55 protein-coding genes and 1 tRNA gene (2 of these 56 only partly in view) are annotated in these 56677 nt (G+C 71.3%); 37 read left to right on the top strand and 19 right to left on the bottom strand.

Annotation, left to right across the window (positions count from 1 at the left end; translation table 11 throughout):
- From tpiA to pgi, 5 genes are all read left to right on the top strand, one after another.
- Positions 1 to 467 carry the 3' portion of a triose-phosphate isomerase gene (tpiA, locus tag S1361_RS10695; protein ID WP_208031612.1) on the top strand. 310 nt of this gene lie to the left of the window's left edge, so 467 of the gene's 777 nt are visible here — the last part of the coding sequence; the start codon falls outside the window, past its left edge; the stop codon is at positions 465 to 467.
- A 108-nt stretch (positions 468 to 575) separates the two neighbouring features.
- Positions 576 to 812, top strand: coding sequence for a preprotein translocase subunit SecG (gene secG / locus S1361_RS10690; RefSeq protein WP_208031611.1), 237 nt, complete (start codon positions 576 to 578; stop codon positions 810 to 812).
- 203 nt (positions 813 to 1015) lie between these two features.
- Positions 1016 to 1351 (top strand): RNA polymerase-binding protein RbpA, encoded by a 336-nt coding sequence (locus tag S1361_RS10685; protein ID WP_003957010.1) that lies wholly within the window; start codon positions 1016 to 1018, stop codon positions 1349 to 1351.
- A 122-nt stretch (positions 1352 to 1473) separates the two neighbouring features.
- Complete coding sequence (locus tag S1361_RS10680; RefSeq protein ID WP_425086598.1) at positions 1474 to 2751, top strand: MFS transporter; 1278 nt, start codon at positions 1474 to 1476, stop codon at positions 2749 to 2751.
- A 52-nt stretch (positions 2752 to 2803) separates the two neighbouring features.
- Entirely contained in the window at positions 2804 to 4456 is a 1653-nt protein-coding gene (gene pgi / locus S1361_RS10675) for a glucose-6-phosphate isomerase (protein ID WP_208031610.1), read from the top strand.
- A gap of 159 nt (positions 4457 to 4615) precedes the next feature.
- Here the strand turns inward: pgi and S1361_RS10670 are convergent, their stop codons facing one another.
- The 3 genes from S1361_RS10670 to S1361_RS10660 are packed head-to-tail and all read right to left on the bottom strand — an operon-like array spanning position 4616 to position 8174.
- Positions 4616 to 6898: an ABC transporter permease gene (locus S1361_RS10670; RefSeq protein ID WP_208036545.1), complete on the bottom strand. Its 2283-nt coding sequence runs from the start codon at positions 6896 to 6898 to the stop codon at positions 4616 to 4618.
- Between the two features lie 20 nt (positions 6899 to 6918).
- Complete coding sequence (locus tag S1361_RS10665) at positions 6919 to 7671, bottom strand: ABC transporter ATP-binding protein (protein WP_208031609.1); 753 nt, start codon at positions 7669 to 7671, stop codon at positions 6919 to 6921.
- On the bottom strand, positions 7668 to 8174 hold the full coding sequence (locus tag S1361_RS10660; protein ID WP_208031608.1) for a PadR family transcriptional regulator: 507 nt from the start codon (positions 8172 to 8174) through the stop codon (positions 7668 to 7670). Before S1361_RS10660 ends, S1361_RS10665 begins: the two co-directional genes overlap by 4 nt.
- Positions 8175 to 8307: 133 nt before the next feature.
- Here S1361_RS10660 and S1361_RS10655 point away from each other — a divergent pair, with 133 nt between their 5' ends.
- The 5 genes from S1361_RS10655 to S1361_RS10635 all read left to right on the top strand — a co-directional run bounded on the left by S1361_RS10655 (position 8308) and on the right by S1361_RS10635 (position 14941).
- On the top strand, positions 8308 to 9579 hold the full coding sequence (locus tag S1361_RS10655) for an ABC transporter substrate-binding protein (RefSeq protein WP_208031607.1): 1272 nt from the start codon (positions 8308 to 8310) through the stop codon (positions 9577 to 9579).
- A gap of 171 nt (positions 9580 to 9750) precedes the next feature.
- On the top strand, positions 9751 to 11358 hold the full coding sequence (locus tag S1361_RS10650; RefSeq protein WP_208031606.1) for a glycoside hydrolase family 13 protein: 1608 nt from the start codon (positions 9751 to 9753) through the stop codon (positions 11356 to 11358).
- Positions 11359 to 11399: 41 nt separating this feature from the next.
- Positions 11400 to 12725, top strand: a complete 1326-nt coding sequence (locus tag S1361_RS10645; protein ID WP_208031605.1) for an ABC transporter substrate-binding protein — start codon at positions 11400 to 11402, stop codon at positions 12723 to 12725.
- 13 nt (positions 12726 to 12738) lie between these two features.
- The gene (locus S1361_RS10640; protein ID WP_208031604.1) at positions 12739 to 14091 is read left to right on the top strand and encodes a carbohydrate ABC transporter permease; all 1353 of its coding nucleotides are present in this window, start codon (positions 12739 to 12741) and stop codon (positions 14089 to 14091) included.
- Positions 14092 to 14101: 10 nt separating this feature from the next.
- Entirely contained in the window at positions 14102 to 14941 is an 840-nt protein-coding gene (locus S1361_RS10635) for a carbohydrate ABC transporter permease (protein WP_208031603.1), read from the top strand.
- A gap of 47 nt (positions 14942 to 14988) precedes the next feature.
- Here S1361_RS10635 and pgl read toward each other — a convergent pair whose 3' ends face one another.
- From pgl to tkt, 5 genes are read right to left on the bottom strand one after another with little or no spacing between them, the layout of a single operon-like run.
- Positions 14989 to 15771 (bottom strand): 6-phosphogluconolactonase, encoded by a 783-nt coding sequence (pgl, locus tag S1361_RS10630; protein WP_208031602.1) that lies wholly within the window; start codon positions 15769 to 15771, stop codon positions 14989 to 14991.
- Positions 15768 to 16832: a glucose-6-phosphate dehydrogenase assembly protein OpcA gene (gene opcA / locus S1361_RS10625; RefSeq protein ID WP_208031601.1), complete on the bottom strand. Its 1065-nt coding sequence runs from the start codon at positions 16830 to 16832 to the stop codon at positions 15768 to 15770. Before opcA ends, pgl begins: the two co-directional genes overlap by 4 nt.
- A complete protein-coding gene (gene zwf, locus S1361_RS10620) occupies positions 16829 to 18367 on the bottom strand; it encodes a glucose-6-phosphate dehydrogenase (protein WP_208031600.1) in 1539 nt (512 codons plus the stop codon). The genes opcA and zwf overlap by 4 nt, the downstream gene beginning before the upstream one ends.
- A 1-nt stretch (position 18368) precedes the next feature.
- Positions 18369 to 19487, bottom strand: a complete 1119-nt coding sequence (gene tal / locus S1361_RS10615) for a transaldolase (protein WP_208031599.1) — start codon at positions 19485 to 19487, stop codon at positions 18369 to 18371.
- A gap of 33 nt (positions 19488 to 19520) precedes the next feature.
- Entirely contained in the window at positions 19521 to 21608 is a 2088-nt protein-coding gene (tkt, locus tag S1361_RS10610; protein ID WP_208031598.1) for a transketolase, read from the bottom strand.
- A gap of 363 nt (positions 21609 to 21971) precedes the next feature.
- Between tkt and S1361_RS10605 the strand changes: the two genes are divergently transcribed.
- The 4 genes from S1361_RS10605 (at position 21972) to S1361_RS10590 (ending at position 25350) form a co-directional block, all read left to right on the top strand.
- Positions 21972 to 22943 (top strand): heme o synthase, encoded by a 972-nt coding sequence (locus tag S1361_RS10605; RefSeq protein ID WP_208031597.1) that lies wholly within the window; start codon positions 21972 to 21974, stop codon positions 22941 to 22943.
- 69 nt (positions 22944 to 23012) lie between these two features.
- On the top strand, positions 23013 to 23333 hold the full coding sequence (locus tag S1361_RS10600; protein WP_208031596.1) for a hypothetical protein: 321 nt from the start codon (positions 23013 to 23015) through the stop codon (positions 23331 to 23333).
- A 130-nt stretch (positions 23334 to 23463) separates the two neighbouring features.
- On the top strand, positions 23464 to 24570 hold the full coding sequence (locus S1361_RS10595) for an amidohydrolase family protein (protein ID WP_208031595.1): 1107 nt from the start codon (positions 23464 to 23466) through the stop codon (positions 24568 to 24570).
- Between the two features lie 39 nt (positions 24571 to 24609).
- Positions 24610 to 25350, top strand: a complete 741-nt coding sequence (locus S1361_RS10590) for a nucleotidyltransferase (protein ID WP_208031594.1) — start codon at positions 24610 to 24612, stop codon at positions 25348 to 25350.
- A gap of 1 nt (position 25351) precedes the next feature.
- Here the strand turns inward: S1361_RS10590 and S1361_RS10585 are convergent, their stop codons facing one another.
- From S1361_RS10585 to S1361_RS10570, 4 genes are read right to left on the bottom strand one after another with little or no spacing between them, the layout of a single operon-like run.
- Positions 25352 to 26362 (bottom strand): COX15/CtaA family protein, encoded by a 1011-nt coding sequence (locus tag S1361_RS10585; RefSeq protein ID WP_208031593.1) that lies wholly within the window; start codon positions 26360 to 26362, stop codon positions 25352 to 25354.
- Between the two features lie 59 nt (positions 26363 to 26421).
- Positions 26422 to 27138 (bottom strand): ABC transporter permease, encoded by a 717-nt coding sequence (locus tag S1361_RS10580; protein ID WP_243769507.1) that lies wholly within the window; start codon positions 27136 to 27138, stop codon positions 26422 to 26424.
- 47 nt (positions 27139 to 27185) lie between these two features.
- Complete coding sequence (locus S1361_RS10575; protein WP_243769137.1) at positions 27186 to 28163, bottom strand: ABC transporter ATP-binding protein; 978 nt, start codon at positions 28161 to 28163, stop codon at positions 27186 to 27188.
- Positions 28164 to 28194: 31 nt separating this feature from the next.
- Complete coding sequence (locus tag S1361_RS10570) at positions 28195 to 29010, bottom strand: AAC(3) family N-acetyltransferase (RefSeq protein WP_208031591.1); 816 nt, start codon at positions 29008 to 29010, stop codon at positions 28195 to 28197.
- Between the two features lie 183 nt (positions 29011 to 29193).
- Between S1361_RS10570 and S1361_RS10565 the strand changes: the two genes are divergently transcribed.
- Genes S1361_RS10565 through S1361_RS10530 form a run of 8 tightly spaced genes read left to right on the top strand, consistent with a single transcriptional unit; the run spans position 29194 to position 35743 of the window.
- The gene (locus tag S1361_RS10565; RefSeq protein WP_208031590.1) at positions 29194 to 29928 is read left to right on the top strand and encodes a helix-turn-helix transcriptional regulator; all 735 of its coding nucleotides are present in this window, start codon (positions 29194 to 29196) and stop codon (positions 29926 to 29928) included.
- Positions 29925 to 31346 carry a Fe-S cluster assembly protein SufB gene (gene sufB / locus S1361_RS10560; protein WP_208031589.1) on the top strand — a complete coding sequence of 474 codons (1422 nt, stop codon included), beginning with the start codon at positions 29925 to 29927 and terminating at the stop codon, positions 31344 to 31346. Before S1361_RS10565 ends, sufB begins: the two co-directional genes overlap by 4 nt.
- A gap of 55 nt (positions 31347 to 31401) precedes the next feature.
- The gene (gene sufD, locus S1361_RS10555) at positions 31402 to 32586 is read left to right on the top strand and encodes a Fe-S cluster assembly protein SufD (protein ID WP_208031588.1); all 1185 of its coding nucleotides are present in this window, start codon (positions 31402 to 31404) and stop codon (positions 32584 to 32586) included.
- Positions 32583 to 32903: a bifunctional 3-phenylpropionate/cinnamic acid dioxygenase ferredoxin subunit gene (locus tag S1361_RS10550; RefSeq protein WP_208031587.1), complete on the top strand. Its 321-nt coding sequence runs from the start codon at positions 32583 to 32585 to the stop codon at positions 32901 to 32903. The genes sufD and S1361_RS10550 overlap by 4 nt, the downstream gene beginning before the upstream one ends.
- 7 nt (positions 32904 to 32910) lie before the next feature.
- Positions 32911 to 33675 carry a Fe-S cluster assembly ATPase SufC gene (gene sufC, locus S1361_RS10545; protein ID WP_208031586.1) on the top strand — a complete coding sequence of 255 codons (765 nt, stop codon included), beginning with the start codon at positions 32911 to 32913 and terminating at the stop codon, positions 33673 to 33675.
- The gene (locus S1361_RS10540; protein ID WP_208031585.1) at positions 33672 to 34928 is read left to right on the top strand and encodes a cysteine desulfurase; all 1257 of its coding nucleotides are present in this window, start codon (positions 33672 to 33674) and stop codon (positions 34926 to 34928) included. Before sufC ends, S1361_RS10540 begins: the two co-directional genes overlap by 4 nt.
- 18 nt (positions 34929 to 34946) lie before the next feature.
- Positions 34947 to 35414 (top strand): Fe-S cluster assembly sulfur transfer protein SufU, encoded by a 468-nt coding sequence (sufU, locus tag S1361_RS10535; protein ID WP_208031584.1) that lies wholly within the window; start codon positions 34947 to 34949, stop codon positions 35412 to 35414.
- Positions 35411 to 35743: a metal-sulfur cluster assembly factor gene (locus S1361_RS10530; protein ID WP_208031583.1), complete on the top strand. Its 333-nt coding sequence runs from the start codon at positions 35411 to 35413 to the stop codon at positions 35741 to 35743. Before sufU ends, S1361_RS10530 begins: the two co-directional genes overlap by 4 nt.
- Before the next feature lie 56 nt (positions 35744 to 35799).
- Here S1361_RS10530 and S1361_RS10525 read toward each other — a convergent pair whose 3' ends face one another.
- Complete coding sequence (locus S1361_RS10525; protein WP_243769136.1) at positions 35800 to 36543, bottom strand: AbfB domain-containing protein; 744 nt, start codon at positions 36541 to 36543, stop codon at positions 35800 to 35802.
- 106 nt (positions 36544 to 36649) lie between these two features.
- Here S1361_RS10525 and S1361_RS10520 point away from each other — a divergent pair, with 106 nt between their 5' ends.
- From S1361_RS10520 to dapD, 3 genes are all read left to right on the top strand, one after another.
- On the top strand, positions 36650 to 36973 hold the full coding sequence (locus S1361_RS10520) for a DMT family transporter (RefSeq protein WP_208031582.1): 324 nt from the start codon (positions 36650 to 36652) through the stop codon (positions 36971 to 36973).
- Positions 36973 to 37509: a TetR/AcrR family transcriptional regulator gene (locus tag S1361_RS10515; RefSeq protein ID WP_208031581.1), complete on the top strand. Its 537-nt coding sequence runs from the start codon at positions 36973 to 36975 to the stop codon at positions 37507 to 37509. The genes S1361_RS10520 and S1361_RS10515 overlap by 1 nt, the downstream gene beginning before the upstream one ends.
- A gap of 64 nt (positions 37510 to 37573) precedes the next feature.
- On the top strand, positions 37574 to 38560 hold the full coding sequence (gene dapD, locus S1361_RS10510; RefSeq protein ID WP_208031580.1) for a 2,3,4,5-tetrahydropyridine-2,6-dicarboxylate N-succinyltransferase: 987 nt from the start codon (positions 37574 to 37576) through the stop codon (positions 38558 to 38560).
- Between the two features lie 258 nt (positions 38561 to 38818).
- Here dapD and S1361_RS10505 read toward each other — a convergent pair whose 3' ends face one another.
- Both S1361_RS10505 and S1361_RS10500 read right to left on the bottom strand, forming a co-directional pair.
- The gene (locus S1361_RS10505; protein ID WP_208031579.1) at positions 38819 to 39295 is read right to left on the bottom strand and encodes an SRPBCC family protein; all 477 of its coding nucleotides are present in this window, start codon (positions 39293 to 39295) and stop codon (positions 38819 to 38821) included.
- A 275-nt stretch (positions 39296 to 39570) separates the two neighbouring features.
- Positions 39571 to 39759, bottom strand: coding sequence for a hypothetical protein (locus S1361_RS10500; RefSeq protein WP_079077019.1), 189 nt, complete (start codon positions 39757 to 39759; stop codon positions 39571 to 39573).
- 765 nt (positions 39760 to 40524) lie between these two features.
- Here S1361_RS10500 and S1361_RS10495 point away from each other — a divergent pair.
- Positions 40525 to 40995, top strand: a complete 471-nt coding sequence (locus tag S1361_RS10495) for a glycine-rich domain-containing protein (RefSeq protein WP_208031578.1) — start codon at positions 40525 to 40527, stop codon at positions 40993 to 40995.
- A 72-nt stretch (positions 40996 to 41067) separates the two neighbouring features.
- Complete coding sequence (locus S1361_RS10490) at positions 41068 to 41736, top strand: class I SAM-dependent methyltransferase (protein WP_208031577.1); 669 nt, start codon at positions 41068 to 41070, stop codon at positions 41734 to 41736.
- A 621-nt stretch (positions 41737 to 42357) separates the two neighbouring features.
- Here the strand turns inward: S1361_RS10490 and S1361_RS39110 are convergent.
- Positions 42358 to 43116 carry a DUF3761 domain-containing protein gene (locus tag S1361_RS39110; RefSeq protein ID WP_243769135.1) on the bottom strand — a complete coding sequence of 253 codons (759 nt, stop codon included), beginning with the start codon at positions 43114 to 43116 and terminating at the stop codon, positions 42358 to 42360.
- 958 nt (positions 43117 to 44074) lie between these two features.
- A tRNA-OTHER gene (locus S1361_RS10475) sits at positions 44075 to 44165 on the bottom strand.
- 231 nt (positions 44166 to 44396) lie between these two features.
- Between S1361_RS10475 and S1361_RS10470 the strand changes: the two genes are divergently transcribed.
- The 3 genes from S1361_RS10470 (at position 44397) to S1361_RS10460 (ending at position 47097) form a co-directional block, all read left to right on the top strand.
- Positions 44397 to 44879 (top strand): SMI1/KNR4 family protein, encoded by a 483-nt coding sequence (locus S1361_RS10470; RefSeq protein ID WP_208031575.1) that lies wholly within the window; start codon positions 44397 to 44399, stop codon positions 44877 to 44879.
- A 425-nt stretch (positions 44880 to 45304) separates the two neighbouring features.
- The gene (locus S1361_RS10465; protein ID WP_208031574.1) at positions 45305 to 45856 is read left to right on the top strand and encodes a SigE family RNA polymerase sigma factor; all 552 of its coding nucleotides are present in this window, start codon (positions 45305 to 45307) and stop codon (positions 45854 to 45856) included.
- Positions 45853 to 47097, top strand: coding sequence for a WD40 repeat domain-containing protein (locus tag S1361_RS10460; protein WP_208031573.1), 1245 nt, complete (start codon positions 45853 to 45855; stop codon positions 47095 to 47097). Before S1361_RS10465 ends, S1361_RS10460 begins: the two co-directional genes overlap by 4 nt.
- Before the next feature lie 24 nt (positions 47098 to 47121).
- On the opposite strand, the gene dapA is transcribed toward S1361_RS10460, so the two are convergent.
- Positions 47122 to 48021, bottom strand: a complete 900-nt coding sequence (dapA, locus tag S1361_RS10455) for a 4-hydroxy-tetrahydrodipicolinate synthase (protein ID WP_208031572.1) — start codon at positions 48019 to 48021, stop codon at positions 47122 to 47124.
- Between the two features lie 170 nt (positions 48022 to 48191).
- On the opposite strand from dapA, the gene S1361_RS10450 reads away from it, so the two are divergent.
- From S1361_RS10450 to S1361_RS10435, 4 genes are read left to right on the top strand one after another with little or no spacing between them, the layout of a single operon-like run.
- Positions 48192 to 48350 carry a hypothetical protein gene (locus S1361_RS10450; RefSeq protein ID WP_208031571.1) on the top strand — a complete coding sequence of 53 codons (159 nt, stop codon included), beginning with the start codon at positions 48192 to 48194 and terminating at the stop codon, positions 48348 to 48350.
- The gene (locus S1361_RS10445; RefSeq protein WP_208031570.1) at positions 48347 to 49051 is read left to right on the top strand and encodes a hypothetical protein; all 705 of its coding nucleotides are present in this window, start codon (positions 48347 to 48349) and stop codon (positions 49049 to 49051) included. Before S1361_RS10450 ends, S1361_RS10445 begins: the two co-directional genes overlap by 4 nt.
- 53 nt (positions 49052 to 49104) lie before the next feature.
- Positions 49105 to 49524 carry a phage holin family protein gene (locus S1361_RS10440; RefSeq protein WP_208031569.1) on the top strand — a complete coding sequence of 140 codons (420 nt, stop codon included), beginning with the start codon at positions 49105 to 49107 and terminating at the stop codon, positions 49522 to 49524.
- Positions 49521 to 50120, top strand: a complete 600-nt coding sequence (locus S1361_RS10435) for a DUF3618 domain-containing protein (RefSeq protein WP_208031568.1) — start codon at positions 49521 to 49523, stop codon at positions 50118 to 50120. The genes S1361_RS10440 and S1361_RS10435 overlap by 4 nt, the downstream gene beginning before the upstream one ends.
- A 54-nt stretch (positions 50121 to 50174) precedes the next feature.
- Here the strand turns inward: S1361_RS10435 and S1361_RS10430 are convergent, their stop codons facing one another.
- Entirely contained in the window at positions 50175 to 52010 is a 1836-nt protein-coding gene (locus tag S1361_RS10430; protein WP_208031567.1) for an endonuclease/exonuclease/phosphatase family protein, read from the bottom strand.
- Between the two features lie 265 nt (positions 52011 to 52275).
- Between S1361_RS10430 and S1361_RS10425 the strand changes: the two genes are divergently transcribed.
- The 3 genes from S1361_RS10425 to S1361_RS10415 all read left to right on the top strand — a co-directional run.
- On the top strand, positions 52276 to 53703 hold the full coding sequence (locus S1361_RS10425) for a hypothetical protein (RefSeq protein ID WP_208031566.1): 1428 nt from the start codon (positions 52276 to 52278) through the stop codon (positions 53701 to 53703).
- A gap of 310 nt (positions 53704 to 54013) precedes the next feature.
- Positions 54014 to 55465: an alkaline phosphatase PhoX gene (locus S1361_RS10420; RefSeq protein WP_208031565.1), complete on the top strand. Its 1452-nt coding sequence runs from the start codon at positions 54014 to 54016 to the stop codon at positions 55463 to 55465.
- A 497-nt stretch (positions 55466 to 55962) separates the two neighbouring features.
- On the top strand, positions 55963 to 56677 hold the beginning of the coding sequence (locus S1361_RS10415; RefSeq protein WP_208031564.1) for a TROVE domain-containing protein. Its footprint extends 866 nt past the window's final position; 715 of the gene's 1581 nt are visible here — the first part of the coding sequence; it begins with the start codon at positions 55963 to 55965; its stop codon lies beyond the right edge, outside the window.

The following is a 56677-nucleotide window of genomic DNA, read 5'->3' as shown; positions in this document are numbered from 1 at the left end:
GCCGCCAGTACCACCACGAGACCGACGAGACCGTCAACGCCAAGGTCAAGGCGGCCTACAAGCACGGGCTGACCCCGATCCTGTGCGTGGGCGAGGAGCTGGACGTCCGCCAGGCCGGCAACCACGTCACCCACACCCTCGCCCAGATCGAGGGCGGTCTGAAGGACCTGCCCGCCGAGCAGGCCGAGACGATCGTGATCGCCTACGAGCCCGTCTGGGCCATCGGCACCGGCCAGGTCTGCGGCGCCGACGACGCCCAGGAGGTCTGCGCCGCCATCCGCGCCAAGCTCGCCGAGCTCTACTCGCAGGACGTGGCCGACAAGATCCGCATCCAGTACGGCGGCTCCGTGAAGTCCGGCAACGTCGCCGAGATCATGGCGAAGGCCGACATCGACGGTGCCCTGGTCGGCGGTGCCTCGCTGGACGCCGACGAGTTCGTCAAGATCGTGCGCTTCCGCGACCAGTGATCCTGGTTGTGAGTAGGCGGTAGCCGCGATACGTCGTACTCTTGCGGGGGCACAGCCGAGGTGCTGTGCCCCCGTCGTCCATCCGAATCCGAGGAAGTTGGTCCAGCCGTGGTTTTGGGGTTCTCGATCGCCCTGATCGTCTTCAGCCTGCTGCTGATGCTGCTGGTGCTGATGCACAAGGGGAAGGGCGGCGGCCTCTCCGACATGTTCGGCGGTGGCATGCAGTCCTCCGTCGGCGGCTCCTCGGTCGCCGAGCGCAACCTGGACCGCATCACCATCGTGGTGGGCCTGCTGTGGTTCGCGTGCATCATCGTCCTCGGCATCGTGATGAAGACGACCGGCTGACACGCGAACAGCACATTCCGCTCGTAAAGCCCCATGTTCGGTACGCGCCCCCGAGCGCGGCCTATCATGGGGCTTGCGTCTGGATATGGGGGCCGGTAACTCCAGTCACTGGACGCGCGTTGGGCCTTACGTAGACTGAGGCGCTCGCGGCGAAGCGAAACGTCGACTCGCTTCGCGGCACCATCACGCAGGGAGTTACGACCGTGGCAAGTGGCAACGCGATCCGAGGAAGCCGGGTCGGGGCGGGGCCGATGGGCGAGGCCGAGCGCGGCGAGTCCGCGCCGCGTCTGCGCATCTCCTTCTGGTGCTCCAACGGGCACGAGACGCAGCCCAGCTTCGCCAGCGACGCGCAGGTTCCCGACACCTGGGACTGCCCGCGCTGCGGCTTCCCCGCCGGCCAGGACCGGGACAACCCGCCGGACCCGCCGCGCACCGAACCGTACAAGACGCACCTCGCGTACGTGCGGGAGCGGCGCAGCGACGCGGACGGCGAGGCGATCCTCGCCGAGGCGCTCGCCAAACTGCGCGGCGAGATCTAGGACTTTCACCGGCCGGGTGCCCGCGGGCACCCGGCCGGAGCCGTATCCGCCACGCGGCGCCGACCGATTGTCAGTGGTGCCCTCTACGGTTTTCGTGAAGGTGCGAACCGTGAGGGGGAGTTGTGACGGCGGTCGGGGCGATCGGGGCGCGGGAGAGGCGGGCGCCCGCGTGGCGCGGGGGTTTCGGGCGGCTGTGGAGCGCCGCCGTGCTCTCCAGCTTCGGTGACGCGTTGCGTACGGCCGCCCTGCCGCTGCTCGCCGCCTCGCTGACCGACCGGCCCCTGCTCATCGCGGCCGTGACCGCCTGCGGCTACCTGCCGTGGATCGTTTTCGGACTGATCGGCGGGGCGGTCGCCGACCGCGTGGACCAGAGGCGGGCGATGTGGACGGTGGACGCGGTGCGCGGACTGCTCGTCGCCTCCTTCGCGGTCGTCGTCGCCCTCGGGCACGCCTCGATCGCCCTGCTCATCGCGCTCGCGTTCACCCTGACCACGCTTCAGACGCTCTTCGACAACGCCGCCACGGCCCTGCTGCCGGCGCTGGTGGACCGGGAGGCACTGGGCGGTGCCAACGCCCGGCTGCTGACCGGGCAGAAGATCACCGGCGGTCTGCTCGGGGCGCCCGCCGCGCCGGTCCTGATCGCCGCGGGGACGGCCGTGCCCTTCGCGGCCGACGCGGCCACCTTCCTCGTGGCCGCCGCGCTGGTCGCGTCCCTGCGGACCGGCGCAGCCGAGCGCGCGCCGAGACCGGCGGGCGGCACCCTGCGCCGGGACGTCGGCGAGGGGCTGCGCACCCTGTGGCACGACCGGGCTCTGCGCGGACTGTGCGCCTCCACAGCCCTGTGCAACGTCGGCATGGGCGCCCTGATCGCCACCCTGGTGGTCCTCGTGACCGGCTGGCTGGACGCCGGCAGCGGCGGATACGCGGCGGCGGCCACCGCCTACACCGTCGGCGGGCTGGCCGGGGGAGTCGCGAACCGGCGGATCACGGCCCGGGCCGGCGCCCTGCGGACCGTCCTGCTCGCCGGCACCGTACAGATCGGCGCTCTCGTCGTCATGGGTGCCGTGCGCAGCCTGGCCGCCCTGGTGGCCGCCCTCGCGGTGTTCGGGTTCATGGGCATGCTGTGGAACGTCAACTCCACCACCCTGATGCAGCAACGCGCCCCCGCCGAGCTGCTCGGCCGGGTCGGCGCGGCCTTCCGCACCCTGGCCGTCGCGGGAGCCCCGCTGGGCGCGCTCCTCGGCGGTGCCGTGGCCACGGCCTGGGGACCCAACACACCGGCCCTGCTCACGGCCGCCTGCTTCGTCCTGTCCGTCATCTCGCTGATACCGGTCCGCAAGGAGGACGTACCTGTTGTTGCGCCGGACGACGGCGTCACGACGGCTCACGCCGTGCGGTGATCAATTAGGTTGGAACAGCTGGGACAGGCACGAAAGAAGGCTGAAGTCGGATATGAACGCAGACGGCCGTACCAGGCTCAACCAGACGCCCGAGTGGACCGCGCTCGCCAAGCACCGGGAGGAGCTGGCGGACACCCATCTGAGAGACCTGTTCGCCGCCGATCCCGCGCGCGGCACCGGGTACACCCTCCGGGTCGGCGACCTGTACATCGACTACTCGAAGCACCTGGTCACCGACGAGACGCTGCGCCTGCTGCGCGAGCTGGCCGCGGCCACGGACGTCTTCGGCCTCAGGGACGCCATGTTCCGCGGCGAGAAGATCAACATCACCGAGGACCGGGCCGTGCTGCACACCGCGCTGCGGGCACCGCGCGACGCAGTGATCGAGGTCGACGGCGAGAACGTGGTCCCGGCCGTGCACGCCGTGCTCGACAGGATGAGCGACTTCGCCGAGCGGGTCCGCTCCGGCGCCTGGACCGGCCACACCGGCAAGCGCATCAAGAACGTCGTCAACGTCGGCATCGGCGGTTCCGACCTCGGCCCCGCGATGGCCTACGAGGTGCTGCGCAGCTTCACCGACCGCGACCTCACCGTGCGCTTCGTCTCCAACGTGGACGGCGCCGACCTGCACGAGGCCACGCGGGACCTGGACCCGGCGGAGACGCTGTTCATCATCGCCTCCAAGACCTTCACCACCATCGAGACCATCACCAACGCGACCTCCGCGCGGAAGTGGCTGCTGGCCGCGCTCGGCGACAAGGCGGCGGTGGCCAAGCACTTCGTCGCGCTGTCCACGAACGCCGAGAAGGTCGCCGAGTTCGGGATCGACACGGCCAACATGTTCGAGTTCTGGGACTGGGTCGGCGGCCGGTACTCGTACGACTCCGCGATCGGCCTGTCCCTGATGATCGCCATCGGCCCGGACCGCTTCCGCGAGATGCTGGACGGCTTCCGGATCGTCGACGACCACTTCCGCACCGCGCCCGCCGAGGCCAACGTTCCGCTGCTGCTGGGCCTGCTGGGCATCTGGTACGACAACTTCCACGACGCGCAGTCACACGCGGTGCTGCCCTACTCGCACTACCTGTCGAAGTTCACCGCCTACCTCCAGCAGCTGGACATGGAGTCCAACGGCAAGTACGTCGCCCGTGACGGCAAGCAGGTCGAGTGGCAGACCGGGCCGGTGGTGTGGGGCACGCCCGGCACCAACGGACAGCACGCCTATTACCAGTTGATCCACCAGGGCACCAAGCTGATCCCGGCGGACTTCATCGGTTTCGCCGAGCCGGTCGCCGAGCTGAGCGGTGAACTCAAGGCGCAGCACGATCTGCTGATGGCCAACTTCTTCGCCCAGACCCAGGCGCTCGCCTTCGGCAAGACGGCGGAGGAGGTCCGCGCGGAGGGCGTGCCCGAGGAACTGGTTCCGCACAAGACCTTCCAGGGCAACCGGCCGACCACCACGATCCTCGCGCGCGAGCTGACCCCGTCCGTGCTCGGCCAGCTCGTCGCGCTGTACGAGCACAAGGTGTTCGTGCAGGGCGCGGTGTGGAACATCGACTCCTTCGACCAGTGGGGCGTGGAGCTGGGCAAGGTCCTCGCCAAGCGGATCGAGCCCGCGCTCACCGAGGGTGCCGAGGTCCCGGGCCTGGACGCGTCGACCAAGGCGCTGGTCGCCAAGTACCGGGAGCTGCGCGGCCGGAGCTGACGAGGCCGGCGCCGAACCGGCCACGGGCCACCGCCACGGCCACCGCCCCCGCTCGCGGTGGCCGACGCCGTCCTGGCGCACACGGAGGCGACCATCCGCCCCGAGCCGGACCGGGCGGTGGCACGGGAACGCCGGCGGCACGCGTCCGGCGCGTCCCGCTCAGCCCACCGCGCTCAACGTGTCCGCGAGGCGGCGGCGGGCCGAGCGGGTCGCCGGCAGCGTGGCCAGGGCCGCCGCGCCCAGCACGGCGGCCGCGCCCAGCAGGAGCAGCAGACCGGGGGAGGGGGACTGGGCGATGCCGGCGCCGATGCCGCTGGAGCCGCCCTGGGCGTCGATCAGCCGGCGGGCCAGCGGCAGCCCCAGCACCGTACCGGCGACGACCGCCGCCAGCGCCGTACAGCTCGTCGCCGTCACCGTGATCGCGGTGATCTGCCGGGGGGACATGCCGATCGCCCGGAGCGCCAGCACGTCCCGCTCGCCCTCGCGGACGCTGCCGCCGATCGCGGTGAGCAGCTCGACCAGGCCGATGAGGGCCAGGACGGCGATCAGCCCGGCGACGACTCCGCGCAGCGGGGACAGCCCGTCGGCGGGGTTCGTCACGGGATGCACCTCCAGGTGGCCGCGGCCCGCCGAGACCAGCGCGGCGGCCACCCGGTGCGGGTCGGCGCCGGGGCGCAGCCGCAGTTCGTAGAAGGCGGGCGCCAGCCCGGGGTCGTTCTCGCGGAGGGTGTCCAGGGAGGTGGTCACGACCCGTCCGGCGTTGCGCGGTTCGAGGGTGCGGCCCACGATGTGCAGGATCTGCGGCCGGTCGCCCACCGTCATCCGCACCCAGTCGCCGACCCGCGCGTGCAGCAGGTCGAGCAGGCCCTGGCCGGCCACCGCCTCGTCCGGTCCGTGTGCGGCGCGGCCCTCGGCGAGGGCGTAGGGGTAGGGCTCGGCGCGGGTGCCGACGCCACGCAGGGCGATGGTGCCGGTCTGGCCGGGGACCAGCGCGGCCACCTCGACGCCCGGGTAGGCGGCGCGGACCCGGGAGTCCCGCGTGAGCACGGCCCGTACGCCGGAGGCGTCCAGGGCGTCGTCCGAGCGAACGGTGAGCGTCGTCGGCAGTCCCACCCGCTCGGGGCTGCTGTGGAAGCGGTCGAGGGTGGTCCAGGCACTGAGCGCCACGACGATCAGCAGCAGCGGCAGGGTCAGCCGGGCCACGGTGGCCAGCGACCGGCCGCGCCCGGCGAACGCCTTGTGGCAGCCGAGGACCAGGGCGGCCGGCAGCCGCAGGCCGAGCGCCCGCCGGGCCGGTCCGGTCAGCCCTCCGCCCTTCGGCGCGGCCGGACGCGGCACCGGAACCGGCGGCACCCGGCCCGCCCGCCAGGCCGCGAGCCCCGTGGTCAGGCCGATGAACAGCACCGCGCCCGCCGGTATCACGCACAGCGCCAGGCTGTGTCCGGGCAGCCCCTGCCACACCCCCACCGCGTCCCCGAGCCGTCCCGGGACCCGGCTGCCCAGTCCCTCGGTGAGGGCCGCCGCGGCCACGGCACCGAGCAGGGCGTACGCCAGGTGCTGGAGCAGGAAGATCCGTACCACCTGGCCGGGCGTGAAGCCGATCGCCTTCAGCACCGAGAGGTCGCGCAGATGCCCGCGGATGCGGGTGGCGATCGCGCCGTGCACCGCGAACCCGGCGGCGATCAGGGCGCCCAGACCGAACAGCCCGAGCACCTGGCCGAGCAGCCGGTTGTCGCCCTGGGCCTCGGCGCGGGCCTGCTGCCAGGTGGAGACCTCGCCGACCGCCCCGGCGCCCAGCACGGTGACGGCGCGCTGGACGGCGTAGTCCGTGTCGCCGGGATCGTCGAGCCGCAGCCCGATGACCTGGCCGGCCGGGGCGCGCACCGCGGACGGCAGCGCCCACACCAGGCCCGGCTGCTCGCCGGGGCGGTACGGGGGTTCGGCACTGTCCGCGATGCCCTCGACGGTGAGGGTGCGGGCCGTGCCGGGGAGGGTCAGGGTGTCGCCGGGCTCGGCCAGCAGGGCGCGGGCGAGGCTGCTCTCCAGCACCACCCCGTCCGGCGCGGCCGGGTCCAGCCAGCGCCCGGCGGTGAGCAGGGGCCGGCTCACGGTGGGCGGGCGCGGGGTGCCGCGCAGCTCCACGGAGGCGCGGGTGCCGCGCGCTGCGACGGTGGCGGACTCGGTGCGGTAGGGGCCGGCGACGGAGCCGACGCCGTCGAGCCGGGCCAGCTCGGGAGCGTCGGCGGACAGCGCGGTGTGCAGCCACACGTGGGCTCCGCGCGCCTCGGCGAAGGTCCGCTGCCAGGGGTTGGTGGCGTAGCCGAACAGGGCGGTGGCGAACAGCAGGGAGGCGACGATGCCTGCGGTGGCCAGCACCAGGAACAGCGCCTCGCCGCGGTGCGTCCGCAGATCCGAGTGCGCCCAGCGCAACGTGGCCCGCACGTCCCTCAGGTCCAGCACGGTCAGTCCCTCAGCTCCAGCACCCCGGAGATACCGCCCCGCCGGGGCGACGGCGTCGCGTCCAGGGTCGCGTCGTCGGCTATGCGGCCGTCGAAGAAGCTGATCACCCGGTCCGCGGCGCTGGCCAGCCGGGCGTCGTGGGTGACCAGGACGATGCTCTGGCCGCGTGCGTGGAAGCGGGACAGCAGCCGCATCACCTCGCGGGTGCCCTTGCTGTCCAGGCTGCCGGCCGGCTCGTCGGCGAGGAGCAGCGGCGGATGGTTGACCAGCGCCCGGGCCAGTGCGACCCGCTGCTGCTCGCCGCCGGACAGCTCGCCCGGCATGCTGCGCTCCTTGCCCTCCAGTCCCAGCTCGGCGAGGAGCGCCTCCCGCTCGGCACGCGCCTTCTTCGGCGGGACGCCGGCCAGCAGAGCGGGCAGCTCGACGTTGTCGGCGACGGACAGGTTCGACACCAGGTTGAAGAACTGGAAGACGATCCCGATGGCCTTGCGCCGCTCCACCGCCCAGCGGGCCTCGCTGAAGGAGTCCGTGCACCGGCCGTCCAGCCAGACGCTGCCCGCGTCCGGCCGCTGCAGCCCGCCGAGCAGGTGCAGCAGGGTGGACTTGCCGGCTCCGGACGGCCCGGTGATCGCCACGAACTCGCCCCGGGCCACGTTCAGATCCACCCCGCGCACGGCGTGCGCGGGTGCGCCCTCGCCGTGGTGGGTCTTCACCAGACCCTCGGCGCGCAGCACCGGAGCGGGGTGCTCGGTCATTCCAGTTCCTCCTGGCACCGCTCCAGCCAGTCGAGGTCGGCCTGCAGGTGCAGCATCGCGCCCTCGATCAGCAGCTGGGCGATTCGGTTGTCCCGGTTCTCGGCCGCGGCCAGTTTCGACAGGTCGCGCATGGTGTTGAGGTACTGGCGCCGCTGCCGGTTGATGAGGGCGATCTGGTCGGCGAGACCGGTCTGCGAGGCCAGGGCGAGCTTCATGAAGAACTCGTCCCGCACCCGCGGCTCGTCCTCGGTCTCCTCGAACCAGACGCGCAGCGCCTCACGCCCGGCCTCGGTGAGGTGGTAGACCTTCTTGTTGGGTCGGCTGGACTGCTCGACGTCCTCGCCCGCGATCAGCCCGGTTTTCTCCAGGCGGCCGAGGGTGACGTAGATCTGGCCGACGTTCGGCTGAGGGTACGCGGCGCCCAGCAGTTGCTCAAGGTCCTGCTTCAGCTCGTAGCCGTGGGCCGGGCCGCGGGCGAGGAGTGCCAGGAGGGGCAGGCGCACTCGTGCTGTCCTCCTGTCTGCTCCATGTGCTCCAGGCCCTAGTATCGCGCATACCTAACGGGTATACATGGCCTCGGTCCTCGGACGAGGGTGGGCAAGGGTGCCCGTGGTGCCGGTGTACAGGGAGGAACCTATGCGGTGGATACACGCCGCCGGTAGGGGCCTTCTGGTTCTCGTGGTGATCCTGGCCGGGTACGTCACCTCCGGCGCCCGCGCCGACGAGACCGCCGGCGGCGGGCGCGGCCCGCTCACCCTGGCCACCGCCGGTGACCTCACCGGCTATCTCGGCCCGCTGCTCCAGGGCTGGAACCGCACCCATCCCGGCGAGAAGGTCACCCTGGTCGAGCTGCCGGACTCCGCCGACGAGACGCACGCGCAGATGACGACCGACCTGCGCGGCGGCGACCGGGGCCGGTTCGACGTGCTGAACATCGACGTCGACTGGACCTCGGAGTTCGCGGCGGCCGGCTGGATCCGCCCGCTGCCCCGCGACCGCTTCCCGCTGGACAGCTTCCTCCCGCCGGTCGTCGACACGGCCACGTACGACGGCCGGCTGTATGCCGTCCCGTATGTCACGAATGCCGGACTTCTCCTGTATCGCAAGGACATCCTCGCCAAGGAGGGTGTGCCCCCTCCGCGCACCTGGGCCGAGCTGGAGCGCGATGCCAGGACCATCGCGCCGAAGTACGGACTCGACGGCTACGCGGGTCAGTTCCTGCCCTACGAGGGCCTGACCGTGAACGCGGCCGAGGCGGTGTACTCGGCGGGAGGCACCATCCTCGGCGGCGAGGGCACCCGTGTCACCGTCGACTCGGCCGCCGCCCGCGAGGGCATCGGCTTCCTCGCCCGCGGTCTGCGCGAGGGCTGGATCCCGAAGCGTGCGCTGACCTACAAGGAGGAGGAGTCCAAGCAGGCCTTCCAGGACGGCGGGCTGCTCTTCCTGCGCAACTGGCCCTATGCCTACGCCGTGGCCTCGGAACGGGGCTCGAAGGTCGCCGGCCGGATCGGCGCCGTACCGCTGCCCGGCACCGACGGGCCGGGGACGAGCGTCCTCGGCGGCTCCAACCTCGCGGTCAACACCCACGCCCGGCACCCGGACTCCGCCGCGCGTCTGATCGCCTACCTCACCAGCGCGCCCGTGCAGCGCCAGGTGCTCACGCGGGGCGCGCTGCCACCCGTGCGCGCCGGGCTCTACGAGGACCCCGCGCTCATCAGGCGCTTCCCCTATCTGCCGACCCTGCGCACGGCCGTCCTCACCGCCCGGCCGCGCCCCAAGAGCCCGCACTACGACCAGGTCAGCCTGGCCGTGCAGGCGGTCGTGCAGGACGCGCTCACCGGACGCCAGACGCCCGGGCAGGCCGTGCGCCGGCTGGCGCGCGAACTCGACGCCATCGCCCGTCGCTAGTTACTTGTTAAGTAACGCCGCCATCACGACTGTCGCCGTCTTGGGGTGATTTGCCGGGGTTTGCGAGCCCAACTGGCCAGTATCTTCTGTTCACTTCGTTGACACCTTCGCTCGCCTCCTACCTAACATGCATGCATAACAGCCCCCCTTTCAGAGACAGGTTCCACAGGGTTGAACAGGCATCATTGGTGGCGGGACGCCGTGATCTACCAGGTCTACGTCCGCAGCTTCCTGGACAGCACCGGCGACGGCATCGGCGACCTCGCGGGCGTCCGGGCCGGGCTGCCGTACCTGAAGAAGCTCGGCGTCGACGGGATCTGGCTCAGCCCGTTCTACCCCTCGCCGCAGCACGACCACGGCTACGACGTGGCCGACTACCGCGACGTCGACCCGGTCTTCGGCGACCTCGCCGAGTTCGACCTGCTGATGGGGGCGGCCCGGCGGCTCGGCATCAAGGTGCTCCTCGACATCGTCCCCAACCACTGCTCCAGCGAGCACCCCTGGTTCCGCGAGGCCCTGGACAGCGCCCCCGGCAGCCCGGCCCGCGCCCGCTTCCACTTCGCCGACGGCCGCGGACCCGACGGCAGCGAGCCGCCCAACAACTGGCACGCCATGTTCGGCGGCCCGGCCTGGACCCGCGTCGCCGACGGCCAGTGGTACCTGCACATGTTCACGCCCGAGCAGCCCGACTGGAACTGGCGCAACCCCGAGATCCCCGACGAGTTCGACCGCGTCCTGCGGTTCTGGCTCGACCGGGGCGTGGACGGCTTCCGCATCGACGTCGCCGCCGGCCTGTTCAAGCACCCGGACCTCCCCGACTCCGACGACCCGGAGGCCGACGCCCGCACCCGCGACTCGGTCAACCCGCTCGCCTGGAACCAGCCCGAGGTGCACGAGGTGTGGCGCCGCTGGCGCGCCATCTGCGAGGAGTACGGCGCCCGGGACGGCCGCGAGCGCCTGCTCGTCGGCGAGGTCTCCGTGCCCACCGCCCGCGAACACGCCCTGTACGTCCGCCCCGACGAACTCCACCAGGCCTTCTTCTTCGACCTGCTCGGCGCCCCCTGGGACGCCGACGCCTTCCGCAAGGTCATCACCGAGGCCATGCAGGACATCGCCGGCACCGGCTCCACGGTCACCTGGGTCCTCAACAACCACGACCAGGTCCGCACCGTCACCCGCTACGGCGAACCGGCCCCCGGGGGCAGTGGCCTCGGCGCCGCCCGCGCCCGCGCCGCCGCACTGCTGATGCTGGCGCTGCCCGGAGCCGCGTACATCTACCAGGGCGAGGAACTGGGCCTGCCCGAGGTCGTCGACCTGCCCGACGACGTGCTCACCGACCCGATCTTCCGGCGCACCGGCAGCCGCGCCCGGATCCGCGACGGCTGCCGGGTGCCGCTGCCCTGGTCCGGGCAGGCCTCCCCGTTCGGCTTCACCTCGGGGGCCGAGGGCGCCAAGCCCTGGCTGCCGCAGCCCGAATACTTCGCCGAGTTCGCCACCGACCGCGCCCTCGCCGACACCCGCTCCTTCTGGCACCTCTACCGGGAGGGCCTGCACCTGCGCAAGACCCTTCCCCAGCTGGGCGAGGGCCCCCTGGAGTGGCTGGACACCCCGCCCGGCGTCCTCGCCTTCGCCCGCGGTGACGGCCTGGTCTGCGCCGTCAACTTCGGTACCGCCAACGCCCCCGCGCCGGTCTCCGGCACCCCCCTGCTGTCCAGCGGCCCGTGCCCGCCCGGCGTCCTGCCCGGCGCCACGGCGGCCTGGTGGCTGAACGACCTCTGACCCCCCCCGTTTCCCCAACCGATCCGAAAGGTCCGTCAACGATGATGCGACGACGTACGACCCTGCTCACGAGCTGCACCGCCCTGGCGCTCGCCCTCGGCGCCACCGCCTGCGGCGGCGGCCCCGTCTCCGCCGGTGGCGGCGACAAGGCCCTGAGCGGCCAGACCGTCACCGTGGCCGGCGTCTGGTCCGGCAGCGAGCAGAAGAACTTCCAGAAGGTCCTGGACGCGTTCACGGAGAAGACCGGCGCCAAGACCCAGTTCGTGTCGACCGGCGACAACGTCTCCACCGTCGTCGGCAGCAAGATCGAGGGCGGCAACGCACCCGACGTGGTGATGGTCCCGCAGGTCGGCGTCCTCCAGCAGTTCGCGAAGAAGGGCTGGCTCAAGCCGCTCTCGCCGACCGCACGGCAGACCATCGACGCCGGCTACGCCCCCGTGTGGCAGAAGTACGGCAGCGTCGACGGCACCCTCTACGGCCTCTACTTCAAGGCCGCCCACAAGTCGACGGTCTGGTACAGCCCCGACGCCCTCACCCAGGCCGGGGTCGAGACCCCGAAGACGTACGCCGACCTGCTCAAGGCCGGGCACACCGTCTCCGACTCCGGACTCGCCGCCTTCGCCGTCGCCGGACAGGACGGCTGGACCCTCACCGACTGGTTCGAGAACGTCTACCTCTCCCAGGCCGGCCCCGAGAAGTACGACGCCCTCGCCGCGCACAAGCTCAAGTGGACCGACCCCACCGTGGTCAAGGCGCTCACCACCCTCGGCAAGCTGTTCAAGGACAAGCAGCTGATCGCGGGCGGTCAGAAGGGGGCCCTGAACACCGACTTCCCCGGCTCCGTGGAGAAGGTCTTCGGGCCCAAGCCCGAGGCCGGCATGGTCTACGAGGGCGACTTCGTCGCCGGGGTCGCCCACGACCAGTACGGCCGGACCGTCGGCAAGGACGCGAACTTCTTCCCCTTCCCCGCGGTCGACGGCGGCACCGCACCGGTGGTCAGCGGCGGTGACGCGGCCGTCGTCCTCAAGGACGGCAAGAACGCCAAGGCCGGCATGAAGCTCCTGGAGTACCTCGCCACCCCCGAGGCCGCGGCCGTCTGGGCGAAGGCGGGCGGCTTCCTGTCCCCGAACAAGAAGCTGAACCTCTCCGCGTACGGCGACGACGTCACCCGTGCCACCGCCAAGTCCCTCGTCGGCGCCGGGGACTCGGTCCGCTTCGACATGTCCGACCAGGCGCCGGCGGCCTTCGGCGGCACCAAGGGGGCCGGCGAGTGGAAGCTCCTCCAGGACTTCCTGCGCGACCCGTCGGACCCGAAGGGCACCGCGGCGAAGCTGGAAGCCGCGGCGGCCAAGGCCTACCAGGACTGAGCGGCAGCACACCATGACCGCCACCACTGTCGAGAAGCAGCAGGCGGGCCCGCGGGCCGCCGGCCCGGCGCCCGTGCGCCGCGGCCGGCGGCGCGGCCGGCTCATCGCCCTGCTCTTCGTCTTCCCCGCGCTGCTCCTGCTCGGCGCCCTCGTCGTCTACCCGGTGCTGTTCTCCGTCGGCCGCAGCTTCTTCGACGCGTCCGGCACCCGGTTCGTCGGCGGCGCCAACTACGCCGAGATGTTCCGCGACCCGGCGACCCTGAAGGCCATCCGCAACACCACCATCTGGGTCGTCGTCGCCCCCGCCCTGCTCACCGGCCTCGGCCTGATCCTGGCCGTCCTGGTGGAGAAGGTCCGCTGGGCGACCGCCTTCAAACTGCTCCTGTTCATGCCGATGGCGGTGTCCTTCCTCGCCGCCGGCATCATCTTCCGGCTCGCCTACGACGAGGACCCGGACAAGGGCGTGCTCAACGCGGCCGTCGTCTCCGTCCACGACGCCTTCCAGGGCACGTCGACCTACCCGACCGCCCGTGGCCGCGCCGGACTGCTCACCCAGGACCGGGACGGCTCCTACCGTACGACCGCCTCGCCGGGTGACACGGTGACGCTGCCGATGGTCGGCGTCCTGCCCAAGGACCTGCCCGGCAACGCCTCGCCCGCCCGCACGGCCGCCGCCCGGAAGGCCGCGCCCGGCGAACTGCGCGGCGTCGTCTACCTGGACTTCACCCCCGGCGGGGGCGGCAAGCAGGGCAGGGTCGACGCCAAGGAGAGCGGCCTGCCCGGCATGAAGGTCCAGGCGGTGCGCGACGGGGAGACGGTCGCGACCGCGACCACCGCCGCCGACGGCTCCTTCCGCTTCTCCGGGCTGGACCGGGGCTCGTACACGGTGAAACTGCCCGAGTCGAACTTCGCCCCGCCCTACCAGGGCGTCTCCTGGCTCGGCCCCACCCTCGTCACCCCCGCGATCATCGGCGCCTACCTGTGGATCTGGACCGGTTTCGCGATGGTCCTGATCGGCGCGGGCCTCTCCACGCTCCCCCGTGACGCCCTGGAGGCCGCCCGGATGGACGGGGCCAACGAGTGGCAGATCTTCCGCCGGATCACCGTCCCGCTGCTCGCGCCCGTGCTCACCGTGGTCTTCGTGACCCTGGTGATCAACGTGATGAAGGTCTTCGACCTCGTCTACATCATCGCGCCCGGCCCGGTGCAGGAGGACGCCACCGTCCTCGCCACCCAGATGTGGCTGGTCTCCTTCGGCGGCGGCAACGACCAGGGCCTCGGCAGCGCCCTCGGCGTGCTGCTCCTGCTCCTGGTGATCCCCGCGATGGTCTTCAACGTCCGCCGTTTCCGCAACAGTCAGCGATGAGGAGTCAGCGATGAACGCAATCAGGCGCGGCCTGGGCAGCGGCCTGGTGCAGGCCTTCCTGGTGGTCATCGGCCTGGTCTGGCTGACCCCGCTGGCCGGACTGTTCGTGTCCTCCCTGCGCTCGGCCCAGGACACCGCGAAGGGCGGCTGGTGGACGGCGCTGGCCGGCCCCGGCCAGCTGTCCTTCGACAACTACGCGGCGCTGCTGAAGAACGCGGGCATCACCCAGGCCTTCTGGAACACCGTGCTGATCTCGGTGCCGGCCACCACCCTGGTGGTGGTCATCGCGGCCCTCGCCGGATACGCCTTCGCCTGGCTGGACTTCCCGTTCCGGGAGCCCCTGTTCCTGCTGGTGGTGGCCCTGTTGGTGGTGCCGGTGCAGATCGGCCTGCTGCCCGTCGCCAAACTCTTCGGCGCGCTGGGCCTGTTCGGCACGATCCCCGGGGTCGTCCTCTTCCACGTCGCCTACGGCCTGCCCTTCGCCGTCTTCCTGCTCCGCAACTACTTCGCGGACATTCCGAAGGAGATGCTGGAGGCGGCCCGGATGGACGGCGGCAGCGAGTGGCGCATCTTCACCCGGCTGGTCCTGCCGGTGGGCCGCCCCGCGATCGCCTCGCTCGCCATCTTCCAGTTCCTGTGGGTCTGGAACGACATGCTGGTCGCCCTGCTCTTCGCGGACAGCTCCTCCCAGCCGCTGACCGTGCAACTCCAGTCCCAGATCCGCCAGTTCGGCAGCAACATCGACGTCCTGGCGCCGGGCGCCTTCCTGTCTCTGATCGTGCCGGTCGTGGTGTTCTTCGCCTTCCAGCGGCACTTCGTGCAGGGCGTGATGGCGGGGTCGGTGAAATAGCGGCGGCGGGGGCCGGAACCCCCGCCGCGGCTACACCCGTCCGAGCGTCACGGAGACGCCGGCGGATACAGCGACCTCGGCAGCTGGGAGGCCGCCGCCGAGTCCAGGAGCCACAGGGTGCGCGAGCGGCCGTACGCGCCCGCCGCCGGCGCCTGGATCTCGCCCGCGCCCGACAGGGCGATGGCCGCGGCCTCCGCCTTGTCCTCGCCGGCCGCGAGGAGCCAGACCTCACGGGCCGCGCGGATCGCCGGGAGGGTGAGGGAGATCCGGGTCGGCGGGGGCTTCGGGGCGCCGTGCACGCCGACCACCGTGCGCTCCGTCTCCCGGACCGCGGGCAGCTCCGGGAAGAGCGAGGCCACATGGGTGTCCGGGCCGACGCCCAGCATCAGGACGTCGAAGGTGGGCACCGCGCCATGGTTCTCCGGGCCGGCCGCCTTCGCCAGCTCCGTCGCGTACGCCTCGGCCGCCGCGTCGACGTCCGTACCGTACGGGCCGTCGGAGGCGGGCATGGCGTGCACGCGCTCCGGGTCCAGCGGCACCGAGTCCAGCAGGGCCTGGCGGGCCTGCGTGACATTGCGCTCGGGGTCGCCCTCGGGGAGGTAGCGCTCGTCGCCCCACCACAGGTCCAGGCGGCCCCAGTCGACGGCGTCCCGGGCGGGAGCCGCCGCCAGCGCGGCCAGCAGGCCGTTGCCGTTGCGGCCGCCTGTGAGGACCACGGACGCGGTGCCCCGGGAGGCCTGCGCATCCACGATCTTCGTGATCAGGCGGGCCGCGGCGGCCTGCGCCATCAGCTCCTTGTCGTGGTGGACGACCAGCTGCGGAGTGCTCACTTCGCCGCCGCCTTCCTCGCCGGTGCCTTCTTCGCGGTCTTGGCCGCCGCCTTCTTCGCGGGGGCCTTGGCCGCCTCCTCGACCGGTTCCGGTTCCGCGACCGGTTCGGCCGGGGCCTCGGACGCCTGCTGCGGAACCGCGTGCAGCCGCTCCACGCCGTAACGCAGCGCCGACGCGTAGGTGTCGTCCGGGTCCAGCCGGCGCAGCTCCTCCGCGATCAGCTCGGCGGTGTCCCGCCGCTTCAGCGCCACCGCGCGGGCCGGCTGGCCCTCGATGGACAGCGTGGCCAGCGAGCCGTCGGCCCGGTCCAGCACGATCGGGCCCTGGCTGGTGTCCATGCGGACCGCCGTCAGACCCGGACCGGAGGACAGCGAACGCTTCACGGGCACGTCCAGCCGGTCCGCGAGCCACATCGCCAGCAGCTCACAGCTCGGGTTGAACTCCTCGCCCTCCACCTCGACGGCCTCCACCTGACAGGTGACCTGGTCCAGGGCCGCCGCCAGCATCGAGCGCCACGGCGTGATCCGGGTCCAGGACAGGTCGGTGTCGCCGGGCGTGTAGGCCGAGGCACGGGCGGACAGCTCCCGCACCGGCTGCTCGGCGGCGTAGCTGTCGGTGACCCGGCGCTGGGCGAGCGCGCCCAGCGGGTCCTTCGCCGGGTCGAGCGGGGCGTTCACCGGCCACCACACGACCACCGGGGCGTCCGGCAGCAGCAGCGGCAGCACCACCGAGTCGGCGTGGTCCGCGGCCTCGCCGTACAGCCGCAGCACGACCGTCTCGCCGGTGCCCGCCTCCGCGCCCACCCGCACCTCGGCATCCAGCCGCGAGGACGTACGGTCACGCGGCGAACGCGAGACCCGCTTGATGACCACCAGCGTGCGCGAGGGGTGCTCGCGCGAGGCGTCGTTGGCGGCCTTCAGGGCGTCGTAGGCGTTCTCCTCGTCGGTGACGATGACCAGGGTGAGGACCATGCCGACGGCGGGCGTGCCGATGGCGCGGCGGCCCTGCACGAGCGCCTTGTTGATCTCTCCGGCGGTGGTGTCGGTCAGGTCTATCTTCATGGCCGCCGCCAGCTCCGTCCGTCTCGTGCGAGCATCTCGTCCGCCTCCACGGGACCCCAGGTGCCCGACTTGTACTGCGCGGGCCTGCCGTGCTTGTCCCAGTACTCCTCGATCGGGTCGAGGATCTTCCAGGACAGCTCGACCTCCTCCGTGCGCGGGAAGAGGTTGGCGTCGCCGAGCAGCACGTCCAGGATGAGCCGCTCGTACGCCTCCGGGCTGGACTCCGTGAACGACTCGCCGTAGGCGAAGTCCATGGAGACGTCCCGGATCTCCATCGAGGTGCCCGGCACCTTGGAACCGAAGCGGACCGTGACGCCCTCGTCCGGCTGGACGCGGATGACGATCGCGTTCTGGCCCAGCTCCTCCGTCGCCGTGGTGTCGAAGGGGGAGTGCGGGGCCCGCTGGAAGACGACCGCGATCTCGGTGACCCGGCGGCCGAGGCGCTTGCCGGTGCGCAGGTAGAAGGGGACGCCCGCCCAGCGGCGGTTGTCGATCTCCAGCTTGACCGCGGCGTAGGTGTCGGTCTTCGACTTGGCGTCGATGCCCTCCTCTTCGAGGTAGCCGATGACCTTCTGGCCGCCCTGCCAGCCCGCCGCGTACTGCCCGCGCACGGTGTTGGCGCCCAGGTCCTTCGGCAGCCGGACGGCGCCGAGCACCTTCTCCTTCTCCGCGGCCAGCGCGTCCGCGTCGAAGGAGGCGGGCTCCTCCATGGCCGTGAGGGCCATGAGCTGGAGCAGGTGGTTCTGGATGACGTCACGGGCGGCGCCGATGCCGTCGTAGTAGCCGGCCCGGCCGCCGATGCCGATGTCCTCGGCCATCGTGATCTGCACGTGGTCCACGAAGGACCGGTTCCAGATCGGCTCGAACATCGTGTTGGCGAAGCGCAGTGCCAGGATGTTCTGGACGGTCTCCTTGCCGAGGTAGTGGTCGATCCGGAAGACCTGTTCCGGCTCGAACACCTCGTGCACGACCTTGTTCAGCTCCTCGGCCGACGCCAGGTCGTGCCCGAACGGCTTCTCGATGACCGCGCGCCGCCAGGAACCACCGGTCTGGTCGGCCAGACCGTGCTTCTTCAGCTGCTGGATGACCACCGGGAAGGAGCGGGGCGGCACCGACAGGTAGAAGGCGAAGTTCCCGCCCGTGCCCTGTGCCTTGTCCAGCTCCTCGATGGTGGCGCGCAGCCGCTCGAACGCCTCGTCGTCGTCGAAGGTGCCCTGCACGAAGCGCATCCCCTGGAGGAGCTGCTGCCAGACCTCCTCGCGGAAGGGAGTGCGCGAGTGCTCCTTGACCGCGTCGTGGACGACCTCGGCGAAGTCCTCGTGCTCCCAGTCGCGGCGGGCGAAGCCCACCAGTGAGAAGCCCGGCGGCAGCAGACCCCGGTTGGCGAGGTCGTACACCGCGGGCATCAGCTTCTTGCGCGACAGGTCGCCCGTGACGCCGAAGATGACCAGGCCCGACGGCCCCGCGATGCGCGGGAGCCGTCGGTCGGCCGGGTCACGAAGCGGGTTCGCTCCGGAACCGGAAACGGGTGACAACTCAGCCCTCCGAAGGGGCGAGGCGCTCGAGCTCCGCCTGGGTCGACTTGAGCAGGTCGTTCCAGGACGCCTCGAACTTCTCGACGCCCTCGTCCTCCAGCACCTGCACGACGTCGTCGTAGGAGATGCCGAGCTTCTCCAGCGCGTCGAGGTCGGCGCGCGCCTGCTCGTAGGTGCCGGCGATGGTGTTGCCGGTGATCTCGCCGTGGTCCTCGGTGGCCTCCAGCGTGGCCTCCGGCATGGTGTTGACCGTGTTCGGGGCGACCAGCTCGGTGACGTACAGGGTGTCCGGGTACGCCGGGTCCTTCACGCCGGTCGACGCCCACAGCGGACGCTGCTTGTTGGCGCCCGCGTTCTCCAGCGCGCTCCAGCGGTCCGAGGAGAAGACCTCCTCGTACGCCTGGTACGCCAGCCGCGCGTTGGCGACGGCGGCCTTGCCGCGCAGCGCCTTGGCCTCGTCGGTGCCGATCGAGTCCAGGCGCTTGTCGATCTCGGTGTCCACGCGGGACACGAAGAAGGACGCCACCGAGTGGATCTTGGACAGGTCCAGGCCGCGCTCCTTGGCCTTCTCCAGACCGCTCAGGTAGGCGTCCATGACCGCGCGGTAGCGCTCCAGCGAGAAGATCAGCGTGACGTTGACGCTGATGCCGCGGCCGATGACCTCGGTGATCGCCGGGACGCCCGCCATGGTGGCCGGGATCTTGATGAGGGTGTTCGGGCGGTCCACCAGCCAGGCCAGCTGCTTGGCCTCGGCGACGGTGGCGTGCTCGTTGTGCGCGAGACGGGGGTCGACCTCGATGGAGACCCGGCCGTCCTGGCCGTTCGTGGCGTCGAAGACCGGGCGCAGGATGTCGGCGGCGTCGCGGACGTCCGCCGTGGTGATCATGCGGATGGCCTCTTCGACGGTGACCTTGCGGGCGGCGAGGTCCGACAGCTGCTGGTCGTAGCCGTCGCCCTGCGAGATCGCCTTCTGGAAGATCGTCGGGTTGGTGGTGACGCCCACGACGTGCTGCTGGTCGATCAGCTCGGCGAGGTTGCCGGACGTGATCCGCTTGCGCGACAGGTCGTCCAGCCAGATCGCGACGCCTTCCTCGGAGAGGCGCTTGAGTGCGTCTGTCATGGAATTACATCTCCTACGTGTCGTATGTGAGCGTCAGCGCTGGGCGTCGGCGAGGGATTCCCGCGCCTTCGCGGCCACGTTCTCCCCGGTGAAGCCGAACTCCTTGAAGAGGACCTTGGCATCGGCGGAAGCACCGAAGTGCTCCAGCGAAACGATGCGGCCGGCGTCCCCCACGTACTTGTGCCACGTCAGGCCGACGCCCGCCTCCACGGCGACCCGGGCCCTGACGGACGGCGGCAGTACGGAGTCCCGGTACCCCTGGTCCTGCTGCTCGAACCACTCCACCGAGGGCATGGACACGACCCGTGTCGGGACGCCCTCGGCCTGGAGCCGCTCACGGGCCTCGACGGCCACGTGCACCTCGGAACCGGTGGCGATCAGGATCACCTGCGGCTCGCCGCCCTCGGCCTCGAACAGGACGTAGCCGCCACGAGCGGCGTCCTCGTTCGGCTCGTACGTCGGCACGCCCTGGCGGGTGAGCGCGAGGCCGTGCGGCTGGCCCTTGCCGAACTCCTTGGTCCAGCGCTTGAGGATCTCGCGCCAGGCGATCGCGGTCTCGTTGGCGTCCGCCGGACGCACGATGTTCAGGCCCGGGATGGCGCGCAGCGAGGCCAGGTGCTCGACCGGCTGGTGGGTGGGGCCGTCCTCGCCGAGGCCGATGGAGTCGTGCGTCCACACGTACGTCACCGGCAGGTGCATCAGGGCCGACAGGCGCACGGCGTTGCGCATGTAGTCGGAGAAGACGAGGAAGGTGCCGCCGTAGACACGCGTGTTGCCGTGCAGGGTGATGCCGTTCAGCTCCGCGCCCATGGAGTGCTCGCGGATACCGAAGTGGATCGTGCGGCCGTACGGGTTGGCCTCCGGCAGCGGGTTGCCCTCGGGCAGGAACGAGCTGTCCTTGTCGATCGTGGTGTTGTTCGAGCCGGCGAGGTCGGCGGAGCCGCCCCACAGCTCGGGGATCACCGCGCCGAGCGCCTGCAGCACCTTGCCGGACGCCGCACGCGTCGCGACGGCCTTGCCGGGCTCGAAGACCGGGAGCTTCTCCTCCCAGCCGGTGGGCAGCTCGCCCTTGGCGATCCGGTCGAACTCGGCGGCCCGCTCGGGGTTGGCGTCCCGCCACACCTGGAGGGACTTCTCCCACTCGGCCTTCGCCTCGGCACCCCGCTCCAGCGCCCTGCGGGTGTGCGCGATGACCTCGTCGGCGACCTCGAAGGTCTGCTCCGGGTCGAAGCCGAGGACGCGCTTGGTGGCCGCGACCTCCTCCTCGCCCAGCGCCGAGCCGTGCGCGGCCTCGGTGTTCTGCGCGTTCGGGGCCGGCCAGGCGATGATCGAGCGCATCGCGATGAAGGACGGCTTGTCCGTGACCTTCTTCGCCTCCTGGATCGCGGCGAAGATCGCCTGCGGATCCAGGTCGCCGTCGGCCTTGGCCTCCACCCGCTGCACGTGCCAGCCGTAGGCCTCGTACCGCTTGACGGTGTCCTCGGAGACGGCCGTCTCGGTGTCGCCCTCGATCGAGATGTGGTTGTCGTCCCACAGCAGGATCAGGTTGCCCAGCTTCTGGTGGCCGGCCAGCGAGGACGCCTCGGCGGAGATGCCCTCCTGGAGGCAGCCGTCACCGGCGATGCAGTAGACGAAGTGGTCGAAGGGCGACTCGCCGGCCGGGGCCTCCGGGTCGAACAGACCGCGCTCGTAGCGGGCGGCCATCGCCATGCCCACCGCGTTGGCCACACCCTGGCCCAGCGGGCCCGTGGTGGTCTCGACACCCTTGGTGTGCCCGTACTCCGGGTGACCCGGGGTCTTCGAACCCCACGTGCGGAACGCCTTCAGGTCGTCCAGCTCCAGGCCGAAACCGGCCAGGTAGAGCTGGGTGTAGAGGGTCAGGGACGAGTGGCCGGCGGACAGCACGAAGCGGTCGCGCCCCACCCACTCGGGGTCGGCCGGGTCGTGCCGCATCACCTTCTGGAAGAGGGTGTAGGCGGCCGGGGCCAGGCTCATCGCCGTACCGGGATGGCCGTTGCCGACCTTCTGTACGGCGTCTGCGGCCAGGACACGGGCGGTGTCCACGGCCCGCTGGTCCAGCTCGGTCCACTCAAGGTCTGTGGTGGTCGGCTTGGTGCTCACCCTGGGTCAGGGCTCCTCTCCACATGTCGGTCGCCGGTCGTCGGGGCATGCGCCCACCCGGCCGCCGGGGGGCTTGTCGCCCACCGGCCGTTGTCGAGCCTACCCCCGTAAGGACGTGCGTTTTTTCGAGTGTTTCCAGACTGCCGGGACTCGGTGCGATCCGCCTCCCGACCGGCCGACAAGCCGTTCGGCACATGAATACGGAGGCGGTCATCTGAGCGCTCAATCGAGTGCCCGCTCCCCTCTTATGGGACGTGCTCCAACACGACCCCACCCCCGCGAAGGCCGGGGTATGGGCAACGTCTAAAGTGGCGTGGTACGCGCGAGCCCTTACCGTCAGTTCACACGGGGAGGCTCGCTGGGATGTCTCTGTCAGGGGTGTGCGTGACGGCCGTCGAATCCCGTCCTGGGGGTGTGCTGGCTGGTGCGAGCCAGAGCCCGGTTCACCGGCCGTTCGGGGCCCGTGTCAAGGCGTTCGTGGCTCTGACCAAGCCGCGGATCATCGAGCTGCTGCTCATCACCACCGTTCCGGTGATGTTCCTGGCGCAGCAGGGCGTGCCCGACCTCGGGCTGGTCCTTCTCACCTGCCTCGGCGGTTATCTGTCCGCGGGCGGCGCCAACGCGCTGAACATGTACATCGACCGGGACATCGACGCCCTGATGGACCGCACCTCGCAGCGGCCCCTGGTGACCGGCATGGTCAGCCCGCGCGAGTGCCTGGCCTTCGGCATCACCCTGGCCGTCGTCTCGACGCTGCTGTTCGGCCTCACCGTCAACTGGCTGAGCGCCTGGCTCTCGCTCGGGGCCCTCCTCTTCTACGTCGTCGTCTACACGATGATCCTCAAGCGGCGTACGTCGCAGAACATCGTGTGGGGCGGCATCGCGGGCTGCATGCCGGTGCTGATCGGCTGGTCGGCCGTGACGAACTCACTCTCCTGGGCGCCGCTCATCCTCTTCATGGTGATCTTCTTCTGGACGCCGCCGCACTACTGGCCGCTGTCCATGAAGGTCAAGGAGGACTACGCGCGCGCGGGCGTGCCGATGCTGCCGGTCATCGCGTCCAACAAGGTCGTCGCCCGGCAGATCGTCATCTACAGCTGGGTGATGGTCGCCGTCTCGCTGCTGCTCACCCCGCTCGGCTACACGGGCTGGTTCTACACGGCCGTGGCCCTCGCCTCGGGCGGCTGGTGGCTGTGGGAGGCGCACGCCCTGCAGCACCGGGCCAGGACCGAGGTCACGGGCGCGAAGCTGAAGGAGATGCGGCTCTTCCACTGGTCCATCACCTATGTGTCCCTGCTGTTCGTGGCGATCGCGGTGGACCCGTTCCTGCGCTGAGGCGCGGCGGGCGTATGTCACAGAGCCCTGATCTCGCCAGCTGATCTACCCGTCGGTAGCATCCTGGGCATGGCAGACACGCAGCAGGTTGACGCGCGGGCCGAGCGCAAGGTGTCCCGGCTCGCCCACCGGATCACCGCCTTCGCGAAGGCGCACGGCGGCGCGGAGGGCCAGGTGGCCCACATCGGCGAACGCGGCGCCCGTATCGTCCTCGTCGGCGAGGACGGCGGCTGGGGCGACCTGGTGGCCCCCAGCACCGAGATCGCCCGGCAGGCGGTGGAGAAGGCCGGCATCACCGTCCACGAGTCCTTCGACGGCGAGTTCGCGGCCAAGGTGCAGACGGGCCCGTACGAGTGGAAGCGGATGGCCGGCATCCAGGTGGGCGGCTGAACGACGCGGTCACCGAGCGCGTGACCCGGGACGGCGCGCGGACCCGCGAACAGTCGCGCGCTGATCCGCGACCTCACACCCCGTTCACCCGTTAGGCCGGTGAGAAGCCGGCGCACGCGGGGAGATGGGGATGATCGAAACGCCGTCCCTCGTGGACCAGTACTGCCACGGCGTACTGCGGACGGAACTGGGCCTCGGCACCTTCGAGGCCCAGCTGGCCCGCACCGAGGGGCCACCGGCCCCGGGCACCACCCTCTTCGACACCCAGACCGGTTTCGCGGTACGGCGCTGGTGCCCGCCCCTGCTCGGCCTCGAACCGCACTGCCTGCCCGCCCGCTATCTGGCCCGGCGTCGGGAACTGGGCGCCCTGGAGGCGGGCCGCCGGCTGCTGCGCGGCAGCGGCATCACGACGTACCTGGTCGACTCGGGCCTGCCCGGCGACCTCACCGGTCCCGCCGAGCTGGCCACCGCCGCGGCGGCCCGGGCCCACGAGATCATCCGGCTGGAGCCGCTCGCCGAGCAGGTCGCCGACACCTCCGGCACCGTGGAGTCCTTCCTGGCCAACCTCGCCGAGTCGGTGCACGGGGCCGCGGCGACCGCCGTCGCCTTCACCTCCGTCGCGGGCGTGCGCCACGGCCTGGCCCTCGCGCCCGAGCCGCCGGGACCCGGGGAGGTACGGGGCGCGGCGGGCCGCTGGCTGGCCGGGCGGCGGGTCGGCGGCCCGCTCACGGACGCCGTACTGCTGCGCCACCTGCTGTGGATCGCGATCGCCTCGGGGCTGCCCCTGCAACTGCACGCGGGCCTCGGCGAGCCCGGCTCGCGCATCGACCGCACGGACCCGGTGCTGCTCGCGGACTTCGTCCGGGCCACCGCCGGCCTGGGCACCGACCTCGTCCTGCTGCACGGCTATCCGTACCACCGCCACGCCGCGCACCTGGCCGGGGTCTTCCCGCACGTCTACGCCGACTCGGGCGCCGCGCTCGTGCGCACCGGCGCCCGGGCGGCCACGGTCCTCGCCGAGATCCTGGAGCTGGCCCCCTTCGGCAAGATCCTCTTCTCCACCGGCGCCCGGGGCCTGCCGGAGCTGCACGTCGTCGGCGCCCGCCTGTTCCGGGAGGCCCTGGGCCGGGTGCTGGGCGGCTGGGTCGCGGAGGGCGCCTGGTGCCTGGAGGACGCCCAGCGGGTGGCCCGGATGATCGCGGCGGACAACGCGCGCCGGGTGTACGGACTGGAGTGAGGGATGTACAGGGCGGCGCGCGCTGTCCAGACTGGGGCGATGCCGACCGACACGCTGCTCGACGCCTTCCTGCGCGGCCTCGCGCCCTTACGTCCCCTCGCCCTGTGGGCCCACGGCTCCCTGGCCGGCGGCGACTACCAGGAGGGGCGCAGCGACCTGGACCTCATCGCCGTCCTGCCCGGGCCGCTCGGGCCGAAGCGGGCCTGGCAGGTGGCGGCCCTGCACCACCGGCTGCGCGCCGCCGGGCCGCTCGCCGCGAAGCTGCACTGCAGCTATCTGGCCCCGGCCACGCTGGCCGACCCCGAGCGGCGCCACCCGACCTGGGCGCACAACGGGCTGCTGCGCCGCCCTGTCACCCCTGTCACCCGTCGGGAACTGCTCGACTTCGGGCGCGTGCTGCACGGGGAGGCGCCGGGCGCGCTGCTGCCGCCGGTTCCGGACCCGCAGCTCGCCGACTTCGTCGTACGCGACCAGCGCGGCTTCTGGCGGCCGGCGGTGGACAGGGCCCGGCTGTGGCGGCAGGACATCTGGGTCGACCTGGGCCTGCTGACCTTCGCCCGGGCCACCGTGACCCTCCGCGACGGCCGGCTGATCACCAAGCGCGAGGCCCTGGCCGAACTCCCGTCCCTCGGAGCTCCTCCCGAGGTCGTCGACGACATCGCCCGGCGCCGCTACGACACCCCGGCCCCGGCCGCCGACGACTGGCTCACCCACCGCGCCCGGACGACCCGGGCGTTCCTGGGGCCCGCGATCGACGCGTTGATCACCACCTACGGGTGACTCACGCGCGTGTGCCGACCGTCACCTCGGCCGAGGGGCCCGGCAGGTCCAGGACGGCCTCCGGGCGCTCGCGCAGCGAGAGCAGCACGCGCAGGGTGGCGATCCAGATCAGGCACGAGCCGAGCATGTGCAGGCCGACCAGGACCTCGGGCAGGTGCGTGAAGTACTGCACGTAGCCGATCACGCCCTGCGCGAGCAGGACCACGAACAGCTCCCGCGTCCGCGCCAGGGGGCCGTGCGGGGCGTCGACCGCCTTCAGGACGAACCACAGGGCGAACGTCAGCGTCACCACGATCCAGGCGAGCACCGCGTGCAGCTTGGAGACCGTCTCCCAGTCGATCGGGATGCGCTCCACCTCGCTGGAGTCGCCGGCGTGCGGCCCGGCCCCGGTCACCACCGTGCCGACCGCGATGAGCAGCGCGGACGCGGCCACCAGGAACCACACCAGCTGCTGCACCGCCTTGCCGACCAGCGGACGCGGCGCCCCGTCGCCCTCCCGGGTGCGCTGCCACATCACCGTCGCGATGGCGATCAGCGCCGTGGAGAGCAGGAAGTGCGCGGCGACCGTGTACGGGTTCAGGCCGACCAGGACGACGATGCCGCCGAGCACCGCGTTGCCCATGACGACCCAGAACTGGGCCCAGCCCAGCCGGGTCAGGCCGCGCCGCCAGGGCTTCTGGGAGCGGGCCGCGATGATCGCCCAGCCGACGGCCGCGCACAGCACGTACGTCAGCATGCGGTTGCCGAACTCGACGACCCCGTGGAAGCCCATGGCCCGGGTGGTGGTCAGCGAGTCGTCGGTGCAGGTGGGCCAGGTCGGGCAGCCGAGTCCCGAGCCGGTGAGGCGGACGGCGCCGCCGGTGGCGACGATGACCACCGACATCACGAGCGCGGCGAGCGCCGCCCGCCGGACGGTCCGGGGATCCGGGGTCCAGCGGTCGGCGATGAAGGCGAGCGGGTTGCGCAGGGCGGCTTCGGCGTCGGCGCGGTTCAGCTTGAGCACGCGCACCATCGTAGGCCCGCCGCTTGTGCACGCGTTCACGAGGGTCGCTCCCGCGGGTGCGGCGCCGGTCACTCCCAGCGGAAGAACCTTCCGGCAGCGGCCAGCCCGGCCACCGCCCAGACGGCGAGGATCCCCAGGTCGCCCCAGGGCGTGCCGGCGCCGTGCTGGAGCACGTCCCGCAGGCCGTCGGACAGGGCGGAGATCGGCAGCAGCCCGAGCACCTGCTGCCCCGTAGAGCCGAACTTCTCCAGCGGCACGACGACCCCGCCGCCCACGAGGAGGAGCAGGAACGCCAGGTTGGCGGCGGCCAGCGTGGCCTCGGCCTTGAGCGTGCCCGCCATCAGCAGGCCGAGCCCGGAGAAGGCGGCCGTGCCGAGGAGCAGCAGAAGCAGGACGGCCACCGGGTTGCCGTGCGGGGACCAGCCCAGGGCGAAGGCGATGACGGTCAGCAGGACGACCTGGAGGACCTCCGTGACCAGCACGGAGACCGTCTTGGCGGTCATCAGGCCCCAGCGGGGCAGCGGCGAGGAGGCGAGCCGCTTCAGCACGCCGTAGCGGCGCTCGAAGCCGGTGGCGATGGCCTGGCCGGTGAACGCCGTCGACATCACGGCCAGCGCCAGGACGCCGGGGGCCAGGAAGTCGACGGCCTCGCCCTTGCCGGTGTCCACGATGTCGACCGAGCTGAAGAGGACCAGCAGCAGGGTCGGGATGACGACCGTCAGCAGCAGCTGCTCGCCGTTGCGCAGCAGCATCCTGGTCTCCAGCGCCGCCTGCGCCGCGATCATGCGGGGGAGCGGTGCGGCACCCGGCTTCGGGGTGTACGTACCAAGGGTCACGAGCGCAGCTCCTTGCCGGTCAGCTCCAGGAAGACGTCCTCCAAGGTGTGCCGCTCCACCGAGATCCGGTCCGGCATCACCCCGTGCTGCGCGCACCAGGAGGTGACCGTGGCCAGCAGCTGGGGGTCGACCTTGCCGACGACCCGGTAGGAGCCCGGGGTCAGCTCGGCGGCCGTGCAGTCGGCCGGGAGCGCCTTGAGCAGGGAGCCGACGTCGAGCCCGGGCCGGCCGGTGAAGCGCAGGGTGTTCTCGGCGCCGCCCTTGCACAGCTCCTCCGGGGAGCCCTGGGCGATGACCCGGCCGCCGTCGATGATCGCGACGTCGTCGGCGAGCTGCTCGGCCTCGTCCATGTGGTGCGTGGTGAGGATCACCGAGACGCCGTCGGCGCGCAGGTCCCGGACCAGGTCCCAGGTGGCGCGGCGGGCCTGCGGGTCCAGGCCGGCGGTCGGCTCGTCCAGGAAGACCAGTTCGGGACGGCCCACGACGGCCATGGCGAGCGCCAGCCGCTGCTGCTGGCCGCCGGAGAGCCGGCGGTAGCTGGTCCGGCCGCAGGAGCCGAGGCCGAGGCGTTCGATGAGGGCGTCGACGTCCAGCGGGTGCGCGTGCAGCTTCGCGACGTGCCGGAGCATCTCGTCGGCGCGGGCACCCGAGTAGACACCGCCGGACTGGAGCATCACGCCGATGCGGGGCCGCAGCTCGGCGGAGTCCCGGACGGGGTCGAGACCCAGGACGCGCACGGTGCCGGAATCCGGCTTCCGGTACCCCTCGCAGGTCTCGACCGTGGTCGTCTTCCCCGCCCCGTTGGGGCCGAGCACGGCGGTCACGCCCGCCTCGGCCACCAGGTCGAGGCCGTCCACCGCGGTCTTCGTGCCGTACCGCTTCACCAGGGCCCGGACCTCGATGAGCGGGTGCGCCGCGAAGCGTCTCCGTGCGGGGGCGTGGTCGGGAGACGGATGGGCGGGCTCACTTCGCATGGCACCAGAGTCTAGGGAGACCGCTTGCCCCTCAGGAGTGGGGGTGGGAGAAGTCCTCCGCACGAGGGCGGTGCAGGGGCAGCCATCGCTCGGCGTAGGCCACGGCGTCCGCCAGCGGGAACAGCCGCACGTCCGCCGCGCCCACCGTGCCGCGCACGACGGGCCGGTCCCGTTCGTAGTCGTGCCCCAGCTCGTCGAACCGGTCGGAGGTGATCGAGACCTCGACCACGGTCTCCCAGCCGCCGCCGGGAGCGGGCCGGCCGACGTCCACGCGGGGCGCGGGGATCCGGTACTCGGCGAGGTGGAAGGCGGTGCAGGCGTGGTAGCCCGCGCCGAGCAGCAGCACCCGGGCGCCGAGCTTCTCCAGCCGGGCCAGCGGGCTCCGCTCGCCGAGCCGGCAGTCGGTGGCGTGGCCGTCGGTGATCTCCCGCGCGCGCGGGCCGAGCGCGGCGAAGGAGGTCTGGGGGTGCGCGCTGCGCAGGGCGCCGGGCCAGGTCCGCACGGTCTCGGGGACGACGCCGACCCCGAGCGAGGGGGTGATCAGGGGGTCGTACGGGGGCATGGTGGCGCGGATCCGGTCCCACCACTCCGCGGGCACCGGCGGGTTCCCCCATACGGCCGGATCGGACTGGTCGCCGGTCTGGGTCGGGACGACGAGGGTGCCGGAGGGACCGAGCACGTCGAGGAGTGCCTGGACGACGGCGACCGCGCCGCCGTTGACCCAGCCGAGGGAGCTGAGCGAGGAGTGCACGAGGAGGGTTTCGCCGCTTTCGACACCGAGTGGACGCAAGCCTGCGGCGAGCGTGTCGCGGGTGACAAGAGGGCCGGTCGGAGGGGGTGCGGACATGGTTCGTGAGTCTTCCCGACGGAGCGCCGGGACGCTACCGAACAGGCCTCGGGCGGCTCTGGGAACGATCGATCAGAGATCGTTTCCGCAGGTCGGATTAGGTTTGCCTAAGTGACGCAGGGCACCGTGCGGTGATCCGGACCGCGCTTGTCAGGCTCCGCGGAATTACGCAACAATGGCGTTGTGAAAAACGTCGGCGAGGCTCGGGAGACCCCCACGGGTGCCCCCCAGGAGGAGCTAGCGACCGGTGAGCGCTCCACGCGCAACCGGGTCGCGCGGTCCATCCTGGACCACGGTCCGTCGACCGTCGCCGAACTCGCCGGCCGGCTGGGACTGACCCAGGCGGCCGTCCGGCGTCACCTGGACGCGCTGGTCGCCGACGACGTCGTGGAGGCCCGCGAGCAGCGGGTGTACGGCGCGCGCACGCGTGGCCGCCCCGCCAAGGTCTTCGCGCTCACGGACTGCGGCCGGGACGCCTTCGACCAGTCGTACGACAAGCTCGCCGCGGACGCGCTGCGCTGGATCGCCGAGCGGGAGGGCGGCCCCGAGGCGGTCGCCGCCTTCGCCCGCGCCCGGATCGCCGCCCAGGCGAGCGCGTACCGCAAGGCGATCGAAGCGGTGACGCCCGACAAACGCGCCGAAGCGCTGGCCAAGGCCTTGAGTGTCGACGGGTACGCTGCTACGGCGCGCAGCGCACCGGTCGGCGAGCAGCTCTGCCAGCACCACTGCCCGGTCGCCCACGTCGCGGAACAGTTCCCGCAGCTGTGCGAGGCGGAGACGGAGATCTTCGCCGAGCTGCTGGGGACCCACGTCCAGCGACTGGCGACCATCGCGCACGGCGACGGCGTCTGCACGACGTTCATCCCCAAGATTTCCACTGACGCACCTGCAAGCACGGCCGGGAGGAACCCCGCATGACTCTCCCCACGGAGACTGCCCACCCCGAACTCGAGGGCCTGGGCAAGTACGAATACGGCTGGGCCGACTCCGACGTGGCCGGTGCCTCCGCCAGGCGCGGCCTCAACGAGGACGTCGTCCGCGACATCTCGGGCAAGAAGTCCGAGCCGGAGTGGATGACCAAGCTGCGCCTGAAGGGCCTGAAGCTCTTCGAGAAGAAGCCGATGCCGAACTGGGGCTCCGACCTCTCGGGCATCGACTTCGACAACATCAAGTACTTCGTGCGCTCCACGGAGAAGCAGGCGGAGTCCTGGGAGGACCTGCCCGAGGACATCAAGAACACCTACGACAAGCTGGGCATCCCGGAGGCCGAGAAGCAGCGCCTCGTCGCCGGTGTCGCCGCCCAGTACGAGTCGGAGGTCGTCTACCACCAGATCCGCGAGGACCTGGAGGAGCAGGGCGTCATCTTCCTCGACACCGACACCGCGCTGAAGGAGCACCCGGAGCTCTTCAAGGAGTACTTCGGCACGGTGATCCCGGCCGGCGACAACAAGTTCGCCGCGCTGAACACCGCCGTGTGGTCCGGCGGCTCCTTCATCTACGTCCCGCCGGGCGTCCACGTCGAGATCCCGCTCCAGGCCTACTTCCGCATCAACACGGAGAACATGGGCCAGTTCGAGCGGACCCTGATCATCGTCGACGAGGGTGCCTACGTGCACTACGTCGAGGGCTGCACGGCCCCGATCTACAAGTCGGACTCGCTGCACTCCGCGGTCGTCGAGATCATCGTCAAGAAGAACGCCCGCTGCCGTTACACGACCATCCAGAACTGGTCGAACAACGTCTACAACCTGGTCACCAAGCGCGCCGTGGCCTACGAGGGCGCGACCATGGAGTGGATCGACGGCAACATCGGCTCCAAGGTGACGATGAAGTACCCGGCCGTCTACCTGATGGGCGAGCACGCCAAGGGCGAGACCCTGTCCATCGCCTTCGCGGGCGAGGGGCAGCACCAGGACGCCGGCGCCAAGATGGTCCACATGGCGCCGAACACCTCCTCCAACATCGTCTCCAAGTCGGTCGCGCGCGGTGGCGGCCGTACGTCCTACCGCGGTCTGATCGAGATCGGCGAGGGCGCCGCCGGGTCGAAGTCCAACGTGCTGTGCGACGCGCTGCTGGTGGACACCATCTCCCGGTCCGACACGTACCCGTACGTCGACGTCCGCGAGGACGACGTGTCCATGGGCCACGAGGCCACCGTCTCCAAGGTCTCCGAGGACCAGCTCTTCTACCTGATGAGCCGGGGCCTGTCCGAGGACGAGGCCATGGCGATGATCGTGCGCGGCTTCGTCGAGCCGATCGCCAAGGAGCTGCCCATGGAGTACGCGCTGGAGCTCAACCGGCTGATCGAGCTGCAGATGGAGGGCGCGGTCGGTTAAGGCCGCCCCCTCACCAGCAGACGTCTTACTCAGGAAAGAGAGCACTACGACAGCCATGGCTGAGGCCCAGAACATCCCGGTGGGTTCCACCACCGCCGGCTCGATCGCGGTCGCCGCGGAGTCGACCGTCGTCTCGCGCATGAGCGCGCCCCCGTCCTTCGACGTCGCGGACTTCCCGGTCCCGCACGGCCGCGAGGAGGAGTGGCGGTTCACCCCGCTGGAGCGCCTGCGCGGTCTGCACGACGGCACCGCCGTCGCGAACGGCGACGGTGTGAAGGTCGACGTCCAGGCCCCCGAGGGCGTCACCGTCGAGACCGTCGGCCGCGACGACGCGCGCCTCGGCAAGGCGGGCACCCCCGTGGACCGTGTCGCCGCGCAGGCGTACTCCGCCTTCGAGAAGGCCTCGGTCGTGACCGTCCCGAAGGAGACCGTCCTCACCGAGCCGATCCGCATCGCGGTGCACGGCCAGGGCGGCACCGCCTTCGGCCAGCAGGTGATCGAGCTGGGCGCCTTCGCCGAGGCCGTCGTGGTCATCGACCACACCGGTGACGCGGTGCTCGCCGCCAACGTCGACTACATCCTCGGGGACGGCGCCAAGCTGACCGTCGTCTCCGTCCAGGACTGGGACGACAAGGCCGTCCACGTCGCCCAGCACAACGCGCTGGTCGGCCGGGACGCCGCCTTCAAGTCCGTGGTCGTCACCTTCGGCGGTGACGTGGTGCGTCTGCACCCGCGCGTGGAGTACGCCGGCCCCGGCGGCGAGGCCGAGCTGTTCGGCCTGTACTTCACCGACGCCGGGCAGCACCAGGAGCACCGCCTGCTGGTCACCCACAACACCCCGCACTGCAAGTCGAACGTCGTCTACAAGGGCGCGCTCCAGGGCGACGACGCGCACGCGGTCTGGATCGGCGACGTCCTCATCGAGGCCGCGGCCGAGGGCACGGACACCTACGAGATGAACCGCAACCTCGTCCTCACCGACGGCGCGCGGGTCGACTCGGTGCCGAACCTGGAGATCGAGACCGGCGAGATCGTCGGCGCCGGCCACGCCTCCGCCACCGGCCGCTTCGACGACGAGCAGCTCTTCTACCTGATGGCCCGCGGCATCCCGGAGCACGAGGCCCGCCGCCTGGTGGTCCGCGGCTTCTTCGCCGAGCTGGTCCAGCAGATCGGTGTCGCCGACATCGAGGAGCGCCTGCTCGCCAAGATCGAGGAGGAGCTGGAGGCTTCCGTCGCATGACGACCTTCGTGCGCGCCTGTGGGCTGAGTGAGCTGGAAGAGAACACCCCGAAGCGGGTGGAACTGGACGGCACGCCGGTCTCGGTCGTCAAGACCGAGGGCGAGGTGTTCGCGATCAACGACATCTGCTCCCACGCGAACGTCTCCCTCTCCGAGGGCGAGGTGGAGGACTGCCAGATCGAGTGCTGGCTGCACGGCTCCGCCTTCGACCTGCGCACCGGCAAGCCGTCCGGCCTCCCGGCCACGCGCCCCGTCCCCGTATACCCCGTAAAGATCGAAGGGGACGACGTTCTCGTCTCCCTCACCCAGGAGTCCTGAGGCACCCATGGCAACGCTTGAAATCCGAGACCTGCACGTCACCGTCGAGGCCGACAACGCCACGAAGGAGATCCTCAAGGGCGTCGACCTCACCGTGAAGCAGGGCGAGACGCACGCCATCATGGGCCCCAACGGCTCCGGCAAGTCGACCCTCGCCTACTCGCTCGCGGGTCACCCGAAGTACACGATCACCGGCGGCACCGTGCTGCTCGACGGCGAGGACGTCCTGGAGATGTCCGTCGACGAGCGTGCCCGCGCCGGCCTGTTCCTGGCGATGCAGTACCCGGTCGAGGTCCCCGGCGTCTCGGTCTCCAACTTCCTGCGCACCTCCGCCACCGCCATCCGCGGTGAGGCCCCGAAGCTGCGCACCTGGGTGAAGGAGGTCAAGGAGGCCATGGAGCGCCTCAACATGGACCCGTCCTTCGCCGAGCGCAACGTGAACGAGGGCTTCTCCGGCGGTGAGAAGAAGCGCCACGAGATCCTCCAGCTGGAGCTGCTCAAGCCGAAGGTCGCGATCCTGGACGAGACCGACTCCGGCCTGGACGTCGACGCCCTCCGCATCGTCTCCGAGGGCGTCAACCGCGTCCGCGAGACGGGCGAGGTCGGCACCCTGCTGATCACGCACTACACGCGCATCCTGCGCTACATCAAGCCCGACTTCGTCCACGTCTTCTCCGCCGGCCGGATCGTGGAGTCCGGCGGCGCCGAGCTGGCCGACAAGCTGGAGGACGAGGGCTACGAGGCATACACGAAGGGTGGCGCATCCGCGTGACACAGCTGCCGGGCCTCCTCGACACCGAGGCGATCCGCAAGGACTTCCCCGTCCTGGACCGGCTGGTCCACGACGGCAAGAAGCTCGTGTACCTGGACAACGCGGCGACCTCGCAGAAGCCGCGCCAGGTGCTGGACGCCCTGAGCGAGTACTACGAGCGCTACAACGCCAACGTCCACCGCGGTGTGCATGTGCTCGCCGAGGAGGCCACGGCGCTGTACGAGGGCGCGCGCGACAAGGTCGCGGCGTTCATCAACGCGCCGAGCCGCGACGAGGTGATCTTCACCAAGAACGCCTCGGAGTCGCTGAACCTCGTGGCGAACATGCTGGGCTGGGCCGACGAGCCCTACCGGGTGGACCATGAGACCGAGATCGTCATCACGGAGATGGAGCACCACTCCAACATCGTGCCGTGGCAGCTGCTGGCGCAGCGCACGGGCGCGAAGCTGAAGTGGTTCGGTCTCACCGACGACGGCCGGCTGGACCTGTCCAACATCGACGAGATCATCACGGAGAAGACGAAGATCGTCTCCTTCGTGCTGGTGTCGAACATCCTGGGTACGGTCAACCCGGTCGAGACGATCATCCGCCGCGCCCAGGAGGTCGGCGCCCTCGTCTGCATCGACGCCTCCCAGGCCGCCCCGCACATGCCGCTGGACGTGCAGGCCCTGCAGGCCGACTTCGTGGCCTTCACCGGTCACAAGATGTGCGGCCCGACCGGCATCGGCGTGCTGTGGGGCCGCCAGGAGCTGCTGGAGGACCTGCCCCCGTTCCTCGGCGGCGGCGAGATGATCGAGACGGTCTCGATGCACTCGTCCACCTACGCCCCGGCGCCGCACAAGTTCGAGGCGGGTACGCCCCCGATCGCCCAGGCGGTCGGCCTCGGCGCGGCGATCGACTACCTCCAGTCGATCGGCATGGACAACATCCTCGCCCATGAGCACGCGCTGACGGAGTACGCGGTGCAGCGCCTGGCCGAGGTCCCGGACCTGCGGATCATCGGTCCGACCACGGCCGAGGACCGCGGGGCGGCGATCTCCTTCACCCTCGGGGACATCCACCCGCACGACGTGGGCCAGGTCCTCGACGAGCAGGGCATCGCGGTCCGTGTCGGCCACCACTGCGCCCGTCCGGTCTGCCTCCGCTACGGAATTCCTGCGACCACGCGAGCGTCGTTCTATCTGTACTCCACGCCGGCCGAGATCGACGCACTGGTCGAGGGGCTGGAGCACGTACGGAACTTCTTCGGCTGAGAGGCGTGAGCTGAAACCGTGAAGCTGGACTCGATGTACCAGGACGTCATCCTGGACCACTACAAGAACCCGCACGGGCGGGGCTTGCGGGATGGCGACGCCGAGGTGCACCACGTGAACCCGACGTGCGGCGACGAGATCACCCTGCGTGTGAAGTACGACGGCACGACGATCGAGGACGTCTCCTACGAGGGGCAGGGCTGCTCCATCAGCCAGGCCTCCGCCTCCGTGCTGAACGAGCTGCTGGTCGGCAAGGACCTCGCCGAGGCGCGGACGATCCAGGAGACCTTCCTGGAGCTGATGCAGTCCAAGGGCAGGATCGAGCCCGACGACGCGATGGAGGAGGTCCTGGAGGACGCGGTCGCGTTCGCCGGTGTCTCCAAGTACCCCGCGCGGGTCAAGTGCGCCCTCCTGAGCTGGATGGCGTGGAAGGACGCGACGGCCCAGGCGCTGGGTGGCGCCGAAGCCGAAAGGAAGACCGCATGAGCGACACCGTCGAGATGAAGCCGGCCTCGGAGGAGGAACTCCGCGAGGCCCTGATGGACGTCGTCGACCCCGAGCTGGGCATCGACGTCGTCAACCTCGGGCTGATCTACGGCATCCACATCGACGACTCCAATGTCGCGACCGTGGACATGACCCTGACCTCGGCGGCCTGCCCGCTGACGGACGTCATCGAGGACCAGGCCAAGTCCGCCACCGACGGCCTGGTCAACGAGCTGCGCATCAACTGGGTCTGGATGCCGCCGTGGGGCCCGGACAAGATCACGGACGACGGCCGCGAACAGCTGCGGGCCCTCGGGTTCAACGTCTGATCCCACCGTGTGCGTGAAGCGGCGGCACCTTCCCGGGTGCCGCCGCTTCCGTGTGCTCAGGCCAGCCCGTCCACCAACAGGAAGGCCGAGTCGGACCGGTAGAGGCCGGTGTCCTGGTACGGGTCCAGTTTCAGCTGGAAGTTCTGGTGACGCAGGAAGCGGCCGGGGTAGTTGACCGACTCCAGCATGACGGCGCCGGCGGAAACGGAGGCGCGGGGGCAGAACGTGGCGTCCTGCTGGAACAGGGGGGAGCCGTCGGCGGGTTCGGCGCGCAGCAGGAAGCCGCGGTGGCGGAGGTAGCTGCCGTCGGCCGTGGCGAAGGAGTAACAGCGGGCGTCGGCAAGGCCCCTGACGCGTGTGAAGGTGGCGGCGCGGCGGTCCGCGGCCGAGCCGACGGGGTCGAGCTTCACCAGGCCGCCGCTGATGTGCCAGTAGCGGTCGGGGTAGTTGAGGGAGCGGACGGACGTCCGGTGCTGAGCCGGCCGGCCCGTACTCGCCGTGGGCGTCGGGGACCTGGCGGGCGTGTGCCGGGGGCGGGCGGGGGCCTCGGAGGCGGAGGGCGCGGGCGGCGAAGCGTCCGTGCCGTGCCTGGCGCGGGCCGGTGTGTTCGCCGGCGGGGTGGACGGGGAGGCGAAGGAGAGCAGGCCGGGGCCGTTGTCGGGCGGCGTGGCCGGCGCGGTGGCCTTCTTCTCCGCGGGCTGGTCGTTCAGGGCGGTCACGGTCACGCAGGCGGCGGCGACCGCCAGCGCCAGTGCGGCGGCCGGCCAGAGTCTTCGGATGCGGGGGGTGTCTTCGGGCACGGGCCCGCACAGTAGTGGAGGCGGGGCCTGCCGCGAGCGGTTTCTGTGAAACTGAAACTATCTCGTTGTGTACGACCGTACGCAGCAGTTGTGTACGCTCGTCCACATGGGATACCTGCTGCTCGCCGGCGCCATCGCCGCCGAGGTCGCCGCCACGACGGCGATGAAGTACAGCGAGGGCTTCAGCCGCCTCTGGCCCTCGCTCGTGACGGCGCTCGGCTACGTCGTTTCGTTCGCCCTGCTCGCCAGGACGCTGCGGACCGTGCAGATCGGCACGGCCTACGCCATCTGGTCCGGCGTGGGCACCGCGACCATCGCCGTCCTCGGCCTGCTGCTGTTCGGCGAGGGGCTGAACGCGGCGAAGGCCGCCGGGATCCTGCTGATCATCGGGGGAGTCGTGGTGCTGAACCTCGGCGGAGCGGCGCACTGATGCCCCGCCGCTACGACCCCGAGCGCCGGCAGCGGATCATCGACGCGGCGATCCGCGTGGTCGGCCGTGACGGCATCGCCGGGCTGAGCCACCGTACGGTCGCCGCCGAGGCGGACGTGCCGCTCGGCTCCACGACGTACCACTTCGCCGGCCTCGATGAGCTGCTGGTGGCGGCGCTGCGGCAGTCGAACGAGGGGTTCGGCGGGCTGCTGGCCGAGCTGCTGCCTGAGCGCGGCGGCGAGGGGGACCTGGCCGCGGACCTCGCCCGGGCGCTCGGGGAGTGGCTGGCGGGCGAGCCCACCGGCGTGGAGCTGGAGTACGAGCTGTACCTGGCGGCGCTGCGCCGCCCCGCGCTGCGTCCCGTCGCCGCCGAGTGGACCGAGCGGGCGGCCGCGCTGCTGGGCCGCCGCACGGACCCGGTCACCGCGCGCGCCCTGCTCGCGCTGATGGACGGCATCTGCCTCCAGGTGCTGCTGACGGGCGGTTCCTACGACGAGGACAACGCGCGCGCCGCGCTGGCTCGGCTGATCCCCTGAACCCGCGCCCGGCACGTGAGACGCGGTTCGCCCTCACCACCCCGCCCACGTTAGGTTTTCTTCCATGACCGAGTCTGCAACCCGTACCACCGGCGCCGTGGCCGCCGGCCTCGCCACGATCGCCTCCGACGGCACCGTTCTCGACACCTGGTTCCCGGCCCCCGAGCTGGTCGAGGCGCCGGGCCCGGCCGGCACCGAGCGGCTGACCGCCGAGCAGGCGGCCCAGCAGCTGGGCGGCGGCGCGACCGCGGCGATCGGCCCGGACGCCCGCCGGGGCGTCGAGGTGGTCGCGGTCCGCACGGTCATCGCCTCGCTGGACGAGAAGCCGATCGACGCGCACGACGTCTACCTGCGTCTGCACCTGCTCTCGCACCGCCTGGTCAAGCCGCACGGCCAGAACCTGGACGGCATCTTCGGCCACCTCGCCAACGTGGCCTGGACCTCTCTCGGCCCGGTCGCCGTGGACGACATCGAGAAGGTGCGCCTGAACGCCCGCGCCGAGGGCCTGCACCTCCAGGTGACCTCGATCGACAAGTTCCCGCGCATGACGGACTACGTCGCGCCCAAGGGCGTGCGCATCGCCGACGCCGACCGGGTCCGCCTCGGCGCGCACCTCGCGGCGGGCACCACGGTCATGCACGAGGGCTTCGTCAACTTCAACGCCGGCACGCTCGGCACCTCCATGGTCGAGGGCCGGATCTCCGCGGGTGTCGTGGTCGGCGACGGCTCCGACATCGGCGGCGGCGCCTCCACCATGGGCACCCTGTCCGGCGGCGGCAACGTGATCATCTCCATCGGCGAGCGCTGCCTGGTCGGCGCCGAGGCGGGCGTCGGCATCGCGCTCGGCGACGAGTGCGTGGTCGAGGCCGGCCTGTACATCACCGCGGGCACCCGCGTCACCATGCCCGACGGCCAGATCGTCAAGGCCCGCGAGCTGAACGGCGCCTCCAACATCCTCTTCCGCCGCAACTCCGTCACCGGCACGGTCGAGGCCCGCCCGAACAACGCGGTCTGGGGCGGCCTGAACGACATCCTGCACAGCCACAACTGATCACCGGCGGCCGCGACCTGCGGCCGCCTGATCGATCATCGCTCCGACCTGCTGCCGAGCTGTCGGCACTTGTTGACGTTGGTCACCATTGAGCGCCCTTCCACGGCCCAGGACGGCCCGGGAGGGCGCTCGTGCGTGAGCACCGCTTTGGGAGTTCGATCAGCGGCCGTTTGCCTGGCTGCTGTCCTCTGACTCGACGGCCAGGCAAGGACACTGATGTACGTCGCAGTCCGGCCTCGTTGATGTCAGCCGTGGATGTCAGAAGTCGCCAGGTGAGCGTCGGCTGGAGTCGGAGGCGTCGGTGCCTTCCAGTAGCGCTTTCAATGCGGCGAGGTCCTTGACGTTTGCCCGCCGCATAGCCGCAGCCATCATCGGAGCGCTCACCTTGGCAAAGCCGGATGGCTCGCCGCGGTTGCGCAGCGTCATCCGGGTATGGTCAGCGTCCACTGGCTGCCAGGTGTAGGTCGTCTCCATGGGAAACGGCCCCTGCGCGGTGCGCATCACGAGTCGTTCGGGGGAGTACTCGACGATTTCGTAGGTGTACGTCAGGGTGCGCCCCAGGAACCGGGCGACGAAGTCGAGCTTCGAGCCCGCGGCGAGCGGCGGCGAGGTCCGCCAACGAACCGAGATGATGTTGGCGTACCAGTGCGGCGCATTGGTCGGATCCCCGGCATAGGCGGCGACCTCCGCACAGGGACGGGCGATCACGGTCTCGGTGAGCACGTCGACAGCCATGACCTCCACGCTAGCGCGGTCGTTCATGCTCGGGAGCCCGACACACGTGCTGCCCGCTCAGCCGGCACGCCGCGACGGCCGACCTGTGACAACGGTGCCGGGGCCCTCAGCTTGGGAAGCTGCGAGCATTTGCGGTCGGTTCGGGCGCTGACCTGGGCGATGTTCCGGGCGCGGCCCCGTCGGGTTCAGCTGTCTTCCCCGTTATTCCCCGCCGTTGCCCGCCCGTTCTGGTGCGGTTGTGGTGCGCGCGCTCGTCATCCATGCTCCGGGGCCACCTACCGCTTCTGCGCCCGGTAGCGCTTCATCAGCGCAGTGATCCGTGCGTGGTCCGCCTGACCGTTGAGCTCGGCCACGAGATCGTCAGGACACAACTCGTAGAGATCGCCCCACCATCGACGTCCCCGGTTGTCCCAGATCCGGTAACCACCCGGCACGCCCCGGGCGACGTAGCGTCTCCTGCTCACGGTCCCCCGTTTCCGGCACAACCTCGTGCCGTCCTTCAGCGAGTCATCCCCGACGCGCGACCATACGCGGGCTGCGACCAACCGGCGAGCGAGTATGCAGCTGCTGCCCCACACGCTTTCCAACTGTGGTGGTGAGGTGGTGGGCGTCGTTCGGGGGCGTTCACCTGCGTTCACGGATGGTCCGCCTATTGGCTGCACCCGGTTTCTGGTCTCGTCTGAACGGCCGTGAACGGGGCTGAATGAGACGGAAACTGAGACGGATGGGCATCGCACGCTGGCCTAGTCAAGCGTCTTGGGCCACGTTGTCCCGCTCACCGTGGTTCCAGACGTGGTGACATCTTCTCTGCTGGGTGTAGCCGCCGGGAACGCCCACGCTGACGGAACTCCAGAAGGAGCAAGGCGTCCTTGGCCTGCGCCACCTGCCGCAAGGCCCCACTCGCGCAGGAAACGGCCATCCCCGTCCTTTGGGAGGGCGAGGCCGCCTCCCGCCTCGGCTACGCCCACCTCCGGTGCTTGACCAGGTAGGCGAGTGCCGATGACCCTGCGCGCCGATTCGGCGCGTGACTCAGACTCCGGCGTCTTGTGGGCGCCGGACGGCCGCCCGGCGGAGGTGAAGGGGTGGCCCAGGCTCTGTCGCCGGAACGCCCTTGAACCGGCGGCGGACCCCTACAACTCCCGCCGTGCCCGCGCCTGCTCCCGTGAGCAAGCCGGGCGGGCGGGTTCCACCGCCTCCCACCGGAGGCCGTCCACAACCGGAGGAATCACGTGACCACCACGTTAGAGCGCCCCGTGGGCACCACCGACCCGATCACCCTGGTCGACCCTGAGGTGACCGACCGGCTCGCGCGCCGCATCACCGCCGACCACCCGGAGATCACCGAGGCGACCGCCCGCCGCATCGTCGGCCAGGCCGCCGCGTTCATCGCCGCATCCGGCCAGCAGCCCGGCCAGTCCCTCGCCCCGAGCAAGCTGGTCGACTACGGCTGGCACGCGTTCATCCTGCACACCGTCGACTACGTCCGCTTCTGCGAACAGGTCGTAGGCCGCTTGGTCCACCACGTCCCGACCGCCGAGGACGACGAGATGCCGGGCGGCGCGCAGGCCACTCGCAAGCGCACCCTCGCCGCCATCACGGCCGCCGGGTACGCCGTCGATGAGGAGCTGTGGCCGGACATGGCCGACTGCAGCCAGTGCCACGCCGGGTGCACCGACAGTCCCAACAGCGGCAAGCAGTAGCGCGCCCATCGTGCAAGACTCCAGCCGTTCGGCGTCACAGCCGGGCGGCTGGCCCTATGAGCGGAGCACCACGTGACAGACACCGCGATCGCCTGGGACACCTACGCGCGGCAGCGGCCCGAGCGCCGACCGGTGAACGCCCGCGGCGAGACAACCTGGTTCAACTGGACCCAGTACGAGGACCACGGACCCGGCGCCGAACTGCTGGACGTCGCGGCCGGCGCCCGCGTGCTGGACCTCGGCTGCGGCAAGGGCGGCAACGCCGCGCACCTGGCCGCGATCGGCATGCGCGCCGTAGGCGTCGACGTCTCGCTCCGGCAGCTGGCCGCGGCGCGCGAGCGGTGGGGGCAGGCGCCAGGGCTGGAGCTGCACCACGCAGAGGCGGTCCGCTTCCTGCTGGAGGACCGGGAAGGCTTCGACGCCGTGTACTCGGTGTACGGCGCCGTCTGGTTCACCGACCCGACGCTGCTGCTGCCCGCCGTCCGTGAGCGGCTGCGTCCGGGCGGCCGGCTCGTCTTCTCGCAGCGGCCACCCGTGGAGGGCTGCTACGGCTGCCAGGCCTCGTACATCCCACGCGGCCCCGACGAGGACCCGCTTGTCGTGAAGCGGTGGGACTACGAGCCCAACGCATGGGAGCAGCTCCTGGCCGAGCACGGCTACATGGACGTCCGTGCTTCCGTGCTGGCCCCGCCGGCGGGCGCCCGTCGAGTGGGGACACTCGTCGTCACCGCCCGGGCCTGACTCTCAGCCGCGGCCCCGGCACACGTCTCCCCCGACGCCGCCGGAGTCCCCCTCCCTGCGGCGGACCTACCTGACGAGGTCGGCGAGGGGCACGCCGAGGACGTCGGCGAGAAGCAGCAGGTGCCACCCGCCCACGCTGTAACGATCTTGGTGTCCCGCGCCCCGGGTGCTGACAGCCTCGGGGCGGCCCACGTTGGACGCAGAAGGGCCCCCGCCGACTTCTGCCGAATGGGTGAGGGCACATCAAGATCGCGTGGCGATGTGGACTATTTATGGACTCGGGACGCAGAACGGGCCCCCTGTTCGCGCAGAACGGAGTCCGGTCTGACCGCCTGTCCACCCGTGCTGCGCGGGGCGGCCGTGGCCATGACAGACCGCACCGCACCGCGCCGCCGCTGTCCGCTGTCGTTGATGTCAGCCATGGATGTCACCTCACACCGGCTGGGGTCACTTGCGACGCTTGCGTGTCTTCGCCTTGCGTTCGGCTTCCTTGCGCTTCTCGATGGTGTACGACGACCACTCGCCACTGTGCAGGTTGCATCGCGACGCACCGACCATCGCCAGCCGCCGGCAGCGCCACCGGCCGGGGCCCGTGAGCTTCGACCGGCAGCAGCAAGTCCTCTACGAAGGCACGCTGGCGAGCCAGACGGCGACGCCACCGTGATGCGAGCAGGTACCCCGACGGTGCGCGGAGTAGCTGTAAGTACCGTCGTTGCACTGGGCGGTGGCACCGGCAGGTGCCTGCTGCGAGCCGCCCGAGGACGAAGAGGAACTGGAGTCGTCCCCCGATGAGTCGGAGCCGCCAGTCCATGAGCTTGTGCCGCTGCCGGAGGAGTCGTCACCGTAGTCGTCCCCCGTGCCGGCGACGGTTGAGGAACTGTCGTCGCTGTAGTCGTCTCCCGCGCCGGAGACAGTGGAGGAATCGTCTTCGCCGTAGTCATCGCTGCTGCCAGACTCTGTAGGGTCGTTGCAGCTCTCGCCCTCGCTGGCCTTGACGGTGTCGAACGTGAGCGTGTCATCGGGGCTCATCGTTTCGCCAGCCGCGGGTGTCTGGGCGCAGACTGTCCAGTTGCGGTCCCAGAGCTGCATGCGGCCCTGGCCGGTGGCGTCCGTTGAGTCGAGGTTGTCGATGCCGTCGGCTTGCGCGGCGTCCTGGGCTTCCTGAAGCCCCATGCCGACGAAGTCCTCGACTTTGACGGTCTTCGCCTTACCGTCGTACACGGATGATGAGGACGATGAGGTGGACGAGGAGTCGTTGTCGTCGTTGATCAGGGCACTGCATCCACCAACTACGAGAAGTGCGGCCAGTATGATGCCGCAACCAAGTCTGGCGTTCTTCTTGTCCTCCGCCGTGGGCTGAGGTCTCTGTTTTTGGGCCACGTTCTGCTCCCCCCTGCTACTACCTGCTGCGCGCTCCCCTGCGCGCATGGGCCTGCCCTCGGCCGTGAACCGGTGCCCGCTTACAGCGGGGAGCAGGTGCCGTCAGGGCGATGACACTAGCCCCGTACTGCCGAGTAGATGACCGTTCAAGGAAAAAAGAGGGACGGAGAGTGGCTGAGTCGGAACGGTGAGGTACAAGCACTGCTTCAGCCGCTGTTCCGCGACAGCGCGAGACCCTGTCGAGTAGACGCGCAACCAGCACGGGCAGGCCGTCAGTCACGGCCTAGGCTCCTAGAGGCCGCGTAGTGCCTCGTGCAGGTCGCCGTAGGCGGCCCAGCAGTCGATGCTGCCGTCGTCGTACAGGCTGCCCATGTACCAGTCGTCGTCATCGACAGGCTTCACGAGACACAGGCTGTGGAACCCGAGAACGATCTCCGGGCGTGGCATCTCGTGGGCCTCGCCGACGCTGACCCACTTCACTGGCCGATCGGGATCCAGGGCGGCGGCTTCTTGGTCTCCCGAGACATCGCGGATCTGCTGAAGAGTCCAACCGTGGGGGAGCCGTATGTCTGCCATCCATGGATGATCCCATTCGCCAGGTGAGGGTCGTCGCGCGTAAAGGCTTGCCCGCGGGCGGTCACTTCTTCTTGCCCTGGGTCTTGCCGGGGGGGATCTTGGTGAGCTGGGCTTTTGCTGGTCAGGTGCCGTGAGCTCGTGCGCCTGGTGGTCGTCGTTGGTCGCCCTCAGCCGCTGTTGAGCGTCCTCGGACGGCCCAGGGGCGGCCCAGCTTTGCCGTGCCCGGTTAGGCGATCATCAACACCTGATCTCCCGAGCGCCTGCGCACGATGATGCTCGTCCCCCGCTCGTCAGTGATCGCCGGCGACCGCCCGCCTTGATGTCAGACAGAGCTGTCAGAGGGGTCTCACCTACAAACGTTTGTAGGTGAGACCCCTCTGACTGGTGCCCCCGGCAGGATTCGAACCTGCGACACCCGCTTTAGGAGTTCACCCCTGGCTGCATGCGGGCTGCCGCGTCGCTCCAACAAGGGCTCAAGGCCGGCGTACGGCTCTGTTGCCGTTCGTCTTCTGCCGTCAGGATCCGCATAACACCGGCACTGGGTAGCCCCACGACCTCTGTGAACGTCGTCGAGATCGTGTCGGCCTCGGTGTCGGTTGCCATTGCGTGCCCTCGCAGGGCCCAGAGACGGCTCAGCAGGCCCTCGATGACCTGCACCCTCGAAGGCAATGGCCTCCGCCGTTCCGGGCTGAGAGGCTGAGCCAGTGACTGATGACGAGGTCGTGGAGACACTGCGTGCTACAGCCCGGGCACGCACCTTGCCCCCGCCCACGGGGCCGGACGCCATTGCCGAGGCGGAACAGGTCATCGGGTTTCGGATGCCTCAGCTCCTGCGGCGTCTGTACAGCGAAGTGGCCAACGGAGGATTCGGACCTGACGACGGAATCCTGGGCGTGAGCGGGGGCCACGCACAAGGCAACTTCTATGACATCGCCGAGCTGTACCAGGACGGGCCGGACCCGTCTGGCCGCATCCCCGCCGGCTTGGTGCTGATCTACGACTGGGGTTGCACCATCTGGTCTCTGGTCGACTTCCGCGACCCTGCGGGCCGCATGTGGTGCAACCACCAGGGAGAACTCTGGCCCCAAGGGATCACTCTGGGGGAGTGGCTGATCGGCACGTCGACAGGAACCTTGACGGTGGACACGCTGCTGGACAGCCAACCGACCGTCGAGTGCGATCAGTAGCCGAAGAAGTGATTCAAAGGTCTGCTGACCTGGGATCGTCTAGGCGATCAACGCTGTGACCTGCACGGTTGTCAGCATTGCTTGTCGTTGTGCGACCTCGGACGGCCCACGGACGGCGCAGAGTTCTCCCGGGAGGGGCAATCGGGCATTCCGGGACCCGGGTGACAGCGAGGACGGCCCCGGGACGGCCCTGGGGACAACATGACCCCGTGACCTGTACCGACCTCAGAACAGCCACAACTGACGTCTCCCGTACGCCGAAGCGCCCTTCACCCCCCGGGGGAAGGGCGCTTCGTCGTGGGTCGTGTGGTTCGCGTGCCGGAGTTTTTTTTCGGTGGCAGGCATAGTGGCGCTCCGGTGGGCGCGTCAGGAGGGGTGCGGGGGCCGGGCGGTCGGGTGCGGCCCGGGGGAAAGAGAAGGTGACGATGGATGCCGAAGCGCAGGAGAGTTTCCGGGAGTTCGTGGCCGGGAGGTCGACCGCGCTGCTGAGGACTGCCGTGCTGCTGTCCGGCGGCGACCGGCACGCCGCCGAGGACCTGTTGCAGAACGCACTGGTCAAGGCGGCCGGCCGATGGCAGCGGATCGACGAGCCCGAGGCGTACGTCCGGCAGGTCCTGTACCGGCAGCAGATCAGCCGCTGGCGGCTGAAGTGGCGGCGGCGCGAGGTCACCGTGGCCGACCCGCCGGAGGCCGGCCACGTCCCGGACGCCTCGGGCGCCGCCGAGCTGCGGCTGGTGCTGCGCGCGGCCCTGTCCCGGCTCACCGCCCGCCAGCGCACCGTGCTGGTGCTGCGCTACTTCGAGGATCTGCCGGAGGCCGAGGTGGCCCGGATCCTGGGCTGCTCCGTGGGCACCGTACGGTCGACCACCCACCGCTCCCTGGCCAGGCTCCGCGAGCTGGCCCCCGAGCTGGCGGCGGTGGCCCCGCGCCCACAGCAGCCGTCCCGTGACTTCTCGCCGGTGGAGGTGCGTCCGTGAACGTGGAGGAACTCGTGCGCGAGGCGCTGCGGGAGCAGGCCGACCGGGAGCCGCCGGTGCCGGCGGGATTCGCCGACCGGGTGCTCGGGGTGCGCCGGCGCCGCCGTGCCCGCAGGCTGGCCTCGGTCGCCGCGGCCACCGCCGCCGTGGTCGCGATCGCCGTCGCGGTGCCGCTGCTGGACTCCGGCCACAAGGCCGACGTACGGCCGTCCGGGGTGCTGGACTCCGGCGCCATCCGGGCCCACCCGGACCAGTCGCCGCCGCGCGAGCTGATCGGTGCCGGGGACGCCGTGCTGGCCGCCTACTACACAGCGGAGTCGAAGCAGCTCACCAAGGACCGGGGGGTCTCGGCGCGCACCTACTGGCTGCTCGATCCGCGGAGCGGGAAGTACCGGAAGGACCCCCGCTGGTCCTTCGTCGCCGTCGCCCCCGGCCTGAAGACCGCCGCCGTGCTGGAGCGGAACCTGCCCGCCCACCGGATCGGCCTGCTCGACCTCGCGACGGGGGAGGTCGAGCGGTGGATCCCGGTCCAGCACGGCGTCGGCGGGGTCGCGTTCTCGTACGACGGCACGAGGCTCGTCGCGACGACGTACGACGAGGACCCCGATCTGCGGGTCAGGGAAAAGGTGCACACCCTCGACGGCAGGGCCGCGTGGATGTGGGCGGCCCGGTTCGGCCGGTCCAGCCGGTCCGGGTTCTACGACCTCGACGTGTCCTCCGGCACGGGCTCCTTCAGCCGGGTCGCCCCCGACCGCAGCAGCAACTCCCGCGCGGACTTCGCGTTCAGCCGCAGCGGTGGGTCCGTGTACGCGCAGTACGTGGGCGGCCGGGACGGCCTGCAGCAGTTCTACGACCTCAAGGGCAACAAGATCGCCGCGCCCGCGAACGAGAAGCACCTGCGGTCGGACGTCCCGGCGCGGCTGTCCCCGAGCGGCAGGCTCGCCGCTCTCGGCCTGACCAAGGAGGTCGCCGGCTCGCCCGGCAGGTCCTACTCCTCCGTCCGTGATCCCCGTACCGGCAGGGAGATCACCAAGGTCCGCGGAGGTCATCTGCTCGCCTGGGCCGACGACAAGCACCTCATCGCCTGGGAACGGGTGACGAGCCTGGAGGAGGAGTACCGCCCCCGCCTCGTGCTCGTCACGATCGGCAGCGACAAGGTCGTACCGCTCAGCGGCGTCCAGGAGCCGGCCGAGCCCACCGACCCGCGGCAGCCGTGGGAGCCCGTCTTCGCCCGCCGCTGAGGACCGGCCCCGGCTGCCCGCGGATCAGCCCGCGGTGAGCGCCTCGTACACCGCCAGCAGCCCGTCGGCCGTCTCCCGGCCGGCGGGCAGCAGCGGTGCGCGGACCGGTCCGGCGGGCAGGCCGAGCCGGGCCAGCAGGGCCTTCGCGGTGACGGTGCCGGGCAGGCCCGCGTCCATCATCGCCTCGGTCAGCGGCGTGAGGGCCAGCTGGAGTCCGGCCGCCCGGCCGGTGTCGCCGGCGTCGAACGCGGCCAGGATCGAGGCGACCCGGTCCGGTACCGCGTTCGCGACCGTGCTCACGCAGCCCGCCGCGCCGATCGCGTACAGCGCCAGAACATGCTCGTCGCAGCCCGCGTAGTACGCCAACTCGGTCTGGGCGAGCACCTTCTGGGTGCCGAGGAAGTCGTAGGAGCAGTCCTTCACGGCCACGATCCGCGGGTGCCCGGCCAGCCGGATCATCGTCTCCGGTGCGATCCGGGTGCCGGTGCGGCCCGGGATGTCGTAGAGCATCACCGGCAGCTCGCTCGCGTCGGCGACCTCCTGGAAGTGGGCGGCCACGGCCTCCTGCGGGGGCCGGCTGTAGTACGGCGTGACCACCAGGACGCCGTCGGCGCCCGCCTTCCCGGCCGCGAGCGCCAGCTCCACGGTGTGCCGGGTGTCGGACGTGCCCACGCCCGCGACCAGCGCGGCCCGGTCGCCGACGGCCTCCCGTACGGCCGCGACCAGCCGGGCCTTCTCCTCGTCGGTGGTGGTGGGCGACTCGCCCGTGGTGCCGTTGAGGACCAGGCCGTCGCAGCCCTGCGCCACCAGGTGCGCGGCCAGCCGCTGGGCGCCGTCCAGGTCGAGCGCGCCCGCCTCGGTGAACGGCGTGATCATGGCGCAGAGCGTGCGGCCGAAGGGAGCGGCCTTGCGGGTCCTCGTCATGGGAGTAGTCTCGGCACCCCCTCGGTGAAGCTCTACTTAATTCTTCTACGAGGTATTGCCAAGAGTTACTAATCATTCGGGCGGGATGCGGCCGGAGGCCCTGTGTCCAACCCGGACCTGATGGGTCACTATGGCCGGAGGGTCACCGACGTCAGGTCATGGGAGGCACCATGAAGCTGGGCAAGGCACTGGCCACCGGGGTCGCCGAGGAGCGACCGCTCCCCCGCCTCGTCCCCGAGGAGGAGCCGCGCCGCCCCGAGGAGACCGTCCGCTCGCAGGCGGCCGCACCGGCCGAGCCGGCCCGTGAAGAGGTCCCGGCCGCCCGATGAGGCTGCGGCTCCCGGCGGAACGCCCGACGGAGCCGCCGACCGGCTACAAGATCGCCCACCCGGTGCTGTCCCAGGACGGCACCCGGGCCGGGTTCACCGGTGTGTCGCTCGGCGGCCCGCTGCCGTACGCCGTCCTCGACGACGCCTCCTGCGTCTACGGCCTGCGGCACCGCCCGCCCGCGCGCCGGTGCGACTGCGGCTTCCACTGCGTGCACGACCGGGCCGCCGCCGAGGCGCTGCTGTGCACCGCCGAACACCGCGCGGCCGTGCTGCTGGAGGTCTCCGTCCTCGGCGCCTACATCCGCTTCGAGCGCGGCTTCCGCTACGCCCGGCAGCGGGTGCGCACGGTCACGGCCGGCCCCTGCGGCTGCGGCGCCGGCGCGGTCGCGCTGGCCGACGCCGGCTGGGGCCGGCCCGGCTGGCGGGTGCTGGCCCCCGCCTGCGCGGGCTGCCTGCGCGGGCGTCCGTCCGTCTCGCTCGCCGGTTTCGCCCGGCTGGCCGGGCAGGGCCTCCGGGTGGTCGCGGGCGCCGGCGCTCCGGGCGCCCCACCGGGCCCGTCCGCCGGGTTGACGTCCGCCACCGAGCCGGGCGTACCCGAACTCGCCGCCGAGGCAGCCCTGTTGCAGGCGCGCCTCGACTGGTTCCAGTCCCAACTCGCGCGTCTCGGCGACCGCGGGGCCGGAGGCGCCGGGCAGGGGTGAGGACCCCCGGTCCGGGTACCCGGACGTTCCGCACAGAGAGGAGGCGGAACACCGTGACCGTGACCTCGCAGACCCGGCCCGCGGCCGACGGGCACCCCGCCACGGGCGAACTCGTCGGCCGGGCCACCGAGCAGCTCTCCCGGCTGCTGCGGCAGGAGGTCGCCCTCGCCAAGGAGGAGCTGACCGAGAAGGGACGCCGGGCCGGACGCGGCGGCGGACTGCTGGGCGCCGCCGGCGCCGTCGGCTACGTCGGGTTGATCGCCCTGGCCGGAGCGGCCACCGCCGCCCTCTCCCTGGCGCTGCCCGTGTGGGCGGCGGCGCTGATCGTGGCCGCGGTGTTCTTCGCCGCGGCCGGCCTGCTGGCCGCGACCGGACGCGCCCAGCTGCGCCGCGCCGCCCCGCCCACACCCGAGCAGACGCTCGGCAGCGTCAGGGCTGACGTCGACGCGATCAGGGAAAGGGCACACCGATGACGCACAGGAAGCCGCACGGCACGGGCGCCAAGGGCCCCGACGAACTGCGGCAGCAGATCGAACACACCCGGAGCCAGCTCGGCGAGACCGTCGCCCAGCTGGTCGGCCGGGCCGATGTGAAGGGCCGGGCCCGCGCCCGGGCCGCCGACCTGAAGGACAAGGCCGGCGCCATGACCGTCCAGCTGCGCGCCGGCGCCGCCCAGGCGGGGCACGGCGTGCAGGACCGGGCGGCCAAGGCGGGGCACCTGGTGCAGGAGCGCGCCACGCGGGCCGGCCACACCGCGCAGGAACGGATGGCGAAGGCCGGCCACCTGGTGCAGGAGCGGACCGGTCACGCCGGGCACACCCTGCAGGACCGGGCCGCGCATGCCGGGCACGCCCTGCAGGGCCGGGCCGCGCATGCCGGGCACACCCTGCAGGACCGGGCCACGCACGCCGGGCACACCATGGAGCACGACGCGCGCGTGCCGCGACCGGTGCGGTACGTCGTGGGCGCCGCGATGCGGCATCCCCGGCCGGCGCTCCTCCTGACCGCGGGGGGCGCCGCCCTCGTGGGCGCCGCCGTGGTCTGGCGCCGGATCGACCGCGTGCAGTGACACCGCAACGGCGGGACCGGCCGGACGGCGCGTCCGGCCGGTCCCGCCGCCGGGTCACGGACGGAACCGCAGCACCTGCGGGTCGTGGTCGCTGATCTGGTCGTGGAACTCCGCGTTGACGTGCACGCTGTCGTAGTCGAAGTCGCAGCCGCGGCGGATCGCCGGGCTGATCAGGATCTGGTCCAGGACCTGCTGGTTGCCCTGGTAGTCGTAGCTGTAACGCTCGCTCTTCGGCAGCGACTTGATCGCCGACCACAGCTCGCCGTCACCTTCGAGGATCTTCGCGGTCCCGGAGAACTCGAAGTCGTTCATGTCGCCGAGCGCGATGACGTTCGCGTTCTTCTGCACGGACAGGATGTCCTTGATGAACGCGTTCACCTCGGTCGCCTGGGCGTGCCGCTGGATCTCCGAGCTGCGCACCGGCGGCTGGTACTGCGCGGTCAGCCCCTGGTCGCCGCCCTTGGAGTTGAGGTGGTTGGCGATCACGAACACGGTCTTGCCGCGGAAGACGAACTCGCCCGCGAGCGGCTTGCGGCTCTTGTTCCAGGCCGCGTTCCCCGGGTCGATCCGGCCCGGGGAGACCGTCAGCTGCGCCTTGCCGTGCACCTTGGTGACGCCGACCGCGGTGGTCGAGTCGCCGCCCGCCCGGTCCACGAAGGAGACCCGCTCCGGGTTGAACAGGAACACCTGGCGGATGTTGCCGCCGGGCTCGCCGCCGTCCTGGTCGTTGACCGGGTTGACCGAGCGCCAGTCGTACGTCGGCCCGCCCGCCGCGGCGATCGCGTCGATCAGCTTGGTCACGGTCCGGTCCGCGTCGACCGTGCCGTCGTCCGTGGCGCCGTTGTTGTCCTGGATCTCCTCCAGGGACACGATGTCCGGCGACTGGAGGTTGTGCACGATCGCGGAGGCGTGCTGGTCGAAGGTGGCGTCCGACGGGTCGAGGTTCTCGACGTTGTACGTCGCCACCGCCAGCTCACGGCCGGACTGCTTCCGCGTCGTCTCGCGCTCCAGACCGCCGCTGCGCAGCGTGCCGAGCCTGCTCGCGACGAGGGTGTAGCCGCCGAACTGGTTGAAGTCCAGCGGGCCCGTGGTGGTGCCCTCCAGAGTGTCGCCGACGTCAGCCTTCGGGAAGTCGGCGGTCGCCCCGAGCGACTGGATCTGGAGCCGGCCGGTGTTCTGGGAGTCGTAGGAGCCGTAGACCGTGCCGCCGCGGCGGCTGCGGTGCTCCCACGGCTTCACGGTGACCCACAGCTCGCTGTACGGGTCGGTCGCGGTGACCACGCGCGCGTCGCCGACCTGGACGTTCATGCCCTCCAGGGACTCGTAGTAGTCCAGGGCGTACGCCGACGGGTCCAGGGTGAGGCCGTTGATCGAGTTGGCCGCGGCGGAGTCGCCCTGCGGGGCGTAGGCGTCCGGTACCGCGTCCTCGTCGACGACGACGGGCGCCGGGACCGGGTTGCCGGCGGAGACGGTGGTGACGGCCGGCTTGGTGATCTCGGTGACCGACTGGTTGCCGGAGGAGGTGCCGCCCGGGACGTACTCCGAGACCGTTCCGGTGACCGTCACCGCGTCGCCGACCGCGACCTTGGGCGCGGAGCCGGTGAAGACGAACACGCCCTCGCTGGTGGCCGGGTTGTCGTCCGGGGACGGGTCCTGGAGCCAGAAGCCCCGGGACGAACCGTACGTGCGCGTGGCCGTGACGATGCCGGGTACGTCCGCCACCTTCTGCCCGGCGAACGGGGAGATCCGGGTCGTGCCCTGGATGTCGTGGACGCGTACCGAGTCGGCGTGCGCGGGCGTGGGGAGGACGACTATCTGGCTGACCGCCGCCGCGCTGCAGACGGCGGCGACGGTGAGCGCGGCGAGGCGCGCGGAAGACCTGCTCGGCAAGGGATCCCTCCGGGGACGTGACGGTGCGCCGGGACGAGGGTGGAACGGGAGCGTGCGGGACTCGTAGCCCTCTGTGACACGCGTAGAGCCGAGTGAACAGTTGTCCCCCGAACTTCTACGCGCGTCAATCTCCTGCCTGGGCCGGGGAGTTGTCAAGGTTTCGGCCACGTACGGCTGCTTACGGGGAGATGAACCGGGCGGCATGGGTGGAAATCCGTCTAGGCTGAGCGGCTGAGTCCGTTCACGGTCCGAGGAGAACCAGCCGATGTCAGACAGCTCCCCCCTGCCGCCCGTACGGCTGCACCCCGAAGCGGAGCTGGCCCGCGCCGCGCTGTCCACGCCGTTGCTGTCCCGGGCCGCCCGCCTCGCCCGCTGGGCCGGGCCCGGCACCCGCGTGGACGCCGGCGGCGGGCTGACCGAGGAGCAGCTCCCGGCCGCCGCCGAACAGCTCGGACTGACCGGCGACGACGCCGCCGCGTACGCCGCCGAGGCCTGGCGGGTCGCGGTGGACACCGGCCTGGTGGAGATCGTGGACGAGGAGGCCGGCACGGTCCGGCCGGGGGAGGAGCTGCAGCTGCTCACCGGCGGCTCCCCGCAGGACGTGCTCACCGTGTGGCTCGCCGCCCTGGAGACCGTCCTCGCCGACGCGGCCGTGCCCGATCTGGACGACCTCGTCGACGCGCTGCACGAGGGCGGAGAGGTCGATTTCTCGTCACTCGACTGGGACCCGGAGGCCGAGGCGGAGTTCCTCGACGGCGTCCTCGGCAACCTCTACCTGCTGACCGTCAGTGAGGACGGCGCCGGCGACGGGCCCGTCCCGCTGCCCGCCCTCGCCGCCTCCATGCTGGTGCCCGACGACATGGGCGAGCCCACCAACGACGTCCTGGAGCAGGTCTCCGACGCCATGATGCGGCTGGACGACCAGTTCCGGGTGCTGGAGCCGGTCGGGCTCGTGGCCTACCAGCCGGTGGACGAGACGCTGATGGCCGACGCCGACGAGGAGCCCGCGGCGCCGGTGGACGACACCGACGTCTCCCGCTACGGCATGGTCCGGCTCACCCCGCTCGGCGTGTACGGGATCCGGGCGCGGTTGCTGGAGGCCGGGTTCGACGCGCCGGTCGTCGGGGAGCTCGCCGACAAGGGTGCGGACGTGCTGCTCGACGGCACCGCCCGGTTCGGCCGGTCCGCCGCCCGGGCCGAGACCGAGCAGTGGCTCGGCCGCCGCGAACCCCTCGCCGCGGCACGCGAGTTGCTGGCGGCGGCCCGTGGCGCGGACGCCGGAGCCCCGCTGCGCCGGCTGCGCTGCCAGCAGGCCCTGTCGCTGGTGGGCGCCGAGGCCGAACCCGCGCTGCGCGAGGTCCTGGACGACCCCGAACTCGGCGGGCTCGTCCGGGTGTGGCTGAGCGAGCGGGGCGCCGCCGCGGTGCCGGCGCCGTCCCAGGAGATGGTGTTCTGGCTGACCGTCGACACGCTGGCCGCGCAGCTGGCCGCCGAGGGCAACTCCGAGGAACTGCGGGCCCTGGTGGAGGGGCTGGCCGCCCAGCACAGCGGGTTCTTCGCGGCGGCCTGGCGGGTGGAACACCCCGCAACCGCCGAGGTACTGGACGCGATGGGCCGGCTGCACCCCGACAAGAAGGTGGCCAAGGAGGCCCGCAAGGCCGCGTTCAAGGCGAGGTCCCAGCAGGGCGGGTGAGCGCTCGACCGGCGTGGGGCCCGCGGGTGGGCGGTGCCGGGGGAGCGGGTGGCCGAGCCGGGTGGACCGGCGTAGGGCCTCACCGGTGTGGCGGGTGACCGGTTCGGCGGGTGAGCCGTGCGGCGGGTGACCGGTGTGGCAGGTGACCGCGGCTTGGGACGGCCGTGGGGTGGTGCATGCGGGTTCATGGAACTGGCGTCCTGGTAGTGGTCCGGCGTTCAACTCCCGTTCACGGGTGAGCGGGAGCGTGTGCGCCGAACGGAGGCCCCCCACCCTCCACGGCACTGCCACCGTCGTCACAGGAGACACCATGTCGCTCACCCGCAGGGACTTCGCCAGGAAATCCGCGATCACCGGTGCCGGGGTCGCCCTGGCGGGCAGCGTCGGCGCGCTCGCCACCGCGCCGAACGCCCTTGCCGCAACGGACACCGAGAGCGCCGGGGCCGAGTCCGCGCACGGGGGCCACCGAGGCGTCGGCTACGGCCCGCTGCTCCCCGACCCGGCCGGCATCCTCGCCCTGCCCGCCGGCTTCGAGTACCGCGTCATCACCTACAGCGGCCGGACCAGGCTGGAGTCCGGCGAGTTCACCCCGTCCAACCACGACGGCACCGCCACCTTCGCCGGCCCGCGCGGCACCACCCTGCTCGTCAACAACCACGAGCTGGCCGGCCCCCGCGCCCAGTGGCCGCACCCGGTCCCGCTCACCGAGGGCCTCGTCTACGACCCGGCGGCGGCCGGCGGTTGCACGGTGGTCGAGGTCCGCCGTGGCGGCGAGGTCGCCGAGTGGGTGGGCATCGCCGGCACCGCCACCAACTGCGCGGGCGGCAGTACCCCGTGGGGCACCTGGCTGACCTGCGAGGAGACCGAGGACAAGGCCGGCAAGAACGGCTTCACCAAGGACCACGGCTACGTCTTCGAGGTCGACCCCGAGGACCGCCGCGCCAACCGCGACCCGAAGCCGATCAAGGCCCTGGGCCGCTACGCCCACGAGGCCGTCGTCGTCGACCCCAAGCGCGGCCACCTCTACCTCACCGAGGACGCCTCCGGCCCCAACGGCCTGTTCTACCGCTGGACCCCGCCGGAGGGCTTCCGCCACGGCCGCGGCAGGCTGCGCACCCTCGCCGACGACGCCGGCGTGCTCCAGGCGTTCAAGTGCTTCGACTCCGGCGGCACGTTCGTGGACGACCTCTCCCGCGCGACCCGGATCGGCACCGTGTTCGGCGTCGACTGGGTGGACGTCCCCGACCGCGACGCCAGGACCGTCTCGGTGCGCAAGCAGTTCACCGACGGCCAGGTCACCCGCGCCCGCAAGCTGGAGGGCATGTGGTGGGGCGACGGCGGCGTCTACGTCGTCTCCTCCTTCGCCCGCCAGGAGAGCCCGGTCCAGCACGACGGCCAGGTGTGGTTCTACGACCCCAAGCGCCGCACGCTGACCCTGAAGGTGCTGCTCGGCGTCAACCCGGACCCGGCCCGGGACGGCAACTTCGACGGTCCGGACAACATCACCGTCTCCCCGTACGGCGGCCTGGTCATCGCCGAGGACGGCGAGGGCGTCCAGCACCTGTTCGGCGCCACCGAGAGCGGCCGGACGTATCCCATCGCCCGCAACGAACTGAACATCGGCACCGCGGAGGAGCCCGAGTACAGCGAGTTCACCGGCGTCACCTTCTCGCCCGACGGCAGGACCCTGTTCGCCAACATCCAGACGCCCGGCATCATGCTCGCCATCACCGGCCCCTGGAAGCGCCAGAAGTGCGACTGAATTCCGCGCGGTGATTAATTCGCTCGCCAGTCCCGCGGCCCCCTCCTAGAGTGATCCTCGTCCAGGTGCGACAGGCAGGACCTACTTCCGCTCATAACGGGGAGGCCGCGGGTTCGAGTCCCGCCACCGGCTTCTGCACGCCGGTGTAGCTCAGAGGCAGAGCACCATACGTCGGTTCCGCCGACCTCGATCTCTGGACACCGAAAACTTCATGCACCTCCCGGTGCGCAGGCTGCGGTTACTTCTCTTCCAAAGAATCCACAACCGCCGCCGACCTGATCTCGGGAGGCGTGGCACATGGTGGGTGTCCGGTGCGCAGGCAGCGGTTACTTCATTGGATCGGGCGGTTGCGGGTTCGAGTCCCGTCATCGACTTCGGGTCGGTGTAGCTCAAGCGGCAGAGCACCTGGGTAAAGTCCGCCGCCGACTCCTGACCTCGGACACCCTCCATTTGCCGCGCCTCCCTCCGAAACCCAAGCGAATTCGGGGGAATTCACCATGGCGCGGTTCAACACGCGTACCGCCAAGGCGCGGCCGACATCGGCCGTGACCTCCACGGGCCGCACCCTGCGGACCCACGAGGGCGGCCGGGGCCACGAGCGCGACCCGCGCTCGGAGCTGTTCCTGCTGGCCGTCTCCCACTTCCTCGCGGACACCTTCTACGAGAGCGCCGGGGACCGCGACGACCGGTTCACCCGCCTCGTCCGCCAGCTCGCCGTCAGCGACCCGGAGTGGACGGCCGGCCTGCTCGGCTGGCTGCGCGGCGAGGGCAACATGCGGACGGCCTCCCTCGTCGGCGCCGCCGAGTACGTGCACGCGCGGCTGGCCGCCGGCGCGACCGGCGGCCCGTCCAACCGGCAGGTCGTGGCCTCCGTGCTGCAGCGCCCGGACGAGCCCGGCGAACTGCTCGCCTACTGGACGTCGACGCACGGCCGCGCCGTCCCCAAGCCCGTCAAGCGCGGCATCGCCGACGCCGTACGACGGCTCTACCACGTCCGGTCGCTGCTCAAGTACGACACCGCGTCCAAGGGCTACCGCTTCGGCGACGTGCTCAACCTGGTGCACGCCTCGCCGGACCCGGACAAGCCGTGGCAGGGCGACCTGTTCGGTTACGCGCTCGACCGGCGGCACCACCCGGACACCGCGGCACCGCCCGCGTCGCTCCCCGCGCTCGCCCTGCACCGCGAGCTGATGGCGCTGCCCGTCGAGCAGC

This window comes from Streptomyces cyanogenus, from assembly GCF_017526105.1.
GTDB classification, from domain to species: Bacteria; Actinomycetota; Actinomycetes; order Streptomycetales; family Streptomycetaceae; genus Streptomyces; species Streptomyces cyanogenus.
This window is presented reverse-complemented; position numbering and strand designations above follow the sequence as displayed.

Bases quoted from the DNA above. Each gene is read 5' to 3' on its own strand.
- pgi (WP_208031610.1), top strand. From the start codon at position 2,804: ATGAACGCAGACGGCCGTACCAGGCTCAACCAGACGCCCGAGTGGACC.
- S1361_RS10665 (WP_208031609.1), bottom strand. From the start codon at position 7,671: ATGACCGAGCACCCCGCTCCGGTGCTGCGCGCCGAGGGTCTGGTGAAG.
- S1361_RS10655 (WP_208031607.1), top strand. From the start codon at position 8,308: ATGCGGTGGATACACGCCGCCGGTAGGGGCCTTCTGGTTCTCGTGGTG.
- S1361_RS10645 (WP_208031605.1), top strand. From the start codon at position 11,400: ATGATGCGACGACGTACGACCCTGCTCACGAGCTGCACCGCCCTGGCG.
- S1361_RS10640 (WP_208031604.1), top strand. From the start codon at position 12,739: ATGACCGCCACCACTGTCGAGAAGCAGCAGGCGGGCCCGCGGGCCGCC.
- S1361_RS10635 (WP_208031603.1), top strand. From the start codon at position 14,102: ATGAACGCAATCAGGCGCGGCCTGGGCAGCGGCCTGGTGCAGGCCTTC.
- opcA (WP_208031601.1), bottom strand. From the start codon at position 16,832: ATGAAGATAGACCTGACCGACACCACCGCCGGAGAGATCAACAAGGCG.
- tal (WP_208031599.1), bottom strand. From the start codon at position 19,487: ATGACAGACGCACTCAAGCGCCTCTCCGAGGAAGGCGTCGCGATCTGG.
- S1361_RS10605 (WP_208031597.1), top strand. From the start codon at position 21,972: ATGTCTCTGTCAGGGGTGTGCGTGACGGCCGTCGAATCCCGTCCTGGG.
- S1361_RS10600 (WP_208031596.1), top strand. From the start codon at position 23,013: ATGGCAGACACGCAGCAGGTTGACGCGCGGGCCGAGCGCAAGGTGTCC.
- S1361_RS10595 (WP_208031595.1), top strand. From the start codon at position 23,464: ATGATCGAAACGCCGTCCCTCGTGGACCAGTACTGCCACGGCGTACTG.
- S1361_RS10590 (WP_208031594.1), top strand. From the start codon at position 24,610: ATGCCGACCGACACGCTGCTCGACGCCTTCCTGCGCGGCCTCGCGCCC.
- S1361_RS10585 (WP_208031593.1), bottom strand. From the start codon at position 26,362: ATGGTGCGCGTGCTCAAGCTGAACCGCGCCGACGCCGAAGCCGCCCTG.
- S1361_RS10580 (WP_243769507.1), bottom strand. From the start codon at position 27,138: ATGATCGCGGCGCAGGCGGCGCTGGAGACCAGGATGCTGCTGCGCAAC.
- S1361_RS10575 (WP_243769137.1), bottom strand. From the start codon at position 28,163: ATGCGAAGTGAGCCCGCCCATCCGTCTCCCGACCACGCCCCCGCACGG.
- S1361_RS10570 (WP_208031591.1), bottom strand. From the start codon at position 29,010: ATGTCCGCACCCCCTCCGACCGGCCCTCTTGTCACCCGCGACACGCTC.
- sufB (WP_208031589.1), top strand. From the start codon at position 29,925: ATGACTCTCCCCACGGAGACTGCCCACCCCGAACTCGAGGGCCTGGGC.
- sufD (WP_208031588.1), top strand. From the start codon at position 31,402: ATGGCTGAGGCCCAGAACATCCCGGTGGGTTCCACCACCGCCGGCTCG.
- S1361_RS10550 (WP_208031587.1), top strand. From the start codon at position 32,583: ATGACGACCTTCGTGCGCGCCTGTGGGCTGAGTGAGCTGGAAGAGAAC.
- sufC (WP_208031586.1), top strand. From the start codon at position 32,911: ATGGCAACGCTTGAAATCCGAGACCTGCACGTCACCGTCGAGGCCGAC.
- S1361_RS10530 (WP_208031583.1), top strand. From the start codon at position 35,411: ATGAGCGACACCGTCGAGATGAAGCCGGCCTCGGAGGAGGAACTCCGC.
- S1361_RS10520 (WP_208031582.1), top strand. From the start codon at position 36,650: ATGGGATACCTGCTGCTCGCCGGCGCCATCGCCGCCGAGGTCGCCGCC.
- S1361_RS10515 (WP_208031581.1), top strand. From the start codon at position 36,973: ATGCCCCGCCGCTACGACCCCGAGCGCCGGCAGCGGATCATCGACGCG.
- dapD (WP_208031580.1), top strand. From the start codon at position 37,574: ATGACCGAGTCTGCAACCCGTACCACCGGCGCCGTGGCCGCCGGCCTC.
- S1361_RS10505 (WP_208031579.1), bottom strand. From the start codon at position 39,295: ATGGCTGTCGACGTGCTCACCGAGACCGTGATCGCCCGTCCCTGTGCG.
- S1361_RS10465 (WP_208031574.1), top strand. From the start codon at position 45,305: ATGGATGCCGAAGCGCAGGAGAGTTTCCGGGAGTTCGTGGCCGGGAGG.
- dapA (WP_208031572.1), bottom strand. From the start codon at position 48,021: ATGACGAGGACCCGCAAGGCCGCTCCCTTCGGCCGCACGCTCTGCGCC.
- S1361_RS10450 (WP_208031571.1), top strand. From the start codon at position 48,192: ATGAAGCTGGGCAAGGCACTGGCCACCGGGGTCGCCGAGGAGCGACCG.
- S1361_RS10445 (WP_208031570.1), top strand. From the start codon at position 48,347: ATGAGGCTGCGGCTCCCGGCGGAACGCCCGACGGAGCCGCCGACCGGC.
- S1361_RS10435 (WP_208031568.1), top strand. From the start codon at position 49,521: ATGACGCACAGGAAGCCGCACGGCACGGGCGCCAAGGGCCCCGACGAA.
- S1361_RS10425 (WP_208031566.1), top strand. From the start codon at position 52,276: ATGTCAGACAGCTCCCCCCTGCCGCCCGTACGGCTGCACCCCGAAGCG.
- S1361_RS10420 (WP_208031565.1), top strand. From the start codon at position 54,014: ATGTCGCTCACCCGCAGGGACTTCGCCAGGAAATCCGCGATCACCGGT.